At 58.4% G+C, this 42,745-nt stretch carries 35 protein-coding genes; 23 read left to right on the top strand and 12 right to left on the bottom strand.

Annotated features, from left to right (window positions below):
* Nucleotides 1-159 precede the first annotated feature (159 nt).
* A complete protein-coding gene (locus KGB03_RS22160) occupies nucleotides 160-1,824 on the bottom strand; it encodes an electron transfer flavoprotein-ubiquinone oxidoreductase (RefSeq protein WP_223528947.1) in 1,665 nt (554 codons plus the stop codon).
* A 549-nt stretch (nucleotides 1,825-2,373) separates the two neighbouring features.
* Here KGB03_RS22160 and KGB03_RS22155 point away from each other — a divergent pair.
* The 10 genes from KGB03_RS22155 (at nucleotide 2,374) to KGB03_RS22110 (ending at nucleotide 12,566) form a co-directional block, all read left to right on the top strand.
* Nucleotides 2,374-3,123: an electron transfer flavoprotein subunit beta/FixA family protein gene (locus KGB03_RS22155; protein ID WP_192410977.1), complete on the top strand. Its 750-nt coding sequence runs from the start codon at nucleotides 2,374-2,376 to the stop codon at nucleotides 3,121-3,123.
* A gap of 2 nt (nucleotides 3,124-3,125) precedes the next feature.
* A complete protein-coding gene (locus tag KGB03_RS22150) occupies nucleotides 3,126-4,055 on the top strand; it encodes an electron transfer flavoprotein subunit alpha/FixB family protein (protein ID WP_223528943.1) in 930 nt (309 codons plus the stop codon).
* Between the two features lie 80 nt (nucleotides 4,056-4,135).
* Complete coding sequence (locus KGB03_RS22145) at nucleotides 4,136-4,972, top strand: substrate-binding periplasmic protein (protein ID WP_223528940.1); 837 nt, start codon at nucleotides 4,136-4,138, stop codon at nucleotides 4,970-4,972.
* 9 nt (nucleotides 4,973-4,981) lie between these two features.
* Complete coding sequence (locus KGB03_RS22140; RefSeq protein WP_223528938.1) at nucleotides 4,982-5,338, top strand: DUF4398 domain-containing protein; 357 nt, start codon at nucleotides 4,982-4,984, stop codon at nucleotides 5,336-5,338.
* Entirely contained in the window at nucleotides 5,335-6,147 is an 813-nt protein-coding gene (locus KGB03_RS22135; RefSeq protein WP_123364827.1) for an OmpA family protein, read from the top strand. Before KGB03_RS22140 ends, KGB03_RS22135 begins: the two co-directional genes overlap by 4 nt.
* A 203-nt stretch (nucleotides 6,148-6,350) precedes the next feature.
* The gene (locus KGB03_RS22130; RefSeq protein ID WP_008146981.1) at nucleotides 6,351-7,790 is read left to right on the top strand and encodes a PLP-dependent aminotransferase family protein; all 1,440 of its coding nucleotides are present in this window, start codon (nucleotides 6,351-6,353) and stop codon (nucleotides 7,788-7,790) included.
* A gap of 88 nt (nucleotides 7,791-7,878) precedes the next feature.
* Entirely contained in the window at nucleotides 7,879-8,352 is a 474-nt protein-coding gene (locus KGB03_RS22125; protein WP_192410973.1) for a translation initiation factor 2, read from the top strand.
* Nucleotides 8,353-8,515: 163 nt separating this feature from the next.
* Nucleotides 8,516-8,770, top strand: coding sequence for a YkgJ family cysteine cluster protein (locus KGB03_RS22120; RefSeq protein WP_192410972.1), 255 nt, complete (start codon nucleotides 8,516-8,518; stop codon nucleotides 8,768-8,770).
* A 41-nt stretch (nucleotides 8,771-8,811) separates the two neighbouring features.
* Nucleotides 8,812-9,417, top strand: coding sequence for an START domain-containing protein (locus tag KGB03_RS22115; protein WP_192410971.1), 606 nt, complete (start codon nucleotides 8,812-8,814; stop codon nucleotides 9,415-9,417).
* A 1,055-nt stretch (nucleotides 9,418-10,472) separates the two neighbouring features.
* Nucleotides 10,473-12,566 (top strand): LTA synthase family protein, encoded by a 2,094-nt coding sequence (locus KGB03_RS22110; protein ID WP_223528935.1) that lies wholly within the window; start codon nucleotides 10,473-10,475, stop codon nucleotides 12,564-12,566.
* A gap of 60 nt (nucleotides 12,567-12,626) precedes the next feature.
* Here the strand turns inward: KGB03_RS22110 and KGB03_RS22105 are convergent, their stop codons facing one another.
* Nucleotides 12,627-12,785, bottom strand: a complete 159-nt coding sequence (locus tag KGB03_RS22105; protein WP_174602692.1) for a DUF3309 family protein — start codon at nucleotides 12,783-12,785, stop codon at nucleotides 12,627-12,629.
* Between the two features lie 279 nt (nucleotides 12,786-13,064).
* On the opposite strand from KGB03_RS22105, the gene KGB03_RS22100 reads away from it, so the two are divergent.
* From KGB03_RS22100 to csrA, 3 genes are all read left to right on the top strand, one after another.
* Complete coding sequence (locus tag KGB03_RS22100; RefSeq protein ID WP_218537693.1) at nucleotides 13,065-13,880, top strand: SDR family oxidoreductase; 816 nt, start codon at nucleotides 13,065-13,067, stop codon at nucleotides 13,878-13,880.
* 64 nt (nucleotides 13,881-13,944) lie between these two features.
* Nucleotides 13,945-14,277 (top strand): YnfA family protein, encoded by a 333-nt coding sequence (locus tag KGB03_RS22095; protein WP_074878904.1) that lies wholly within the window; start codon nucleotides 13,945-13,947, stop codon nucleotides 14,275-14,277.
* Nucleotides 14,278-14,430: 153 nt separating this feature from the next.
* Nucleotides 14,431-14,616, top strand: a complete 186-nt coding sequence (gene csrA, locus KGB03_RS22090; protein ID WP_008151243.1) for a carbon storage regulator CsrA — start codon at nucleotides 14,431-14,433, stop codon at nucleotides 14,614-14,616.
* Nucleotides 14,617-14,620: 4 nt separating this feature from the next.
* On the opposite strand, the gene KGB03_RS22085 is transcribed toward csrA, so the two are convergent.
* The 5 genes from KGB03_RS22085 to mnmC all read right to left on the bottom strand — a co-directional run bounded on the left by KGB03_RS22085 (nucleotide 14,621) and on the right by mnmC (nucleotide 22,063).
* A complete protein-coding gene (locus KGB03_RS22085; RefSeq protein ID WP_003199186.1) occupies nucleotides 14,621-14,848 on the bottom strand; it encodes a YheU family protein in 228 nt (75 codons plus the stop codon).
* Nucleotides 14,849-15,048: 200 nt separating this feature from the next.
* Entirely contained in the window at nucleotides 15,049-16,239 is a 1,191-nt protein-coding gene (locus KGB03_RS22080; protein WP_218537694.1) for an osmoprotectant NAGGN system M42 family peptidase, read from the bottom strand.
* A gap of 192 nt (nucleotides 16,240-16,431) precedes the next feature.
* A complete protein-coding gene (gene ngg / locus KGB03_RS22075) occupies nucleotides 16,432-18,180 on the bottom strand; it encodes an N-acetylglutaminylglutamine synthetase (protein ID WP_223528932.1) in 1,749 nt (582 codons plus the stop codon).
* 3 nt (nucleotides 18,181-18,183) lie between these two features.
* Nucleotides 18,184-19,956 (bottom strand): N-acetylglutaminylglutamine amidotransferase, encoded by a 1,773-nt coding sequence (locus KGB03_RS22070; RefSeq protein ID WP_218537696.1) that lies wholly within the window; start codon nucleotides 19,954-19,956, stop codon nucleotides 18,184-18,186.
* Nucleotides 19,957-20,080: 124 nt separating this feature from the next.
* Entirely contained in the window at nucleotides 20,081-22,063 is a 1,983-nt protein-coding gene (mnmC, locus tag KGB03_RS22065) for a bifunctional tRNA (5-methylaminomethyl-2-thiouridine)(34)-methyltransferase MnmD/FAD-dependent 5-carboxymethylaminomethyl-2-thiouridine(34) oxidoreductase MnmC (RefSeq protein WP_223528928.1), read from the bottom strand.
* A 338-nt stretch (nucleotides 22,064-22,401) separates the two neighbouring features.
* Here mnmC and pap point away from each other — a divergent pair, with 338 nt between their 5' ends.
* Together pap and KGB03_RS22055 are read left to right on the top strand one after the other, a co-directional pair.
* Complete coding sequence (gene pap, locus KGB03_RS22060) at nucleotides 22,402-23,925, top strand: polyphosphate:AMP phosphotransferase (RefSeq protein ID WP_223528926.1); 1,524 nt, start codon at nucleotides 22,402-22,404, stop codon at nucleotides 23,923-23,925.
* 101 nt (nucleotides 23,926-24,026) lie between these two features.
* A complete protein-coding gene (locus KGB03_RS22055) occupies nucleotides 24,027-25,211 on the top strand; it encodes a thiolase family protein (RefSeq protein WP_008151229.1) in 1,185 nt (394 codons plus the stop codon).
* Between the two features lie 122 nt (nucleotides 25,212-25,333).
* Here the strand turns inward: KGB03_RS22055 and KGB03_RS22050 are convergent, their stop codons facing one another.
* Nucleotides 25,334-25,528 carry a DUF6316 family protein gene (locus tag KGB03_RS22050; protein WP_111452406.1) on the bottom strand — a complete coding sequence of 65 codons (195 nt, stop codon included), beginning with the start codon at nucleotides 25,526-25,528 and terminating at the stop codon, nucleotides 25,334-25,336.
* A 211-nt stretch (nucleotides 25,529-25,739) separates the two neighbouring features.
* On the opposite strand from KGB03_RS22050, the gene KGB03_RS22045 reads away from it, so the two are divergent.
* Nucleotides 25,740-26,699, top strand: a complete 960-nt coding sequence (locus KGB03_RS22045; protein WP_218537700.1) for a DMT family transporter — start codon at nucleotides 25,740-25,742, stop codon at nucleotides 26,697-26,699.
* 104 nt (nucleotides 26,700-26,803) lie between these two features.
* Here the strand turns inward: KGB03_RS22045 and KGB03_RS22040 are convergent, their stop codons facing one another.
* Nucleotides 26,804-28,198: a class II fumarate hydratase gene (locus KGB03_RS22040; RefSeq protein WP_223528951.1), complete on the bottom strand. Its 1,395-nt coding sequence runs from the start codon at nucleotides 28,196-28,198 to the stop codon at nucleotides 26,804-26,806.
* A gap of 193 nt (nucleotides 28,199-28,391) precedes the next feature.
* Here KGB03_RS22040 and KGB03_RS22035 point away from each other — a divergent pair, with 193 nt between their 5' ends.
* The 5 genes from KGB03_RS22035 to KGB03_RS22015 all read left to right on the top strand — a co-directional run bounded on the left by KGB03_RS22035 (nucleotide 28,392) and on the right by KGB03_RS22015 (nucleotide 32,942).
* Nucleotides 28,392-28,916 carry a DUF2059 domain-containing protein gene (locus KGB03_RS22035; protein WP_033055281.1) on the top strand — a complete coding sequence of 175 codons (525 nt, stop codon included), beginning with the start codon at nucleotides 28,392-28,394 and terminating at the stop codon, nucleotides 28,914-28,916.
* Between the two features lie 12 nt (nucleotides 28,917-28,928).
* The gene (locus KGB03_RS22030; protein WP_008151216.1) at nucleotides 28,929-29,228 is read left to right on the top strand and encodes a BolA family protein; all 300 of its coding nucleotides are present in this window, start codon (nucleotides 28,929-28,931) and stop codon (nucleotides 29,226-29,228) included.
* A gap of 320 nt (nucleotides 29,229-29,548) precedes the next feature.
* A complete protein-coding gene (locus tag KGB03_RS22025) occupies nucleotides 29,549-30,490 on the top strand; it encodes a rhodanese-related sulfurtransferase (RefSeq protein WP_218537702.1) in 942 nt (313 codons plus the stop codon).
* A 39-nt stretch (nucleotides 30,491-30,529) separates the two neighbouring features.
* A complete protein-coding gene (locus tag KGB03_RS22020) occupies nucleotides 30,530-31,132 on the top strand; it encodes a DsbA family protein (protein WP_177327861.1) in 603 nt (200 codons plus the stop codon).
* The gene (locus KGB03_RS22015; RefSeq protein WP_218537703.1) at nucleotides 31,125-32,942 is read left to right on the top strand and encodes an ABC transporter ATP-binding protein; all 1,818 of its coding nucleotides are present in this window, start codon (nucleotides 31,125-31,127) and stop codon (nucleotides 32,940-32,942) included. The genes KGB03_RS22020 and KGB03_RS22015 overlap by 8 nt, the downstream gene beginning before the upstream one ends.
* A gap of 10 nt (nucleotides 32,943-32,952) precedes the next feature.
* On the opposite strand, the gene KGB03_RS31225 is transcribed toward KGB03_RS22015, so the two are convergent.
* Nucleotides 32,953-37,668, bottom strand: coding sequence for a deaminase domain-containing protein (locus KGB03_RS31225; RefSeq protein WP_223528924.1), 4,716 nt, complete (start codon nucleotides 37,666-37,668; stop codon nucleotides 32,953-32,955).
* A 222-nt stretch (nucleotides 37,669-37,890) separates the two neighbouring features.
* On the opposite strand from KGB03_RS31225, the gene KGB03_RS22005 reads away from it, so the two are divergent.
* Nucleotides 37,891-40,350, top strand: a complete 2,460-nt coding sequence (locus KGB03_RS22005; RefSeq protein ID WP_218537705.1) for an EAL domain-containing protein — start codon at nucleotides 37,891-37,893, stop codon at nucleotides 40,348-40,350.
* A 78-nt stretch (nucleotides 40,351-40,428) separates the two neighbouring features.
* Entirely contained in the window at nucleotides 40,429-41,190 is a 762-nt protein-coding gene (locus KGB03_RS22000; protein ID WP_256365201.1) for a TenA family transcriptional regulator, read from the top strand.
* A gap of 83 nt (nucleotides 41,191-41,273) precedes the next feature.
* Here the strand turns inward: KGB03_RS22000 and sugE are convergent, their stop codons facing one another.
* The gene (gene sugE, locus KGB03_RS21995; RefSeq protein ID WP_008151200.1) at nucleotides 41,274-41,588 is read right to left on the bottom strand and encodes a quaternary ammonium compound efflux SMR transporter SugE; all 315 of its coding nucleotides are present in this window, start codon (nucleotides 41,586-41,588) and stop codon (nucleotides 41,274-41,276) included.
* 119 nt (nucleotides 41,589-41,707) lie between these two features.
* Nucleotides 41,708-42,673 carry a bile acid:sodium symporter family protein gene (locus KGB03_RS21990; RefSeq protein WP_111452388.1) on the bottom strand — a complete coding sequence of 322 codons (966 nt, stop codon included), beginning with the start codon at nucleotides 42,671-42,673 and terminating at the stop codon, nucleotides 41,708-41,710.
* Nucleotides 42,674-42,745 lie beyond the last annotated feature (72 nt).

Here is a 42,745-nt window from a genome sequence, read left to right as displayed (position 1 = left end):
AGACAGGCCCGCGAATGCGGTGGGTCAGTCGACTTAACGGGTGACTGATGCACCGCATTCGCGAGCAAGCCCGCTCCCACAGTGGTTTTGTGTCGTTGCTTAAATCGCGGGCAACAAAAAGGCCCCCATTTCGGGAGCCTTGATGTTCAGCGATTCGACTTACATGTTCGGGTAAGTCGGGCCGCCAGAGCCTTCCGGCGCCACCCAGGTGATGTTCTGTGCAGGGTCCTTGATGTCGCAGGTCTTGCAGTGAACGCAGTTCTGGGCGTTGATCTGGAAGCGCTTCTCGCCGTCTTCCTTGGTCACCACTTCGTACACGCCGGCCGGGCAGTAGCGCTGGGCAGGCTCATCGTAGAGCGGCAGGTTCTTGGCGATCGGGATGCTCGGATCGGTCAGCTTCAGGTGGCACGGCTGCTCTTCTTCATGGTTGGTACCCGAGATGAACACCGAGCTGAGTTTGTCGAAGCTGAGCTTGCCGTCCGGTTTCGGGTAGTCGATCTTCTTGCAGTCGGCCGCCAGCTTGAGGCAAGCGTAATCCGGCTTGGTGTCGTGCAAGGTGAACGGCAGTTTGCCGCCGAAGATGTTCTGGTCGAGCCAGTTGAAACCGCCGCCGACGATGGCGCCGAATTTGTGGATCGCCGGGCCGAAGTTGCGGCTGGCGAACAGTTCGTCGTAGAGCCAGCTCTTCTTGAACGCGTCGACGTAAGTGGTCAGTTCTTCGGTGCCGTCTTTTTCAGCGAACAGCGCCTCGGCCACGGATTCAGCGGCGAGCATGCCGGACTTCATCGCGGTGTGGCTGCCCTTGATCTTGGCGAAGTTCAGGGTGCCGAGGTCGCAACCGATCAGCGCGCCGCCCTTGAAGACCATTTTCGGCAGCGAGTTCAGGCCGCCTTTGCAGATGGCGCGAGCGCCGTAGCTGATGCGCTTGCCGCCTTCCAGGTACTGCTTGAGTACCGGGTGATGCTTGAGGCGCTGGAACTCGTCGAACGGCGACAGGAAGGTGTTGCTGTAGGAAAGATCGACGATCAGACCGACTACAACCTGATTGTTTTCCAGGTGATAGAGGAACGAGCCACCGGTGTTCTCGGTGCCCATGATATCCAGCGGCCAGCCGGCGGTGTGGACCACCAGGCCTGGTTGATGCTTGGCCGGGTCGACTTCCCAGATTTCTTTCAGGCCGATGCCGTAGTGCTGGGCGTCGGCATCGCTGTCGAGGTTGAAGCGCTTGATCAGTTGCTTACCGATATGGCCACGGCAACCTTCGGCGAACAGCGTGTACTTGCCACGCAGTTCCATGCCCGGGGTGTACAGGCCTTCTTTCGGGTTACCTTCGCGGTCAACGCCCAGGTCGCCGGTGATGATCCCGCGAACTACGCCGTTTTCGTCGAACAGTGCTTCCTGAGCCGCGAAGCCTGGGTAGATTTCCACGCCCAGGTTCTCGGCCTGCTGGGCCAGCCAGCGGCACAGGTTGCCCAGGGAGATGATGTAGTTGCCTTCGTTGTGCATGGTCTTGGGCACAAAGAGGTCAGGAATCTTCTGCGCGCTGTCGGCGTTCTTGAGAACGAAGATGTCATCGCGGGTGACTGGCGTATTCAGCGGGGCGCCGAGTTCTTTCCAGTCAGGGAACAATTCGTTCAGGGCGCGTGGTTCGAACACGGCGCCGGACAAGATGTGAGCACCGACTTCGGAGCCTTTTTCGACCACGCAGACGCTGATTTCCTTACCGGCTTCGGCGGCCTTCTGCTTCAATCGGCAGGCGGCGGAAAGACCAGCGGGGCCGGCACCGACGATGACCACGTCGAATTCCATGTATTCGCGTTCCACAGGTTATCTCCTACTCAAGGCTCAACAGTTTTTTTTCTAATTGGAGGTTTGGTGTCGCATCCATGAATTCCTGCGCAATGCAGGAAGAGGACAATCGATGAGCCACCTTTCTCTCTAAGGTGGCGCATTATATCTACACCACTCCTAGCGTCCAATACAAACGTTTGTTTGAATCGGCTCAAAGCCAGAGAAATCAAAGTCACGCGGCTTATGACTGGCCATTTTGCCGTATTGACCGGAATAGGCGTTCCGGTCAAGATACGGTCGGTTTTGCGCTCGCCGTAGGCTGACTGTTGGTTTCAAGAGCACCTCTAAAGACAGGGCGATGGCAGTACAAGGTGATGCGCAGCGCAGGTTCCGGCGCGCAGTTTACACGCCACGATAATGAATGACTCGTCAGTCACTACTGACGAACGGTCATCTTCTTCGTGAGCGCTTGTCACTTGACACCTTTGCCAGCGTTTTTAGAGGTGCCCTTGCGCCGATGAGCATCAAACCGCCAGGTTCGCCTAGGCGACTTTCTTTTCACCGGAGAGTAACGAGGAATCCATGAAGGTTCTTGTAGCTGTCAAACGCGTTGTGGATTACAACGTCAAGGTTCGCGTCAAGGCGGACAATTCCGGCGTCGACCTCGCCAACGTCAAGATGTCGATGAACCCGTTCTGCGAAATCGCAGTGGAAGAAGCCGTACGCCTGAAAGAGAAAGGTGTTGCGACTGAAATCGTCGTCGTCTCCATCGGCCCGTCCACCGCTCAAGAGCAACTGCGCACCGCGCTGGCTCTGGGTGCCGACCGCGCCATCCTCGTCGAATCCGCTGAAGACCTGACTTCGCTGGCCGTTGCCAAGCTGCTCAAGGCTGTTGTCGACAAGGAACAGCCTCAGCTGGTGATCCTTGGCAAACAAGCCATCGACAGCGACAACAACCAGACCGGCCAGATGCTCGCGGCATTGAGCGGCTACGGTCAGGGCACGTTCGCGTCCAAAGTCGAAATCAGCGGCGACAACGTTGCCGTGACTCGTGAAGTCGACGGCGGCGCGCAGACGGTTTCCCTGAAACTGCCGGCCATCGTCACCACCGACCTGCGTTTGAACGAGCCGCGTTACGCGTCCCTGCCAAACATCATGAAAGCCAAGAAGAAGCCTCTCGAAGTGCTGACTCCGGACGCTTTGGGCGTTTCCACCGCCTCCACCAACAAGACCGTGAAAGTCGAAGCGCCAGCTGCACGCAGCGCGGGTATCAAGGTCAAGTCGGTGGCTGAACTGGTCGAGAAACTGAAAAACGAAGCGAAGGTAATCTAATCATGACTATCTTGGTAATCGCCGAACACGACAACAAAGTGCTGGCCCCGGCCACGCTGAACACCGTGGCTGCCGCCGTTAAAATCGGTGGTGACATCCACGTTCTGGTGGCAGGTCAGGGCGCTGGCGCCGTGGCTGAAGCCGCTGCGAAAATCGCTGGCGTGAGCAAAGTCCTGTCTGCTGAGAATGCTGCTTACGCGCATCAGCTTCCGGAAAACGTTGCTCCTCTGGTCGCCGAGTTGGGCAAGGGCTACAGCCACATCCTGGCTGCCGCTACTTCCAACGGCAAAAACATCCTGCCGCGCGTTGCCGCTCAGCTGGACGTTGACCAGATCTCCGAGATCATCTCGGTCGAAAGCGCTGACACGTTCAAGCGCCCGATCTACGCCGGTAACGCGATTGCGACCGTTCAATCGAACGCTGCAGTTAAAGTGATCACCGTGCGTGCTACCGGTTTCGATCCGGTGGCCGCTGAAGGTGGATCTGCTTCGGTTGAAGCCGTTGGCGCTGCACACGACGCTGGCATCTCCAGCTTCGTCGGCGAAGAACTGGCCAAGTCCGATCGTCCGGAACTGACCGCTGCCAAGATCGTCGTTTCCGGCGGTCGCGGCATGCAGAACGGCGACAACTTCAAACACCTGTACGCCCTGGCCGACAAGCTGGGCGCTGCCGTCGGTGCTTCCCGCGCTGCGGTTGACGCAGGTTTCGTACCCAACGACATGCAGGTCGGTCAGACCGGCAAGATCGTTGCGCCACAGCTGTACATCGCCGTCGGTATCTCCGGCGCGATCCAGCACCTGGCCGGCATGAAAGACTCCAAAGTGATCGTTGCGATCAACAAGGACGAAGAAGCGCCGATCTTCCAGGTGGCTGATTACGGCCTGGTGGCGGACTTGTTCGAAGCCATCCCTGAGTTCGAGAAGCTGGTCTAATCCAGCGGCCTGACTTATAAAGAGCCCGACCTTTTGGTCGGGCTTTTTTTTGTTCCGGATTTGAGTGGGAGAGTGTCGCCATGGATCTGCGCCGCGTTTACGGCTGGTTATTGCTGCTGGGGCTGACAGTGTTGCCGGCGCTGTCCGTCGCCGCGGGCAAGTGCGAACGCCTGGTGGTGACCGGCAGCCCGGATGCGCCGCCGTACCTGTGGCAAGACCCGCAACACCCCAAGCACCTGATCGGCGCCAGTGCCGACCTGTTGCAGCAGGTGGCGGGGGAGTTGGGGATCAAGGTCGAACTGCTTTACGCCGGCAAACGCTCCCAGGCTCTGGACGAAGTGCGCAGTGGGCGAATGGACATGCTGGCGGATGCGTCATTGACGGTCAGTGAACTGGACACTCTGGATTACATTCATCCTCCGTTACTGGAAAACGATTACCTGGTCTGGACCCGCAAAGACTCGACGCTGGTCTACAACGAAGCGCAGGACCTTCACGGTCATCCCGGCGCGCTGTCGGAAAAGTCTCGTATGACCCAGGCATTTGGTGTGTTCGCCGAGCAGCAATTGACCCTCGCACGTACACCTAACCTGACCCAGGCCTTTCAGAAATTGCTGCTGGGCGAGGTGGAATTTGTCCTTGCCGGACGCTATTCGGGCATGGCGGCCGCGCAGACACTTCACCTGGCCAACGACCTGGTCGCCCGTCCACAACCGATCGACAAACCCGGCTTGTTCCTCGCGATTTCCCACAACTCCGCCTGCAACGATCCGTGGTTGCGCGGACAGCTGGCCAAAAAGATGACAGAATTGCCCGCGTCCGGACTGACGGAAGCCGTGCTGCAACGCAATATCGAGCGCTGGAAGGCGCAGCTCTCACAGCCGCAGCAACCACCTGTCAGTACCCCAAAACAGTAGGGATTTTTAGTGAGTATTCGACCTCTTTTCGTTGCCCTGGCCGTTCTGGCTCTGGTGGGTTGTGCAGCCGATCCGGCGCCGAATGAACAATTGCGCCTGACCGAACAGGCACTCGAGCAGGCCAAGGCGGTGGGCGCCACCGCCGCCGACGTGCCGGAAATGAAACTGGCCGAAGACAAGTTCAACCGCGCCAAGGGCAGCATGAACGACCAATCCTTCAAGAACGCGCGCATGCGGGCCGAGCAGGCCGAGCTGGACGCGCGACTGGCCGAAGCCCGGGTTCTGACCCTCAAGAGCGAGGAGCAGTTGAACGTGCTCAACACCCGCATCACTCGCCTGCGCAAGCAACTGGGAGATGTCCAATGAGCCTCAAGACCAAAGCATTGGGCGGTTTGATCCTGGCAGGCTGCGCCAGCCTCTATGGTTGTGCCGGTCAGCACAGCGAGGCCGCGTTGCAGCAGGCCAGTACTGACTTTCAGAAGGTCAAGGAAGATTCCAACGTGCTGCGAATCGCGCCCAAGGACGTGATTCGCGCCGGTGAGTCGCTAGCCCGTGCCGATCGTCTGTCCAGCTATTGGGGCAGTGGATCGGACGTGCTGCATTACGCTTACCTGAGTGAACGCTATAGCGAAATCGCGCGCGAACACACCAATCAGGTGCTCAACGAGGAACGTGCGGCGAAGCTCGAACTGGAGCGTCAGCGCCTGCAGCTGGCCCTGCGCGAATCCAAACTGCTCAGCGTGCAGCAGCAGGGCAAGTGGCTCGAAGAACAGATTGTCGCGTTGGCGACCACCCAGACCGATCGCGGCCTGGTGATGACCTTGGGCGACGTGCTGTTCGACACGGGTGAAGCGGAGTTGAAAAACTCGGCGAACCGCGTGGTGTTGAAGATCGTGCAGTTCTTGCAGCTCAACCCCAAGCGCGTAGTGCGCATCGAAGGTTACGCCGACAGTACCGGCGGCAAGCAGGAAAACCTCAAGCTGTCCCGTGACCGTGCGCAATCGGTGGCAGATGTGCTGATGGATTTGGGCATCGACGATAAACGCATTCAGGTCGAAGGCTACGGCGATGAATATCCGGTCGACGTGAACGCCTCCGAACGGGGACGTGCACAGAACCGTCGGGTAGAAATTGTGTTTTCTGACGAAAAAGGCCAGCTCGGCGCTGCCCGTTAAGGGCTGCGTCACTGGAAAACCCGGCCTGCCCGCCAGCGCCGGGTTTTTTTACGCCTGCTGATCGACTCCAAAAAAACAGTACAGTTTTTGCTGACACTGCACTGTACGGTCGACTATTGTGGCAACTGTCCCCGTACACTTCTAAACTGTTCCGGTATTGTTTCACACAAGAATAAAATGCCCGTGAAATCGAGTGCTGCGTCATGACCAATCTCTTGCTCTACCAACGTATTGCTCAACAACTGGCCGAAGACATCCGCCGTGGCGTCTATCAACCGGGGGAGCGCGTGCCTTCGGTGCGCAAGATGAGTTCACAGCTCAACGTCAGCCATGCGACGGTGTTGCAGGCTTACGCCAATCTCGAGGATCAGGGGCTGATCCGCGCCCGGCCGCAGTCGGGTTACTACGTGCACCAGACTCCGGCCCTGACCGCGCCGACACCGGACATCGCTCGGGTCGAGCGTCCAGGTCTGGTCACTCGCAGCAGCATCATCCAACAAGTTCTGGTCGAATCCCGCCGCGAGGGTGTGTTTCCCTTGGGCGCGGCCGTACCGAGTGTTGATTATCTGCCGGTGCGGGCGCTGCATCAGCAACTGGCCAAAGTCACCCGTTTTCATAGCCCGCGGGCGTTCAGCTACATGTTCAGCCCGGGTTTCGAACCGTTGCGCCGACAAGTGGCGATCCGCATGCGCGATGCCGGCGTGGTGGTCGATCCGTCGGAAGTGGTCATTACCCACGGCTGCGTTGATGCGTTGCAGATGTCCCTGCGTGTGCTGACTCGCCCGGGCGACCTGATCGCCGCCGAGTCGCCGACCTACTACGGTTTGCTGCAACTGGCTGACCTGCTGGGCCTCAAGGTTATCGAGATCCCGAGCGATCCGGCCACCGGCATGAGCCTCGAAGCTTTGCAGCTGGCGGCCAACCAGTGGTCGATCAAGGCGCTGGTGCTGACCACTCGTCTGAGCAATCCATTGGGCGGCACCATGCCCGAAGAGCGGCAGAAGCAACTGCTGCGCCTGGCCTCGGATTTCGATATCCAGATTGTCGAAGACGATATCTACGGCGAACTGATGTTCGAGCAGGGTCGCACCAAATCACTTAAAGCCTACGATCGGCTGGATCGGGTGATCTATTGCTCCAGCTTTTCCAAAACCCTGTCGCCGGGCGTGCGGATCGGCTGGATGATTGCCGGCAAGTACCAGCAGGAAATCCAGCGTTTGCAGACCTTCAGCACCCATTCGGCCTGCAGCGTCACGCAGATGGGCATTGCGGCGTACCTGGAGAACGGTGGTTACGACCGGCATTTGCGCTACATCCGTCAGGAGTACCGCAAGAACCTCAGCGCTTTCCAGCTGGCGGTGCAGCAATACTTCCCGGAAGGCACGCAGATGACCCGGCCGACCGGCGGCTTCATTCTGTGGGTCAGCCTGCCGGGGCGGGTCAACACGCAGGAGCTGCACGTTCGTGCGTTGCAGCAGGGCATCAGCATCGCGCCGGGGCTGATTTTCAGTAACACCGAGCAGTTCAACCACTGCATTCGACTGAACTGCGGCACACCCTGGAACCGTGAAGCCGAGCGTGCATTGATGACCCTGGGCATGCTCGCCACCCAACTCTGTCAGGAGATGGTCGGCGGCTTTTGAGGGGGCGGGCAGGATATTCCTGCCCGAGCTTGTCATGTCGCCTGCAACAGGCGAGCATATGGCTCCTGCCGTTTGTACCGTTGGGTCCATGAAGCCGATTTTACCCGCCGTATGGCTATCGATCTGCCTGCTGATGACCTTCCAGGCCGAAGGTGTATTAGCGGCTTCCGTTCAGGAAAAACCGGCAGCCAGCGCCACGTCGAAAAAGCCGGCTCCCGCTAAAAAAGCCACGCCGGTCAAAAAGAAAGCGGCCCCGGTGAAAAAACGACCGCCGATTGCCTCCAAGTCCAAACCCGCCAGTGAGGTCGTGAAAACCAAGCTCCCTTCGGCCGACCTGGATTTGAGTCTGCCCCAAGGCATGGTCGAGGAACTGAAACCGATTGGTACGGTACCGATGCCCCGACACGATGCGGTATTGCCACAAATGTTTGGTGACAAGACCGGCAGCTCTCCATTTCAGCTCAACGGGAGGCTGATCAGCAACGAAATGAAGTTGCAACTGCGCAACGAAGAGCGCCGTGAAGTTGAAGGCGCAGCCCTGGAATTCGAGTTCAAACGATAATTTCTTCCCGTTCGTGACCTGCTGGCCAGACGCTTTGTCGGAGACTGGTCGGTCACGCTCGTTTAAGCGAAAAAACCAGGGTCCAGACAATTTTAAACAAGCGTTTTAGCGGTTACTCTGTGCCACGTCCTTTAACACATCGCCCGTCGAGGAGCTCGTCGTCATGAAATGCCGTGAAGGCTGTGGCGCCTGTTGCATTGCCCCTTCCATCAGTTCACCGATTCCCGGCATGCCCAATGGCAAGCCGGCGGGAGAACGTTGCGTACAACTCTCTGTCGATAACCTGTGCGGCATTTTCGGCAAACCGGAACGTCCTGCAGTGTGTTCGGCGTTCGAAGCCGACATCGAAGTCTGCGGAAGCAGCCGTGACGAAGCGATCAAATTGTTGGGTTGGTGGGAGAAAATGACGGCGGCGTGATGTGTTCAACGAACGGATCTTCAACAATAAGGAATAAGACTATGGGTTCGCTGCAACGTATGGCTGTGCTGTGTGGTTTGACGGTTTTGCTGGCTTCCACGGCCGCTCAGGCAGAAGACTGGAAAGTTGCCAAGAACGAAGACGGTATCAAGGTTTCCTTGAGTGAAGTGGCTGGCTCCGATTACAAGGCTTACCAGGGCGTCACGCTGATGAAGACCACCATCGCCAAACTGCGTGCGCTGCAGGAAGACGTGTCAGGCGCTTGCGCTTGGATTCACGACTGTAAAACCCAGAAGTTGCTCAAGCACGAAGGCGATCAAAACTGGACCTACACCCAGTTCAATACGCCTTGGCCGGTGACCGCGCGTGACTCGGTGTTGCATGTCACCACCATCGAGGGTGCTGATGGCAGCCTGACCCGCAAACTCGAAGGTGTGCCGAAGTACATTCCTGAAGAAAAAGGCTTTGTACGGGTTACCAAGGTCGATGGGTTCTGGAAGTTTGTGCCCAAGGGCGATCAGGTTGAGGTGACCTATCAGGTGCATACCGAGCCGGGCGGTAGCATTCCGTCGATGGTGGCCAACAAGTTTGTGGTGGATGCGCCGTTTAATACTTTGAAAGCCCTGAAGGCACGCGCTGAGAAGTAATCGCGGCTTTGATCGGGGTGCATATCCGTTTCTGTGGTTACGGCTGCTTAGGGTTCCGCCCTTACGGCGGGTCACTTTGAAAAGCGCAAAGTAACCAAACGCTTTTGCCCCTTTCGTTCGGTGCCTCGCTGTGGCTCGGCATGCCCTCGCTCCGGTCCTGCTCCGTGGGCCCGCCGCCATCGGCCATCCATGGCCGGGGGCGGCTAACCCGGCATCCATGCCGGGTTGCCCACTGCGCAGAACCTCCACTCGGCCTCTCGATGGGGCGTACACCTCAAGATCAAAAGCTGGAGGCGAGCTAACGCTCGGCCTGATGAGTGGTGAGAAGCAAAAGCTGTACGCCGATCTGCTTTATGTTGATCGTTCCCACGCTCTGCGTGGGAATGCCGCTAGGGACGCTCCGCGTTCCGCTGTCGACGCAAGGCTCGAGTCCTGCGCAAGAGTGACGCGGAGCGTCACGGGATGCATTCCCACGCAGAGCGTGAGAACGATCAGTGGGTGCCGGGAGCTGTTGATCTGGCTTTGGCTCTGGCTTTTGATTTTGATCTGCTTGCCCCTTTCCCAGAGGCCGAACGCAGGCGTTGCGCAGGGGGCACCGCGGCAGGGATGCCGCGGTAGCCGCCCCCGGAGCAATGCCGGAGTGAGGGCATGCCGAGCCTAGGCGAGGCACCGAATGGAGGGGCAAAGCGTTTTGCTTCCTTTTGGGCGTCTGCAAAAGGGAGTCGCTGTAAAAGCGAAACCGCCAGCCGCCGTTGCCGCAGAAACGGATATGCCCCCGATCAAAGAGCACAACTGAAACGAATACGCCCCAAACTAACGATCATTCGAATCAGAGAGGCTTTATTTTGTTTCCGAATATGCGTTGCACGAAATTTTCACAAAGCCTCCAAGACAATTCGCCCGCGCCAACATCCGGGCAGTAATCAATGGCAATGCGACGGTTGATCGTGCAACATTTGCGCACCGTGCAAGCCCCGGGGCCGAGTACTGGCCAACAGAGGGCAAGGCGCAGCCGTATTTTTGAAACTTCAACTTCCAATGGGTCCTAAAACGACATGGCAATCCCGGACGCCCTGAATCAGCAGCGAGCTTCTAGTCGCCTGCTGCAACCGACCGTCAAATCGCATCTGGCCTACACGCTGCTGTGTGCCCTGGTCATGATGGTCATGTTCAGCCTGCTGCGCGTTGCGCTGCTGGTTTACAACCGCGAGATGATCCTCGACACCCCGGCCTCGACCTTTCTCGAAGCGTTCGCCAATGGTCTGCGTTTCGACCTGCGCCTGGTGGTCTACCTCAGCATTCCATTGCTGCTGGCGCTGTTCAGCGCCCGGGCGATGGCCGCCCGCGGATTCTTCCGGTTCTGGCTGACCATTGCCTCGAGCATCGCCCTGTTCCTCGGCCTGATGGAGATGGACTTCTACCGCGAGTTCCACCAGCGCCTCAACGGCCTGGTCTTCCAATATGTAAAGGAAGACCCGAAAACCGTGATGAGCATGCTCTGGTACGGTTTTCCGGTGGTTCGCTACCTGCTGGCCTGGGCCGTGGGCACGTTGATCCTGACCCTGGCGTTCAAGGGCGCCGACCGCGCCACCCGTCCACGTGGCCCCTTCAGCGGCGGCAGCATCGGCACGCGCCAGATCGCCCCATGGTATGCACGCATCACGGTGTTCGTCGTCTGCTTGATGGTTTGCGTGGTGGCCGCTCGTGGCACCTTGCGTCAGGGCCCGCCACTGCGTTGGGGTGACGTTTACACCACCAACTCGAACTTCGCCAACCAATTGGGCCTCAACGGCACCTTGTCGCTGGTCGCCGCGGCTAAGAGCCGCATCTCCGAAGATCGCGACAACGTCTGGAAGGCCACGTTGCCACAGCCTGAAGCGCAGAAAATCGTGCGTGACATGCTGGTGATGCCGGACGACAAACTGGTGGATGCGGAGATCGCCGCCGTGCGTCGCGATTACACGCCGCCGGCCGACAAGACCCTGCCGATCAAGAACGTCGTCGTGATCCTGATGGAAAGCATGGCCGGTCACTCGGTGGGCGCCTTGGGTGCACCGGGCAACATCACGCCGTACCTCGACAAATTGTCGAAGGAAGGCCTGCTGTTTGACCGTTTCTTCTCCAACGGCACCCATACCCACCAGGGTATGTTTGCCACCATGGCGTGCTTCCCGAACCTGCCAGGTTTCGAATACCTGATGCAGACGCCGGAAGGCAGCCACAAGTTGTCCGGCCTGCCGCAATTGCTCAGTGCCCGTAAATATGACGACGTGTACGTCTACAACGGCGACTTCGCCTGGGATAACCAGTCGGGTTTCTTCAGCAACCAGGGCATGACCAACTTCATTGGTCGTAATGACTTCGTGAACCCGGTGTTCTCTGATCCGACCTGGGGCGTGTCCGACCAGGACATGTTCGACCGTGGTCTGGTCGAGCTCAAGGCGCGGGAAAACGGCAAGCCGTTCTATGCGCTGCTGCAAACCCTGTCCAACCACACGCCTTACGCCTTGCCGACCCCATTGCCGGTTGAGCGCGTGACCGATCGCGGTAGCCTGAACGAGCATTTGACCGCCATGCGTTATGCGGACTGGGCACTGGGCCAGTTCTTTGAAAAGGCCCGCAAGGAGCCGTACTTCAAGGAAACCCTGTTTGTGATCGTCGGCGACCACGGTTTTGGCAACGAGCGTCAGATCACCGAAATGGACCTGGGCCGCTTCAACGTGCCGATGTTGATGATCGCTCCGGGCATCCAGGAAAAATTCGGCCAGCTTGACCATACCGTGGGCACGCAGATCGACATCGTGCCGACCATCATGGGTCGTATTGGTGGCGAAGTGCGTCATCAGTGCTGGGGCCGCGATTTGCTCAACCTGCCTGAAGGCGACACTGGTTTTGGCGTGATCAAGCCGTCGGGTAGCGAGCAGACCACCGCGATCATCACGGCTGATCAGATTCTGGTGCTGCCGAAGGAAAAGGAAATGGCGCCGAAGATGTACCAGTACCAACTGGGTGCGACACCTCACGCCGAGATCGTTCCGGATGCACCGCGTACCGCTGAGCTGAAACTCAAGCTCGAAGCGTTCCTGCAAACGGCGACCAAGAGCCTGATCGACAACACCGCCGGTGTGGTTGATGGCAAGCCGGACTAAGTCTTGATGCAATAAAAAAGAGGCCCTGAAAAGGGCCTCTTTTTTTTGCCTGTTAAACCTTTATATCTTGCCGAGCAACAGCAGGATCAACAGCACCACCAACACCACGCCGATGATACCCGACGGGCCATAACCCCAACTTCTGGAGTGCGGGAAGACCGGTAAACCACCTACCAGCAGGAGGATCAGAATAATGATAAGAATTGTGCCCATGTCTATTTCCTTGTTGGAAGTGTTCTGGAATTACCTGGCGTTTAGCTGTCAGCCGGGCTGTTATAAAACCGGGCTGCTTACAAAATCCGACTGTGGCGAATGAAAGAAAATTCCAATTTTTTTAATGTTTTTCGAAGAAAGGCTTATTTCGTTTTTAATGAGTCTAGTTGGTTCAGGCGCTGCCATGGTTTGCTCGAGCCATTCAGCAATCTGATGGAGCGTGGGTCGGGCATTGTCCTTCGCTACACTCGATGCATCTTCCCCGGAACAACAAGGCTGTTTGCTATGCAAAATCGCATGATGATCACTGGTGCGGGCTCGGGCCTGGGTCGCGAAATCGCGCTGCGCTGGGCGCGTGAAGGCTGGCAGCTGGCCTTGTCGGATGTCAGCGAACCCGGTCTGCAGGAAACCCTGAAACGGGTTCGCGAAGCTGGCGGCGACGGTTTTATCCAGCGTTGCGACGTGCGCGATTACAGCCAGCTGACCGCTTTCGCTCAGGCTTGCGAAGAGAAACTCGGTGGCATCGATGTCATCGTCAACAACGCTGGCGTTGCCTCGGGCGGGTTCTTCAGTGAACTGTCCCTGGAAGACTGGGACTGGCAGATCGCGATCAACCTGATGGGCGTGGTCAAGGGCTGCAAAGCCTTCCTGCCGCTGCTGGAAAAAAGCAAAGGCAAGATCATCAACATCGCATCGATGGCCGCCCTGATGCAAGGCCCGGCCATGAGCAACTACAACGTGGCCAAGGCTGGCGTGGTGGCGTTGTCCGAAAGCTTGTTGGTCGAGCTGGCGCAGCAGGAAATCGGTGTGCATGTGGTGTGCCCGTCGTTCTTCCAGACCAACCTGCTGGACTCGTTCCGTGGCCCGACGCCGGCCATGAAAGCCCAGGTCGGCAAGTTGCTGGAAAGCTCGCCGATCACCGCAGCCGACATTGCCGACTACATCTATCAGCACGTCGCCGCCGGCGAATTCTTGATCCTGCCTCACGAACAGGGCCGCATGGCCTGGGCGCTCAAGCAGAAGAACCCGCAGCTGCTCTACGACGAAATGACCGTCATGGCCGACAAAATGCGCGCCAAGGCCAAACAAACCGCAGGTTGAACTTGCCCGTACGCAACACCGTCGTTAGGGTGGCCGCCATCGGCCATCCTCGCGAGATGTATGCATGCTCAATTACCTGTGGTTTTTCCTCGCCGCGCTGTTCGAAATCGCCGGCTGCTTTGCCTTCTGGATGTGGCTGCGCCAGGGTAAAAGCGCCTGGTGGGTCGTGCCCGCTCTGCTCAGTCTGACCTTGTTCGCGCTGCTGCTGACCCGCATCGAAGCGACCTACGCCGGTCGCGCCTATGCCGCATACGGTGGCATCTACATCATCGCGTCGATCGGCTGGCTGGCGGTGGTCGAGCGGATTCGTCCGCTGGGTTCGGACTGGCTCGGCGTGGCGCTGTGTGTAATCGGGGCCAGCGTCATCCTTTTCGGCCCGCGCTTCTCCGCTTCCTGAAGGATCGGTCCTTCATTCAATGGGTTTGTCAGACGTTTCCATAGGAACTGTTCGGACGGCCCTGTAGGGCGGGACTGATTTGCCGCTGTCGCATTGAAGCCCTACTCAGTGCAGGGCATCTTCAGGGTTCGATAACCCTGAAGGACGAATGCCATGCTTGTACTCAGTCGCGTTGTGGGCGAGTTGATTTCCATCGGTGACAACATTTCCGTGCGCATTCTTGCCGTCAACGGAGGCAGTGTGCGCTTCGGTGTCGAAGCGCCGCAAAACGTCAACGTGCACCGCTCCGAAGTCTACGACCGCATCCAGGTCAAACTGGCGAAAAACAAAGGACGCTGAGGTCTCAGTCGAACAGGTGCTTGGGCACATCGTGTTTGAGCATCAACTGGCATTGCTCGCTTTCCGGGTCGAAGACAATCAGCGCCTGGCCCTTGGTCAATGCCTGGCGAACACGCAGCACACGGGTTTCCAGCGGCGTGTCATCGCCGTTGTCCGTACCGTCACGGGTCACGAAATCCTCGATCAGGCGGGTGAGGGTGTCGACTTCAAGTTGGTCGTGGGGGATCAGCATAGGCACCTCGGCTAAACAATGGCGCGATGCTACGGCGAATGAGGATTTGCGGCTAGCCTGGGTTTTTGTGTTGGCTGGTCTGACGCCTTCGCGAGCAAGCCCGCTCCCACAGTTAACCGCGTACCTCCATGGGAATGCGGGCAAATGTGGGAGCGGGCTTGCTCGCGAAGGCGATCTCTCAGGCGACGAAAAAGTCAGAGTCAGGTATCCGACCGCTGCCCCACCAGGCTATCCACCGACGGCACCCGCGTATCGCTTTCCATCTGCGTCTCATGTTCGAGCTGATGACTGAACCGGTCCAGCGACCCCTTGGCAGGTTGTGCATCGCTGGCAAACACCGGCGGACTCAGAATGTAGGCGCCGAGCAATCGACTGAGCGCAGCGAGGCTGTCGATGTGGGTGCGTTCGTAGCCATGGGTGGCGTCGCAGCCGAAGGCGAGCAGGGCGGTGCGAATGTCATGCCCGGCGGTGACCGCCGAATGGGCATCGCTGAAGTAATAGCGGAACAGGTCGCGGCGTACCGGTAATTCGTTGTCACTGGCCAGGCGCAGCAGATGCCGCGACAGGTGATAGTCGTAAGGTCCACCGGAATCCTGCATGGCCACGCTCACCGCGTGTTCGCTGGAATGCTGACCCGGCGCGACCGGGGCAATGTCGATGCCGACGAATTCGCTGACGTCCCACGGTAACGCCGCCGCCGCGCCGCTGCCGGTTTCCTCGGTAATGGTGAACAGCGGATGACAGTCGATCATCAGCTCCTGGCCGCTGTCGACAATCGCTTTGAGCGCCGCCAGCAATGCGGCAACGCCGGCCTTGTCATCGAGATGTCGGGCGCTGATGTGGCCGCTTTCGGTGAACTCCGGCAAAGGGTCGAAGGCGACAAAATCACCGACGCTGATCCCCAGCGAGTCGCAATCGGCACGCGTGGCGCAATAGGCGTCCAGGCGCAATTCGATGTGATCCCAACTGATCGGCATTTCATCCACGGCGGTATTGAACGCATGCCCGGAAGCCATCAGCGGCAGCACGCTGCCTCGAATCACGCCGTTGTCGGTAAACAGGCTGACCCGGCTGCCCTCGGCAAAACGGCTGGACCAGCAGCCGACGGGCGCCAGGGTCAGGCGACCGTTGTCCTTGATCGCGCGAACCGCTGCGCCGATGGTGTCGAGGTGAGCGGAGACCGCGCGGTCGGGACTGTTCTTCTTGCCCTTGAGGGTGGCGCGGATAGTGCCGCGGCGGGTCATCTCAAAGGGAATGCCCAGCTCTTCAAGCCGTTCGGCGACGTAACGCACGATGGTGTCGGTGAACCCGGTCGGGCTGGGAATGGCGAGCATTTCCAGCAGGACTTTTTGCAGGTAGTTCAGATCTGGTTCGGGAATGTTGCTGGTCATGGAAACTCCTGATGAGTTGAGGCCATCGATGGTTTCGATGAAGGGAAAGAATCTGCGGTGCCTGGACTGGCCCCTTCGCGAGCAAGTCGGATCGCCGCACCGCCGCTCCCACATTTGACCGCATTCCCCTGTGGGAGCGGCGGTGCGGCGATCCGACTTGCTCGCGAAGGCGTCAGCCCAGGCACTACATCACTAAGAGGCCGCCGGCTGACTGTGCGGAAACAACAAATCCACAAACCGTTCGGCCGTCGGCTGTGGTTCATGGTTGGCCAGGCCTGCGCGCTCATTGGCTTCGATAAACACATACTCCGGCTGATCGGCGGCAGGCACCATCAGGTCGAGCCCGACCATCGGAATGTCCAGCGCCCGCGCCGCTCGCACCGCCGCATCCACCAACGTCGGATGCAGGATCGCCGTGACATCCTCAAGAATCCCGCCGGTATGAAGATTCGCCGTACGCCGTACGAACAGATGCTCACCGGCCGGCAGAATGCTGCTGTAGTCATAACCCGCAGCATTCAATGTGCGCTCGGTCTCGTGATCCAGCGGGATCTTGCTTTCACCGCTGGTCGCCGCCTGACGACGCCGGCTCTGCGCTTCGATCAGCGCACCGATGGAGTGCTGACCATCGCCCACCACTTCTGCCGGACGGCGAATCGCCGCGGCGACCACCTCAAAACCGATTACCACAATCCGCAAGTCGAGGCCTTCGTGGAAGCTCTCCAGCAGCACCCGACTGTCGAACTGGCGAGCGGACTCGATGGCTTGCTGGACCTCTTCGATGCTCCGTAAATCCACCGCGACGCCTTGGCCCTGTTCGCCATCCAGCGGCTTGACCACCACCCGTTCGTGCTCATCGAGAAACGCCAGATTGTCATCGGCATTACCGGCCAGTTGCTGCGACGGCAGGTTCAAACCGGCGGCCTTGAGCACTTTGTGCGTCAGGCTTTTGTCCTGGCACAACGTCATGCTGATGGCGCTTGTCAGGTCGCTGAGGGATTCACGGCAACGTACGCGGCGACCGCCATGGATCAAGGTGAACAGACCGGCGTCGGCGTCATCGACTTGCACTTCGATGCCACGACGGTGCGCTTCCTCGACGATGATCCGTGCATAAGGATTGAACTCGGCTTCGGGACCCGGGCCCAGAAACAACGGCTGATTGATGCAGTTTTTGCGCTTGATCGCGAAGGTCGACAGGTTGCGAAACCCCAGCTTGGCGTAAAGACTTTTCGCCTGCCGGTTGTCGTGCAGCACGGACAGGTCCAGGTAACTCAGCCCCCGGCTCATGAAGTGCTCGATCAAATGTCGCACCAGCACTTCACCGACACCCGGACGCGAACATTGCGGATCGACCGCCAGGCACCACAGGCTGCTGCCATTTTCCGGATCGTTGAACGCCTTGTGGTGATTGAGGCCCATGACGCTGCCGATGATCGTGCCGCTGTCCTCATCTTCGGCCAGCCAATAGACGGGCCCACCCTGATGACGCGGAGTCAGCAGACTCGCGTCGATCGGCAACATGCCGCGCAACTGATACAGCTGATTGATCGCCTGCCAGTCCGCGTCGCTCTGGGCGCGGCGGATGCGAAAGCCGCGAAACACCCGAGTCGACTGGCGGTAATCGCTGAACCACAGGCGCAAGGTGTCGGACGGGTCGAGAAACAACTGGGCCGGCTCCAGCCCCAGCACTTGCTGAGGCGCCGCGACGTACAGGGCGATGTCGCGTTCACCGGTGTGTTCGTTGAGCAACTCTTGGGCCAGGCTCGCCGCATCCGGGAAGGTATGGCCGATCAGCAACCGGCCCCAACCGCAATGCACGGCGATCGGTGCGGCGCCCAATTCACTGCCGTCTTCGGCCAAGCGGGCCTGCAAGCGTTCGTAAGAGGGCGCCTGACCGCGCAACAAGCGTTGGCTGTAGGCCGTGGCGTGGGGTTTCATCGATCAGATTCCTTGTTCGCTGAGCCACAGGTTCAGGGCCGCCAATTGCCACAGCTTGGAACCGCGCAACGGGGTCAATTGACCTTGTGGATCGGTCAGCAGGCGGTCGAGCATCTCCGGTTTGAACAAGCCGCGATCCTGACTCGGATCGAGCAGCAGTTCGCGCACCCAGTTCAGCGTGTCGCCCTGCAAATGCTTCAGGCCCGGCACCGGGAAGTAACCTTTCTTACGATCGATCACTTCACTCGGAATCACCAGCCGCGCCGCTTCTTTCAAGACTTGCTTGCCGCCATCCGGCAGTTTGAATTTGCCCGGTACGCGGGCCGACAATTCCACCAGGCGATAGTCGAGAAACGGTGTGCGCGCTTCCAGGCCCCAGGCCATGGTCATGTTGTCGACGCGTTTGACCGGGTCGTCCACCAGCATGATCGTGCTGTCCAGACGCAGGGCTTTGTCCACCGCCGCATCAGCGCCGGGCTGTGCGAAATGTTCCTTCACGAAGTCACCAGCGGCGTCGTTCGCTGTCAGCCATTTCGGCTGCACGGTGGCGGCGTAGTCGTCGTAGCTACGGTCGAAAAACGCATCGCGATAGGCGGCGTACGGATCTTCGGCACCGTCGACTTGTGGGTACCAGTGATAACCGGCGAACAACTCGTCGGCACCCTGGCCGCTCTGCACCACTTTGCAATGCTTGGCCACTTCGCGGGACAGCAGATAGAAGGCGATGCAGTCATGACTGACCATCGGTTCGCTCATGGCGCGGAACGCTGCGGGCAATTGTTCAATGATTTCTTTTTCGTCGATGCGCAATTGGTGATGCTGCGTGCCGTAGTGCTTGGCGATCAGGTCCGAATACTGGAACTCGTCGCCGCGCTCGCCGCCGGCATCCTGGAAACCGATGGAGAAGGTCGACAGGTTTTCAACACCGACTTCACGCAACAGACCGACCAGCAGGCTCGAATCGACACCGCCCGACAGCAGCACACCGACGTCGACTGCTGCACGTTGACGGATTGCCACCGCGTCACGGGTGCTGTCGAGTACACGGTCACGCCAGTCTTCGAGTGTCAGATTCATCTCGTCGGCGTGTGGGCCGTAAGGCAGGGTCCACCAGGTTTTCTGTTCGGTGGTGCCGTCCGCTTCGATGCGCATCCAGGTCGCCGGTGGCAGTTTCTCGATGCCGGCCAGCAAGGTGCGTGGGGCCGGAACCACGGCGTGGAAATTCAGATAATGATTGAGTGCCACCGGGTCGAGGATCGGATTGATGTCGCCGCCCTTGAGCAGCGCCGGCAGTGCCGAGGCAAAGCGCAGGCGCTGGCCGGTGCGCGACAGGTACAGCGGCTTCACGCCGAGACGGTCACGAGCGATGAACAGGCGTTGGGCATCGCGCTCCCAGATGGCGAAGGCGAACATGCCGTTGAGCTTGGGCAGCAAGGCTTCGCCCCAGGCGTGATAGCCCTTGAGCAACACTTCGGTGTCGCCACCGGAATAGAAGGCATAACCGAGGCTTTCAAGCTCGGTGCGCAGTTCCGGGAAGTTGTAGATCGCACCGTTGAAGGCCAGGGACAAGCCTAGTTGGTTGTCGATCATCGGCTGCGCCGAGCCGTCCGACAGGTCCATGATTTTCAGGCGACGGTGGCCCAGGGCAATCGGCCCTTGGGCATGAAAGCCCCATGCGTCAGGGCCGCGAGGGGCCAGGTGATGGGTGATTCGCTCAATGGCTGCAAGGTCTGCAGGTTGATGATCAAAACGTAACTCGCCAGCTAATCCGCACATAAATTCCTTACCGGTTTTTCCGTTGGGGAGGGTCAATCGGTACCGCGCCAAAAACGGCGGATACTCAGAAACTGACCCGGCTGAATCCCCGGAGTTTTAGACCGATAAGTTATAAGGCGCGCCGTCAGACTTTTCCGCGGACCAATTGGCGCACGGCGAAACGGTTGGGATGGCAGGCCTCGGCGACCGTTCTGGGCAGGGGCAACGGTTCGTTTTCGAGCCATGCCGCGAGCAATTCACCCGACAGTGGCGCGGTGATCAAGCCGCGAGAACCATGACCGCTGTTGACGTAAAAACCCTCAAGCCAGGGGCAGGGAATGTTCGGGATTTGCCGGGCGTCCTTGCTCAGTACGGCATAGGCATCGGCGAAGGCCGCTGGGTCGGCCAACGGGCCAACGATCGGCAGGTAGTCTGGGCTGGTGCAGCGGAACGCGGCGCGTCCTTCAAGCTGTTGCGGGTCCAGTGCCTGTGCATGCAGTCGCGTGGCCAGGTCGGGGGAGATTTCCTCGAGCAAGGCCAGGTTGCCGAGGTGTTCGGCGAGGGTCGGGGTCAGGTCATCGCTCTTGAAGTCGAAGCTGGCGCCGAGGGTGTGTTCGCCCAGTCGAGCCGGCGCCACATAGCCTTCGGCGCAGACGACGGTGGCCAGGCTCTGGCTTTCAGGGGTTTGCGCCAGTCGGGTGATCTGGCCACGAATGCGTTTGAGGGGCAGCTCGGCGCTTTGAGGGAAACGCTTGATCTCGGCGGCGCCGGCCAGGATCACCACGGGGGCACTGGCCAGCAAATCATCACCGTCCCAGGCCTGCCACTGATCATCAACCTTGCGCAGTTCCAGGACATCGCGATGGGGCAGCCACTGGATGTTCGCCGACGATGCCTGCCAATGGCACAACGCCGGCGGATGAACCCAGCCGCCCTCCGGGAAGAATAATCCGCCGTGCTCCAGGGCGATGCCAGCCTGAATCTGGGCTTGCGGTTGATCGAGCAGGTGCACCAGGTCTGGCGAAAAGGCGGCGGCCAATTGCGCTTGACGCTCGGCTTCCTTGGCGTTGAAGGCCAGTTGCAAGACCCCGCAATCGTCCCAGTCGACGCCCCGTTGCAGATGTTCAAGCAAGCGTCGGGTGTGACCGAAACCACTGACAATCAACTGCGACAACGCAGTGCCATGGGCCGAAAGCTTGAGGTACAGCACGCCCTGTGGATTGCCCGAGGCTTCCTGCGCCAGTGCATTGTGGCGCTCCAGCAGACTGACGTGCCAACCCCGCGCCGCCAGACTGGCGGCCGTGGCGCAACCGGCCAGGCCGGCGCCGATCACCAGTGCCCGACGTTCGCCGGTCAATGGCGTCGGGCGCGCGAACCATGGTTTGGCCGCGGCGGGCGCCGGGACTTCTTCAGGCCAGCCGAGAAACACGCCCCGCAGGATTTCCCATTTGTGGCCGATGCCGGGCGTGCGCTTCATCTTGAAGCCCGCCGCATTCAGCAGACGTCGCACCCAACCGGTGCTGGTGAAGGTGCTGATGGTCGAGCCGGGGGCCGCCAGACGTGCCAGTTCGGCGAACAGCTCGGCGGTCCACATGTCAGGGTTTTTCGCCGGGGCAAAACCGTCGAGAAACCAGGCGTCGATCTGCGCGTCGAGTTGTGGCAATTGTTCCAGCGCATCGCCGATCAGCAGGGTCAGGGTCACGCGGCCGTTGTCCAGCACCAGGCGCTGGAAGCCTGGGTGGATCGCGACGTATTGCGTCAGCAGTTGATCGGCAAACGGTTTGAGCTCCGGCCACAAGGCCAAGGCGCGCTGCAGATCGGGCAGGCTCAGCGGGTACTTTTCGACACTGACAAAATGCAGCCGTGCCCCGGCCACCGCGTGCTGTTCGAACAGCTGCCAGGCGCAAAGGAAATTCAGCCCGGTGCCGAAACCGGTCTCGCCAATCACCAAGCGACCGCCCTCAGGCAACGCGGCAAAGCGTTCACGCAAAGCGTTCTGCTCGAGGAATACGTAGCGGGTTTCGTCCAGCCCCGACAGGTCGGAGAAATACACATCATCGAACACCCGCGAACGCGGGAGCCCTTGGTCGTCCCAGTCGAGCTGGGCGTGGGGCAATACAGGTTTCATGGCAGGCTCGGCAACGGCAAGGCGGCCATTCTAGCCGATCGCCGGGGCGGTGCTTGATCCATGGCAAGTGCCACGTTGGAAGTGTCAGGGACAATCGCTGCTTTTGTGGAGAGGGAGCTTGTCGGATCGCCGCACCGTCCCGCTCGGGTGCGAAGCAGCCGCAAACGGGTTATCTGTGTACCTCCCGTGTGCAAGTTTGCCGATACCGGGACGGCTTCGCCGTCCAGCGGGAGCAAGCTCCCTCGCCACAGGTTTCATATCAGCCTCAAAAATGGGATTTCTCCCACGCAGGAGAGGTCAATCCGCTAGTCTTGCTCAATCCTGGAAGGAGCTGTCCCATGTTCGAATCCGCCGAAATCGGTCACGCCATCGACAAAGAAACCTACGACGCCGAAGAGCCGGCCCTGCGTGAAGCCTTGCTCGAAGCGCAGTTCGAACTGCACCAGCAGCGCCGCTTTCCGGTGATCATTCTGATCAATGGCATCGAAGGCGCCGGCAAGGGCGAGACGGTCAAGTTGCTCAACGAATGGATGGACCCACGCCTGATCGAGGTCCGCACGTTCGATCAGCAGACCGACGAAGAGCTGGCGCGGCCACCGGCCTGGCGCTACTGGCGGATGCTTCCGGCCAAGGGCCGCATGGGGATTTTCTTCGGCAACTGGTACAGCCAGATGCTGCAAGGCCGGGTCCATGGCTTGTTCAAGGACCCGGTGCTGGATCAGGCGATCAACCAGTCCGAGCGCTTTGAAAAAATGCTCTGCGACGAAGGCGCGCTGATCTTCAAGTTCTGGTTCCACCTCTCCAAGAAGCAAATGAAGGCGCGGCTCAAGGCCCTGGCGGATGACCCGCTGCACAGTTGGCGCATCAGTCCGCTGGACTGGCAACAATCGCAAACCTACGACAAATTCGTGAAATACGGCGAGCGCGTGTTGCGCCGTACCAGCCGCGACTATGCGCCTTGGCATGTGATCGAAGGGGTGGACCCTCATTACCGCAGCCTGGCAGTGGGCAAGATCCTGCTCGAAGGCCTGCAAAATGCTCTGAAGCGTGCCGAGGTCCATCCCGACAAGGTCAATGCCGCGCCGTTGCCCATCCATGTCGATCAACTGAACCTGCTCGACAGCCTGGATTTGACCCAGCACCTGGACAAGGACGATTACGAAGAACAATTGATTACCGAACAGGCACGATTCTCCGGCCTGATGCGCGACAAACGCATGCGTCGACATGCCTTGGTGGCGGTGTTCGAGGGCAATGATGCGGCCGGCAAGGGCGGGGCGATCCGCCGGGTCGCGGCAGCCCTCGATCCACGCCAGTACAGCATCGTGCCGATCGCCGCACCCACCGAAGAAGAACGTGCGCAGCCTTATCTGTGGCGGTTCTGGCGACACATCCCGGCCAAGGGCAAGTTCACGATGTTCGATCGTTCGTGGTACGGGCGGGTGCTGGTGGAACGCGTCGAAGGCTTCTGCCCGCCGACTGACTGGTTGCGGGCCTACAGTGAAATCAATGATTTTGAAGAGCTGATCGCCGAGGCGGGGGTGATCGTCGTCAAGTTCTGGCTGGCCATCGACAAGCAGACACAACTGGAGCGCTTCCAGGCGCGGGAAGAAATTCCCTTCAAGCGTTTCAAGATCACCGAAGATGACTGGCGCAATCGTGATAAATGGGACGACTACCGCGCGGCGGTCGGTGACATGGTCGATCGCACCAGCACCGAGATCTCGCCCTGGACGCTGGTGGAAGCCAATGACAAGCGCTGGGCGCGGGTCAAAGTCCTGCGCACCATCAATCTGGCGCTGGAAGAGGCGTTCGAAAAGTCCGATAAGCACGACAGGAAAGTGAAGCAGCACAAGAAGTGAGCGATGGTTACGCATACGCGGGGTGAATGATTGTCGCGGTCGGTAATGCAGTGGACTTATGCTCGGTCCACTCCCAACCGACAACAACAATGAGGTATGCCATGCGTGAAGTGGTGATCGTCGACAGCGTGCGGACCGGCCTGGCCAAGTCCTTTCGCGGCAAGTTCAACCTGACCCGCCCGGACGACATGGCGGCCCATTGCGTCAATGCGCTGCTGGCACGCTCGGGCATCGATCCGGCCAGCGTCGAGGACTGTATCGTCGGCGCCGGTTCCAACGAAGGTGGCCAGGGCTTCAACATCGGACGCAACATCGCGGTGCTGTCGCGCCTGGGCACCGGCACTGCCGGGATGACCCTCAACCGTTTTTGCTCCTCGGGCTTGCAAGCGATTGCCATCGCCGCCAATCAGATTGCTTCGGGTTGCAGCGACATCATCGTTGCCGGTGGCGTCGAGTCCATCAGCCTGACCATGAAAAGCATCAACACCGACAACCTGATCAATCCGCTGCTGAAAGAGCAGGTGCCCGGCATCTATTTCCCGATGGGCCAGACGGCTGAAATCGTCGCTCGTCGTTACGACGTCACTCGTGAGGAACAGGATCTGTACGCGCTGCAAAGTCAGCAACGTACTGCTCAGGCACAGGCCGATAGATTGTTTGACGACGAAATCGTGCCGATGGCGGTGAAGTATCGGGTTGAAGACAAGGCCACCGGTCAGGTGCAGATCCTTGACGGCATCGTCGATCACGATGACTGCAACCGCCCGGGCACCACCCTGGAAAGCCTGGCGGGATTGAAACCGGTGTTTGCCGAAGACGGTTCGGTGACAGCGGGCAATTCTTCGCAGTTGTCCGATGGCGCGTCGATGACACTGGTGATGAGCCTGGAAAAAGCACTGCAACTGGGGTTGAAACCCAAGGCGTTCTTCCGTGGTTTCACCGTGGCGGGGTGCGAGCCGGATGAAATGGGCATCGGCCCGGTGTTTTCGGTGCCGAAGTTGCTCAAGGCCAAGGGATTGCGGATTTCCGACATTGATCTGTGGGAACTCAACGAAGCGTTTGCGTCCCAATGCCTGTACAGCCGCATTCGGCTGGAGATCGATAACGACAAGTACAACGTCAATGGCGGCTCGATTTCCATTGGCCATCCGTTCGGCATGACCGGCTCGCGTCAGGTCGGGCATCTGGTGCGTGAATTGCAGCGCCGCAACGTGCGTTACGGCATCGTCACCATGTGTGTGGGTGGCGGGATGGGGGCGACCGGGTTGTTTGAAGCTGTGCGTTAAATCCGGAAGATTTTTGTTGCCTGGTTAATCGCCTTCGCGAGCAAGCCCGCTCCCACAGGGATCTAGTGTGCGGCATAGATCCAATGTGGGAGCGGGCTTGCTCGCGAAGGCCGCGCCGCGGTCTATAAGCTCATCCGCAAAACCAGCATCCGCTCAATGTAAGCCTGTACCTCCCGCGCCAACTTCTCCGGATTTTCAAACGGCCCCTCAAGGGTGTTTTCCCGGGTGCTGAAATACAACTCCCCATTCACACGACACATCCGGTCACAGCGAAAGTGAGTGGCGGGGGCATTGTCCTGGGCGCGCTTGCCGTACATGGCGATCTCCTGAGGAATGTACCTGTTGGCGAATCCCATGAGCTTATGCATGAACCACTTGCAACGCCTGGCCAACCGATCGACGGCATAGCGCCAATTTAATGGTGCGACCTGCACAGTTTCATTCGCGGCCAACGCCCAACTGTCCCTGTGTGCCGAACGGCTCTGAGCCTAGAATGACCTTTCTCGCCACTTGGCTTCGGGGTTCGCAATGCACATTTCATCGGGTCGCTGGGTTTACGGTCTGTTCCTGGCCTTGGTGACCGCGCTGCTGTGGGGAATCCTGCCAATCAAACTCAAGCAAGTGCTGCTGGTGATGGACCCGGTGACGGTGACCTGGTTTCGCCTGATCGTGTCGGGCGGCTGCCTGTTCATTTATCTGGCGGCGACCAAACGCCTGCCGAGCCGCAAGGTACTCGGGCCGCGTGGTGGCTGGTTAGTGGTGATGGCGGTGCTCGGCCTGGTGGGCAACTACGTGCTGTACCTGATGGGCCTGAACCTGCTGAGCCCCGGCACCGCGCAACTGGTGGTGCAGATGGGCCCGATCATGTTGTTGATCGCCAGTCTGTTTGTGTTCAAGGAACGATTCAGCGTGGGGCAGGGGATTGGCCTGCTGGTGCTGTTGATCGGCTTTGCCCTGTTTTTCAATCAGCGGCTGGCCGAGCTGCTGACCTCGCTGACCGATTACACCGCCGGCGTGCTGTTGGTGTTGTTGGCGTCCACGGTCTGGACGTTCTACGCCTTGGGCCAGAAGCAATTGCTCACGGTGTGGAATTCGCTGCAGGTGATGATGGTGATCTACCTGTTCTGCGCGCTGTTGCTGACGCCGTGGGTGCATCCGCTGGAAGCGCTGCAACTGAGCCCGCTGCAAGGCTGGCTACTGTTGGCGTGCTGCATGAACACCCTGATCGCCTATGGCGCGTTTGCCGAGGCCCTGGCGCACTGGGAGGCATCGCGGGTCAGTGCGACGCTGGCGATTACGCCGTTGGTGACGTTTGCTGCGGTGGCTGTGGCCGCGTGGATGTGGCCGGACTATGTGCATGCCGAGACGATCAATGGTCTGGGGTATGGCGGGGCGGTGCTGGTGGTGCTGGGATCGGCGCTGGTGGCGTTGGGGCCGTCGTTGATTGCGGGGCTCAGGGCCCGGCGGGTTCGGGTGGCGGCCAGTTAGACCGCGTTATCGTTCTTCGCGAACAGGCTCGCTCCCACAGGAGAATGCGATTACCTGTGGGAGCGAGCCTGCTCGTGATGACTGACTGTCAGGCGCTACAAAACTCAGCCCTTGGCGCCAGCCTCCAGCATATTCTCCGGCCTTACCCACGCATCAAACTCTTCATCCGTCAGATACCGCAACTGCAACGCCGCCTCACGCAGGGTCAGCCCTTCTGCGTAAGCCTTCTTGGCGATTTCCGCCGACTTGTCATAACCAATGTGCGGATTCAGCGCCGTCACCAACATCAACCCACGCTCCAGATGTTCAGCCATTTTCTCTGCATCCGGTTCCAGACCGGCGATGCAATGCTGCTGGAAGTTGCTGCAGCCATCTCCGAGCAAGCGGATCGATTGCAGCAGGTTATGGATGATCACCGGTTTGAACACGTTCAGTTGCAGGTGCCCCTGACTTGCGGCAAACCCGATGGCGACGTCGTTGCCCAATACCTGACACGCCAGCATCGACAGGGCTTCGCACTGAGTCGGATTGACCTTGCCCGGCATGATCGAGCTGCCCGGTTCGTTGGCCGGCAATTTGACTTCGGCGAAGCCTGCTCGCGGCCCGGAGCCCAGCAGGCGCAGGTCGTTGGCGATTTTCATCAGGGTCACGGCGAGGGTTTTCAACGCGCCGGACAGCGTGGTCAGCGGCTCGTGGCCAGCCAGGGCGGCGAATTTATTGGGTGCGGTGACGAACGGCAGGCCGGAGAGGGCGGCCAGTTCGGCAGCGATGGCTTCGCCAAAACCGTGGGGCGAGTTCAACCCGGTGCCGACCGCGGTGCCGCCCTGGGCCAGTTCACAGACGGCCGGCAGCGCGCTGCGGATCGCCCGCTCGGCGTAATCCAGTTGCGCGATGAACGCCGACAGTTCCTGGCCGAAGGTGATCGGTGTCGCGTCCATCATGTGGGTGCGGCCGGTCTTGACCAGTTTCATGTGCCGCGCAGACAGCTCGGCCAATCCGCCCGACAGTTCGCTGATCGCCGGCAGCAATTGCTGTTGCACCGCCTGGGCTGCCGCGATGTGCATGGCGGTCGGGAAGCAGTCGTTGGAACTCTGGGAGCGATTGACGTGATCGTTAGGGTGAACCGGCGATTTGCCGCCACGAGCATTGCCGGCCAGTTCGTTGGCGCGACCGGCGATCACTTCGTTGACGTTCATGTTGCTCTGGGTGCCGCTGCCGGTCTGCCAGACCACCAGCGGGAACTGGTCGTCGTGGTTGCCGTCGAGCACTTCGTCGGCGGCCTGTTCGATCAGCCGGGCGATGTCGGCGGGCAGGTCACCGTTGCGGTCATTGACCCGCGCCGCGGCTTTCTTGATCAGCGCCAGGGCATGCAGCACCGCCAGCGGCATTTTTTCGTTGCCGATGGCGAAGTTAATCAGCGAGCGTTGCGTCTGAGCGCCCCAGTAGGCTTCATCCGGGACTTCCACCTGGCCAAGGCTGTCGGTTTCGATACGGCTCATCATGCACACTCCTGTAGGTCTGATAGCGCAGTTTAGGCCGTGATCGCCGGCCGTGGTTCCATCAGTCTGTTTTTTGACCGTTCAACCCCTCTAAATCAGGCCAGACAAGGCTTGGGGTTGAGTGACACACTTTTTTAGGTGCAGAATGGTCGCCCTTGGGGTAATGACCTCGCCTGCTAGAAAAGGAAACTCGATGACTCGTCTTCGTGCCATCTGTACCGCGGTTGCACTGGTTTGCGCCAGCGGCCCTGTTTTTGCCGATACCGCCAGCCACAACGCCAGTGCCGAAGCTTTCCTGACCCTGGCGCACGCTGACAAATTGGGCACTCCGGTGTACATGCAAGTGCAGCAAATGTTCGCTCAGCGTTTTGAACAGACCAAAGCCCCTGAATCGAAGAAGGCCTTGCTGGAAACCTACCAGGCCAAAGCCAACGCCGCGCTGGACCAAGCCATTGGCTGGAACAAGCTGAAGCCGGACATGGTCAAGCTCTACACCACCAACTTCAGCGAATCCGAGCTGAAAGACCTGGTCGCGTTCTACCAGTCGCCGCTGGGCAAGAAAGTCCTGGAAAAAATGCCGCAGCTGACTCAGCAATCGGCCCAGATGACTCAAGCCAAGCTGGAAAGCGCCGTGCCTGTGGTCAACAAACTGCTGGCTGACATGACCGCCGAGCTGGAGCCTAAAGGCGCCGCCGCTCCTGCCAAGAAAAAGCCTTAAGCGGAGTTCGGTATGACCATGCAACAACGCATCGAATCGACGCTGGGCCTGTTGCAGCCGCAGCATCTGCAAGTGCTGGATGAAAGCCACATGCACAGCCGTGGGTTGCAGACCCACTTCAAGGCCGTGGTGGTCAGCCAGCAGTTCGAAGGGCTCAACCGCGTCAAGCGTCACCAGAAAGTCTACGGCACGCTCGGCGAGCTGATGGGCGAGTTCCATGCGTTGGCGCTGCATACCTACACGCCAGAGGAATGGGCACAGATCGACGCGGCTCCGGCCTCGCCGACCTGTGCTGGTGGCAGCAAGCATTAACGTGAAGGTCTGATGGGCTGACGGGCTGTTGTGGCGAGGGGATTTAGCGAAGCGTCGCACCGCCCCGTTCGGCTGCGAAGCAGTCCTGAAATATCAGCCTCAACGAGGCGTGCCAGGCAAACCGAGCTGCCTGGTTTTACGACTGCTTCGCAGCCGAACGGGGATAAATCCCCTCGCCACAGGGTTTGTACCAGACCTTACAGATCACAGTCCTAAAACCACACCGTTTTTGCTAGAATCCGCAACGCGCCGCTCACCCGGCGCGTTTTTTTTCGCATCCGGTTCACCCCTTACGAGGGTAGCCACCTGGAGAATTACCCATGACACAACAGATTGTCGTGGCGGCACTGTATAAGTTCGTCACCCTGGAAGATTACGTCGCCCTGCGCGAGCCGCTGCTGCAAGCGATGGTCGACAACGGCATCAAAGGCACGCTGCTGATCGCCGAAGAAGGCATCAACGGCACCGTGTCGGGCAGCCGCGAAGGCATTGACGGGCTGATGGCCTGGCTCAAGAACGACCCGCGCATGGACGACATCGACCACAAAGAGTCGTACTGCGACGACCAGCCGTTCTATCGCACCAAAGTCAAACTCAAGAAAGAAATCGTCACCCTCGGCGTCGAAGGCGTGGACCCGAACAAAAAGGTCGGCACCTACGTCGATCCAGAGAACTGGAACGCCCTGATCAGCGACCCGGAAGTGCTGTTGATCGACACCCGCAACGACTACGAAGTCTCGATCGGCACCTTCGAAGGCGCCATCGACCCGAAGACCACCAGTTTTCGCGAATTCCCCGATTACATCAAAGCCAATTTCGACCCGGCCGTGCACAAGAAAGTCGCGATGTTCTGCACCGGCGGCATTCGTTGTGAAAAGGCGTCGAGCTACATGCTCAGCCAGGGCTTCGACGAGGTCTATCACCTCAAGGGCGGCATTCTGAAGTACCTCGAAGAGGTGCCGCAGGAAGAAACCAAATGGCAGGGCGACTGCTTCGTGTTCGACAACCGCGTGACCGTGCGCCACGACCTCAGCGAAGGCGACTACGATCAATGTCATGCCTGTCGTACACCGATCAGCGCCTCCGACCGCACATCCGAGCACTACGTGGCCGGCATCAGTTGCCCGCATTGCTGGGATAAGCTGAGCGAGAAGACCCGTCGCAGTGCCATCGACCGGCAAAAGCAGATCGAACTGGCCAAGGCTCGCAACCTGCCTCACCCGATCGGTTACAACTACAAGCAAACTCCTTCCGAGGCTTGAACCATGTCTGCGCAACGCCTGCTCTATGTGATGGACCCGATGTGTTCCTGGTGCTGGGGCTTCGCGCCGGTGGCCAACGCGCTGGTCGAGCAGGCGCAAGCAGCGGGGGTGGACGTGCACCTGGTGGTGGGCGGTTTGCGAACCGGCAGCGGTTCCGCGCTGGAGCCGACCACCCGGCGCTACATCCTTGAGCATTGGCAAGCGGTCACCGAGGCCACGGGTCAACCATTCAAGCTGGAAGGCGCGTTGCCCGACGGGTTTGTCTACGACACCGAACCTGCCTGTCGGGCATTGGTGACCGCGCGCAGCCTGGCGCCGGATTGTGCGTGGAAACTGCTTGGGCTGATTCAGCACGCGTTTTACGCCGAAGGGCGCGACGTCACTCACGCCAGTGTTCTGGTGGAGCTAGCGGAGCAGGCCGGTCTGCCGCGCATCGAGTTCGCCGCCGCGTTCGATCGTGCCGATCAGCACGCCGCGACGGCGGCCGATTTCACCTGGGTCCAGGACCTGGGCATTGCCGGTTTCCCTACCTTGCTGGCTGAGCGTAATGGTCAATTGGCGCTGTTGACCAATGGCTATCAGCCGCTCAGCGTACTGTCTCCGTTGCTCGGCCGCTGGCTGGAGCGCGCTGCCTGTGCATGACCAGCCTGACGACGCCGCAAACGCTACACGTGTCGACCGTCTGAGCTGGGCGGAAATCCGTCGCCTGGCCTTGCATCACAAGAAGTCCCTGTGGATCGCCAACGGCGTGGCCGTGCTGGCCACGCTGTGTAGCGTGCCGATCCCCCTGCTCTTACCGTTGCTGGTGGACGAAGTGCTGCTGGGCCACGGTGACGCCGCGCTGAAAGTCATGAACCACGCGTTGCCCGACGACTGGCAGAAAGCCGCGGGCTACATCGGCCTGATGCTGCTGGTGACCTTGTTGCTACGTTGTGGCGCCTTGTTCTTCAACGTGGTTCAGGCAAAGTTGTTTGCGGCACTGGCCAAGGACATCGTGTATCGCATTCGCACACGGCTGATCGAACGGCTCAAGCGCATTTCCCTGGGCGAATACGAAAGCCTGGGCAGCGGCACGGTGACCACGCATCTGGTCACCGACCTGGACACGGTGGACAAATTCGTCGGCGAAACCCTCAGCCGTTTCCTGGTCGCGATGCTGACCCTGGTCGGCACCGCGAGCATTCTCATCTGGATGCACTGGAAGCTGGCGCTGCTGATCATGCTGTTCAACCCGCTGGTGATCTACGCCACGGTACTCCTGGGCAAACGGGTCAAACACCTGAAGAAACTCGAGAACGACAGCACCTCGCGCTTTACCCAGGCGCTGACCGAAACCCTCGACTCCATTCAGGAAGTGCGTGCCGGCAACCGTCAGGGGTTTTTCCTTGGACGTCTAGGGCAGCGCGCCCGGGAAGTGCGCGATTACGCGGTGAACTCGCAGTGGAAAACCGATGCCTCGAACCGTGCCAGCGGCTTGCTGTTCCAGTTCGGCATCGATATTTTCCGTGCGGCGGCGATGCTCACCGTGCTGTTTTCCGACCTGTCCATCGGCCAGATGCTCGCGGTGTTCAGCTACCTGTGGTTCATGATCGGTCCGGTGGAACAGCTGCTGAATCTGCAATACGCCTATTACGCGGCCGGCGGCGCGCTGTCGCGGATCAACGAGTTGCTGGCCCGGGCCGATGAGCCTGAATACCCGGGCGGTGTCGACCCATTCAACGGTCGCGAAACCGTGGGTATCGAAGTCCAGGGATTGAGTTTCGGTTACGGCGACGAGCTGGTGTTGAACCAGATGAACCTGTCGATTGCCCCCGGCGAAAAAGTCGCGATTGTCGGCGCCAGCGGTGGCGGAAAAAGTACCTTGGTGCAGTTGCTGCTGGGCCTGTACACGCCGCTTGCCGGGACGATCCGCTTCGGCGGTTCGACCCAGCAAGAGATCGGCCTGGAAACCGTGCGGGAGAACGTCGCCGTGGTTCTGCAACATCCGGCGCTGTTCAACGACACCGTGCGCGCCAACCTGACCATGGGCCGTGAACGCAGTGACGAGGCCTGCTGGCAGGCTTTGGAGATTGCTCAGTTGCACCACACGGTTCGTGAATTGCCCGACGGCCTGGACAGCATTGTCGGACGTTCCGGGGTGCGTTTATCCGGCGGGCAACGCCAACGCCTGGCCATTGCGCGGATGGTGCTGGCCGAACCCAAGGTAGTGATCCTCGACGAGGCCACCTCGGCACTGGATGCCGCCACCGAATACAACCTGCACCAGGCGCTGGCGCGGTTCCTCAGCAATCGCACCACCCTGATCATTGCGCACCGGTTGTCCGCGGTGAAGCAGGCCGACCGGGTGCTGGTGTTCGACGGCGGGCAAATTGCCGAAGATGGCGACCATCAGCAATTGATTGCCGATGGTGGTTTGTACGCCAAGCTTTATGGGCATTTGCAGCAGTTATAAGGGGCGCGGATCAGTCCCAGATCACCTTTAACGCGTCCTCACCGCCCGAGTGAGCAAACTGTTGCATCACCACCGAGCAGGAGTCGCAGGGTGCCATGGTGGTGACGACTGTAACGGGCCCGCGGGTGGCGTCATCCGGGTACTTGTCGCGAATAACCTTGATCAACTTGCTTTCGCTGTCCAGCGATGTGGGTCTTTTGGTCAGCTCCGGGGTGTATGTCGACATGTCGGGAATGGTGCGAGGAATAGATTCGAGCTTGCCTTGTGCCGACACACTCAGCGAAGTCCTCTCAAAGTTTTTCTTGAAGTCGACATTGATGTAGGTAGTAGTACCTACCGTAACTTCCCGAGTGTTATGTGTTTTGAACAACGGCAAAAAGTTAGTGTCATGACCAGCACCCGATACGCTGACATAGACTTCGGTGTGGCCGTCGGCGCGGGTGATTTGGGCGTAACCGATATTTCTGGGGTTTTTCATGGTTTTGAAGTTGCTTTTATTGACAATGCTCTGAAGCGCTTTCATCGTTTTGGCAATGTATAGATCGTTCAATTCACCGGCTTTGAATAGCTGCTTTTGAAAGAGATCATTGAAAATTGCCGCAGTTTGTTGGCGCAAGGATTCCGGTGCCGCTTTAGTACGTGTCCAGGTTTTTGTCGTGATGGGGAACTCGCAGACAATCATCCGGGTTCTATGATCGAACATTACGGCTTCGCCGGGCGTGGTTGCGACCTTTACCAGCCTCAGGTTTGCAGGTGGGTTTGCCAAGCCACCGAGAGGGATCGCAATCTCATTCATAGCGTTGACAGCCTGCTTCACTTTATCCAACCCGTAGATTCGAGCGGTATTGTTGGCCTGTATTGAGCCAATGAAGACCGTATGGAGTTCCTTGTAGAGCGGATCTGTTTGAAGGCTGGCGTTGGGTATGCGTTGCAACCGATGTGCGCCAGCGAGGCTCTGTCCTTTTGTTATCTCGGCAAAGTAGTAGTCGGTCGCGTTGAGTTGGGTGAACAGATACTCCGTTTTAGCATCGGTTTTTGACTGGATGATCAATGTGCCGACCTGACGGAGATCGTCATCAAGGCCGTCGTACACACCCGAGACCTTGATTCGACCGTACATCCCCTCTTGAAACTCGATGGTTCCCTCGAGTCGAACCTTGGGCTGGAGTTTTGAAAGGCCCAGGGGCTTCCTGGCACCCTCGTATCGGGTCCACACGCCCCTCGACTCGATATAAAGTTGGCCGTCCAGCGCCAGAACAGGTTTGTCACGACCCGCTTTTGCCGGTGCGGGCGTGTAGATTTTGTCACCAAACCACGGACTATAGCCTTCAACCGTTGTGTGGCTACCCGGTATGGGCGTGGGCGCGAGTTCACCGTGGACATAGCTATTGAGACAAACAGTGTCTCCCGGGGCGCGACGAATCCGACAGGTCTTACGCTTAAGGGTTTCACTGGCATCAATGGTATCGACACGCCGCAGGGTTCCTTTGTCGAGTCGATAAGGCACGTGATCGATCAGTAAAGTGCTGCGACCATCCACTTCGGGAACATTCTGTACTCGTGCACTTTCTGGCAATTCGAAGACAACCCTGTTGTCAATTTCAGCCACTGTGGAGTACTCGGATCGACCGATCGAGACTTCTGCTGTTCTGGTGTTTAGTCGGGGACCGTAAGGCGTGCCCGATAGCGGTTCTATCAGGTGATAGCTCGGGGTGCTAACCGTTCCCGTGTTACGTATGGGAATGTCTTCAATTCCTCGAACTGTGGCCAGTTGGTCGCTTGCGGCCAAGGGCTTCCAGGTGCTGGGGGTTGTCGATTGAGCCATGGCGCCTATGAGGTTGTATTGCCCGGCTCGACCGGTCAGTGACTTCACCTGGAGCGCGCCTTTGCGGGCAAGTCGCAAGGAAAGCCTGGAGCCGGATTTGAGTAGTGAGGGGAGGCCGTCCAAAGGGTGCAGGTTTTGCAGTGTTGCAATGAGCAGTTTTTTTGTCAGGTTGCCAAAGCGCGGTAGAGCAACACGGATGCCAAGTTTTCCTGCCGTCATTGCCAGTTTCATTGTGCCCGACACGAACTTGCCAATAGGAATCAGGAAGGTGGTCAAATCCAGAACTAAACCAAACACACCTTGAAAGATCCGAAGTCCATTGCCTGAGACGATATCTTCGATATTGCTCCAAAATGGCACGTACATTTTTATGATGCTGATTACTTTCTTGGTCTTGGCCTCCATGCGATCAAATTCGGTTTCTCCACGGGTGTACGCAAGAAGCTGTGCTTCATCGAAAAACATAAGATTATCGGCGATCAACCCAGTTATATTTTGTGAACGCCTGGACGATAACGTCTGAGGGACAATGTTGGCAGCATCCTCGGGTGGAGTTTCCTCGAGTATACTTCCCAGCCTTTGGATAAGGGCCTTGCAGCTTGCACCAGGGATGGGAATTGTGCCGGTTTCATATGCATTCCAGTCCAAGGGTAGCGTCCTGACGGGGAAGGATATTGTTTGAGTAAGAACGGGCCCGATTGTATTCAGTGTTTGTTCTGGTGTTCCGCCAATAAGTACTTTGTCGAACGAGGTAAATGGATGAATCACCCCGGCTGAAGGTAGGCATTCGTAATAAGAGTTTTTGTTTTGATAGGTGACTCTCAATATAAAACCTTTGCGGGCGTTGACTGAGTTAGTGAACTCTCCGTTTTTGATAATTATCGAGTCACCCGAAGTGGCCTTTCTCAAGCAGTACAGTGTTACGGTGCCATACTCTATTGCCTGACGATCCGCCAGTGGCAACGATGCCAGTTGGCTGCTGATCAGTTTTTTATAGGCGGATTTTGATAATTCGATATAGCGGTTGAATTCCTCCTGAAAAAGAGCATTGGCGTCAGGAAGAACTTTGTTGGCGGGCATATAAATGACGGACGCGTGTGAAAACATCACGTTTTTGTGAATCTGTATTTTTCGGTCCTTATCCAGGTGGATCCATAGCGAACTTCTGTTTTTGCCGTCAGGGGTCGTCCTAAACCACTTTTGGCTTTGATCAAATTTTCCGGATGCGTACACATCCAGAAATGAGAACGTCTCATGCGTGACAATGGGGGTGTCATGAATACTGTCCGCTCGTACCGCTTCAGCTATCAGCCTGTGGCCATCCGATGTAAATGCGTTAGGACCAAAGAGCTTGACCATCTCACGCTTGGCAATCGCCAGTCTTTCAGGAGGAGGCTTATCAAGATCAGTGGTAGCGTTTTTTAACGCTGTTGTGCGGTCATCGAGTGTAGATACGGCAAATTCGATTTCACGGGTTGAATAGTCGAAATCGCTCCTTTCCTCAAGGAATCCGTTGGTGATCGCCCATTCCAGAGCGGGGCGCAGTCGTTCAAGGGTGATCAATTCCAGATAGTCGGCAGAGGCACCCGCTGCTTGATTGATAGGGAAGTCCACCAACTCCTGGAACTTGAGACGTTGCAGTAAGGCAGGATCAATGGCATGGGCGAGGTTGACACCATGTACGAAATTTACCCACACCACGGAGCTTCTATAAGGCAGGTCTTTCGGGATGTCGCTGATGCGGAATTCGGTTGGGAACTCGTGAAGGAACAACCTTGCCATGACAGTGGCTTCTTTTTTTGAGATGGCGCGTTTTGATGTGAATAAATGGTCTTTAAATTCCCTCCATATCTCTTTGTAACTTTTCCCCCAGTTTAAGTTGGATTTCAGGTCATAACCGGCAATCCTGTCGGGGTATTCAATAGTTTGCGATTTGAACCAGATTTGCAGCGCTTGGGCTACCACTTTGGTGCGTACATGAGGCGAGGTCTCTTCGCCCATTTTTCCACCGTACCAATCCATCATTGTCAGCAAGGCGGTTCCCAGTTTTTCGGCTTCCGGACTTTGCAGGATCTTTTGAAGAAAAACGGTTGGCTGGACATCTACCTTTTCAGGCATGGCTGACCCAAGAATGTCGTTGGCCAAATGGGTCAGCGGGGATGTAACCCCATCAGGTAGAAACGATTGGATGACTCTTTTAATCTCGCCTTTAATGAACTGCCCTTGCAATTCATCACGGGATTCGGTTGTCAGGACACCTTGAAAAGAAACCTGTCGATCTTCTTTCTTAAGAGTTGGTTTGAGGTCCAGTATGTTGAAATCGTCCTCGAGCCCCAATTGAAAACTTGCGATCTTTTCTTCAAGGGTGTCGATGGCGGCCTGATGTTTAGCGGTGTTGGCCGGATCCCAAGGGTGTAACCCGTAAAACGTGGCAATCCTGGGTGCCGAGATCAGGCGGTCATAGCGAATTTGTCCACCCAGCAAGGTGGCAGCCTTTTCGATCCGGGTTCGAAGTGCTTGCCAGTTTTCGTTTCCTGTCAGGGTCAATTCGATCTTGTTTGCACCTTCGCGACCAGAAGTCTCATAAACAAAGGCCCCTTCTTTCAAGGTGACGATCAGATAGTGTGGGGAGATATTGTTTTTTTTGCACAGTGCACGGTAGTCGGGATCCACAAGCAACTGCTGTAACGCTTCCTGGCCAGTTTCGCTTTCATGATGCAAGGGTGAAAAGGATTGTGGCCTGAGTAGCGTTTGGGCAAAGCTGGACAGTGAACCCACCTCCCCACGTAAAACTGATCGCAACAGTTCATAGTCCTGGAGTTGACCCTGATGGACCTGAGCGGTGGTCGGGGATGAAGTGCCTGGGGCGCTTGAAACGCCATTTGAAGGGGTTGTATGCACGATGCGGCTTCTCTTGTCTTGTTTCGGTTGGTTCCCTGCGGTGCAGCAGGGGGATCGGTACCGATTACAACGACCTGGAAGAGAGTCCATGCGGTATATATATCGCGAGGGGACCGCAGGGTGTTTTTTGTTGATCACTTGCCGGGGCTTGGAACGCACCCTAGTCTAGCTGTAGCGATTTCGTCCGGAAGACGATCAAGCAGTGCTAATGCAAGGGATCTCATGAAACAAACGCGGACTCTCGGAACGCCACGGTTGTTGGGCATCGTCTGGCCATTTATCGCCGTCGTGCTGTTTCAGGCGATGCTCGGCGGCGTGAGCCTGTACGTTCTGTCGGCGGTTCGCGGCTACGTTGCCGGTGAAAGCCTCTGGTCCAAAGGCCAAAAAGACGCCATCTACTACCTCAATCTCTACGCCGATAGCCGCGACGAGACGATATTCAACAAATACCTGAACGCGATTGCGGTGCCTCAGGGTGGCCACGAATTGCGTGTGGCGCTGGATCATCAGCCGCCGAATATCGAAGCCGCGCGCGTGGCGATCCTCAAGGGCGGTAACCACCCGGATGACATCAATAGTGTGATCTGGCTGTACCTGAATTTCCGGCACTTCACTTACCACGAGAAAGCCATCGACCTCTGGAGGGTGGGCGATGCGTATCTGGTGCAACTCGATGCCATTGCGCGGGAGATGCATCAGCGCATCACCGCCGGTCAGGCCACCGATACCGATATCAAGCGCTGGAAGGATCAGATATTCGTCATCAACGAAAGTGTGACACCGGCGGCGAAGGCTTTCAGCGATGCCTTGGGCGAAGGCTCGCGGATGATCCTGCGGGTGTTGCTGGTGACCAACCTCGCCACGGCCCTGGGTTTGATCCTCCTGGCCTTGATGCGCACGCACAAACTGCTCAAGCAGCGCCATGCCTTCGCCGACGCTCTGCAGTTGGAGAAAGACCGGGCACAAATCACTTTGCAATCGATCGGCGATGGTGTGATCACCACGAATGTCGAAGGCGAGATCGCCTACATGAACCCGGCCGCCGAGGCGTTGACTCACTGGAAGGCCGAGCAGGCGACGGGTTTGCCGCTGGCGGCGCTGTTCAATCTGCTGGACGAGAACGCTCAGGCCGATGGCTTTACGTTGATCGAACACATTTTGAGCGGACAGCTGAGTGGTGGCAGCGAACACTCCAAACTGATCCAGCGCCTGGATGGCAGTACGGTTTCGGTGACCCTGGTCGGTGCGCCGATCCGCAACGCCGGCAAGGTCAGCGGCACGGTGCTGGTGCTGCACGATATGACACAGGAGCGGCAATACATTGCCAATCTGTCCTGGCAAGCGACCCATGACGCCTTGACCGGGCTCGCCAACCGCCGCGAGTTCGAATATCGCCTGGAACAGGCGCTGCACAACCTGACACGGCAGTCGGGGCGCCATGCGCTGATGTTCCTCGATCTGGATCAGTTCAAACTGGTCAACGATACCTGCGGCCATGCGGCGGGTGACGAGTTGCTGCGGCATATCTGCGCTCTGCTGCAATCGGGTTTGCGCGAAGGCGATACCTTGGCCCGCCTGGGTGGCGACGAGTTTGGCATCCTGCTGGAGAACTGCGCCCCGGAAGCCGCCGAGAAAATCGCCGAGGGCCTGCGTCAGACCGTGCAGAACCTGCACTTCGTCTGGAAAGGCCGACCCTTCGTGACCACTGTGAGCATCGGGCTGGTTCACGTCACTCAGAATCCGACCACGCTCGAAGCCTCGCTGCGCGCTGCCGACATGGCCTGCTACATGGCCAAGGAAAAGGGCCGCAATCGGGTTCAGGTCTATCACGCGGATGATTCGGAACTGTCCCTGCGCTTCGGCGAGATGGCTTGGGTGCAGCGCTTGCACTTGGCGCTGGAAGAAGACCGCTTCTGTCTGTACGCCCAGGAAATCGCGCCCCTTGGTCATATCGAGAAGGGCGGTGGGCATATCGAAATTCTGTTGCGCCTGCATGACGAAGCCGGACGCATGATTTTGCCCGACAGTTTCATTCCAGCTGCTGAGCGTTATGGTCTGATGACGTCCCTTGATCGCTGGGTTGTACAGAACGTTTTCAAAATTATTGCCCACTGCATAGCCGAACAGCACAAAGGACCATTGGCCATGTGTGCGATTAATCTGTCAGGCACAACTATCGGAGATGAGGCGTTTCTGCACTTCCTGCGTGAACAGTTTGTTACTTACTCCATACCGCCTGAAATGATTTGTTTTGAAATCACCGAAACCAGTGCAATTTCCAATCTCGGAAGTGCAATCAAATTTATTAATGAACTCAAAGGTTTAGGCTGCCACTTTTCGCTGGATGACTTTTGCGCCGGAATGTCCTCATTCGCCTACTTGAAACATTTACCTGTAGACTTCTTGAAGATCGACGGGAGTTTCGTAAAGGATATGCTGGACGACCCGATTAACCGCGCCATGGTCGAAGTGATCAATCACATCGGTCATGTTATGGGTAAACGTACGATTGCCGAGTTTGTTGAAACACCCCAGATCGAGCAGGCATTGCTGGAGATCGGGGTGGATTACGCTCAAGGGTATGTGATTGAACGCCCGCATTTGTTTACCAGCGACAGTTTACAAAGTCGTCCAGCCAGGCCTCAGCCTTTGTTATTCAAGGCGCCTGGCACGTTCCGTTGAAATCTCTTGCTGATCCTTATAATCACAATCAAAAGGAGCTCGACAGTGATCGACACATTCAACCGAACCGGACCGCTCATGGAAGCTGCAAGTTATCCCGGCTGGGCTCAACGCCTGATCCATGATTGCAGCGAGAGCAAGCGCCGGGTTGTCGAACACGAACTGTATCAGCGTCTGCGTGATAACAAACTCAGTGCAAAGACTATGCGTCAGTACCTGATTGGTGGCTGGCCGGTGGTCGAACAGTTCGCGTTATATATGGCACAGAACCTGACCAAGACTCGCTTTGCCCGCCATCCAGGTGAAGACATGGCACGTCGCTGGTTGATGCGTAACATTCGAGTCGAATTGAACCATGCCGATTACTGGGTGCACTGGAGTCGTGCTCACGGCGTCAGCCTGGAAGATCTGCAAGCGCAAAAGGTTGTCCCTGAACTTCACGCCTTGAGCCACTGGTGCTGGCACACCAGCTCGTCGGATTCGCTGATCGTTGCCATTGCCGCCACCAACTACGCCATTGAAGGTGCGACCGGGGAGTGGTCGGCGCTGGTCTGTTCCAGTGGTGTCTACGCGGCCTCATTCCCGGAGGAAGATCGCAAGCGAGCCATGAAATGGTTGAAAATGCATGCCCAGTACGACGATGCCCATCCGTGGGAAGCCCTGGAAATCATCTGCACGCTGGCGGGTATGAACCCAAGCAAATCCCTGCAAATGGAATTGCGTCAGGCCGTCTGCAAGAGCTACGACTACATGTTCCTGTTCCTGGAGCGTTGCATGCAGCTTGAGCATGCGCAAAAGGCTCCTGTGGCGCGTGAACGCATGGAGCTGGCCGAGAGCTGATCGGTTAATACACGCCATAAAAAAAGCCCGCTCCCCCTGTCAGTATCAATAGGGGGGCGGGCTTTTTAGTAACGGCAGTAAAGTCAGGCGCTGATTTTCAGCCCAACCAGCCCGGAAATGATCAACGCCACACTGGCGAGTCTGAACAGCGCCATGGATTCACCGAACAGAATGATCCCGGCAATGACCGTCCCGACCGCACCGACACCGGTCCAGATCGCGTAGGCCGTGCCCAGCGGCAACTCCTTCATGGCGAGGCCCAGCAAGCCAAGGCTGATAGCCATGGCGGCAACGGTCAATGCGGTGGGGAGAGGGCGGCTGAAGCCATCGGTGTATTTCAGGCCGACGGCCCAGCCAACTTCGAACAGGCCGGCGAAAAACAGAATGATCCAGGACATGAGAGACCTCCATCGATTGACGGGGTCGTCCCCAGATTAATGACTCGATCGAGCCGCGAGGTCGTCCTCACGTTTTGCAATAGAGTGCCCATCATTAACCCGGGGATCAAGTTTTCGGATCAGTCGATAGCCTGCTGCGCCGCAGTTTCCCGATCTTCTTTTTCGCTCATCCGACGGAAATACGTCGAAAGCAGTGCCCCGGAGATGTTGTGCCAGACGCTGAACAGCGCACTCGGCACCGCCGCCAGCGGTGAGAAGTGCGCACTGGCCAAGGCAGCCCCCAACCCGGAGTTCTGCATGCCGACTTCCAGCGCCAGGGATTTACGCTGGGCCAGTGGCAACTTGAACAGCCTTGCGGTGAAGTAACCCAGCAGATAGCCAAAGCTGTTGTGCAGCATCACCACGGCCATGATCAGCAGGCCGGATTCGGCAATCTTCGCCTGGCTGGCAGCCACCACGGCAGTGACGATGATTACGATGCTCACCACCGACACCAGCGGCAACACCTCTACCGCGTGACGAACCCGATCACCGAGTACGCGTTGGGCAACCACGCCGAGCACGATTGGCAGCAGCACCACTTGCAGGATCGACCAGAACAGCTCCATGAACGACACCGGCAACCAGGCTGAGGCCAGCAGCCAGATCAGCGCCGGGGTCAGCAGCGGGGCGAGGAGGGTGGTGACAGCGGCGATGGCCACCGACAACGCCAGATCGCCGCGGGCCAGCCAGGTCATTACGTTCGACGAGGTGCCGCTAGGGCAGCAGCCGACTAGGATGACGCCGACAGCGATCTCCGGCGGCAAGTGGAACGCCTGGCAAAGTAACCACGCCACACCGGGCATGATCACGAAATGCGCAACCACGCCCAGGGCCACGCGCCATGGATGGCGAGCGACTTCGGCGAAGTCTTCGAGTTTGAGGGTCAGGCCCATGCCGAACATCACCAGGCCCAACAGCGGTACGATCGCGCCCTTCAGGCCTATGAACCAGGACGGTTGCAGGAACGCCACGACGGCGAAAATCAGTACCCAGTAAGCGAAGGTGTTGCCGACAAAACGACTCAATGCAGCCAGTGCGCGCATGGCCTGATCCTTATTCTTGAGTAACACCATAAAACCAATGTGGGAGCGAGCCATGTGGCGAGGGGATAAATC

The sequence above is a fragment of the Pseudomonas sp. BF-B-26 genome (assembly GCF_019956495.1).
Classification (GTDB): Bacteria; Pseudomonadota; Gammaproteobacteria; order Pseudomonadales; family Pseudomonadaceae; genus Aquipseudomonas.
The sequence above is the reverse complement of the archived record's forward strand: the minus strand, read 5'-3'. Positions and strand labels throughout refer to the sequence as shown.

What these genes read in the sequence shown, in the direction of transcription:
- KGB03_RS22130 (WP_008146981.1), top strand. Translation starts at nt 6,351, where the DNA reads ATGACCAATCTCTTGCTCTACCAACGTATTGCTCAACAACTGGCCGAA.
- KGB03_RS21990 (WP_111452388.1), bottom strand. Translation starts at nt 42,673, where the DNA reads ATGCGCGCACTGGCTGCATTGAGTCGTTTTGTCGGCAACACCTTCGCT.
- KGB03_RS22020 (WP_177327861.1), top strand. Translation starts at nt 30,530, where the DNA reads ATGTGTTCCTGGTGCTGGGGCTTCGCGCCGGTGGCCAACGCGCTGGTC.
- sugE (WP_008151200.1), bottom strand. Translation starts at nt 41,588, where the DNA reads ATGTCCTGGATCATTCTGTTTTTCGCCGGCCTGTTCGAAGTTGGCTGG.
- ngg (WP_223528932.1), bottom strand. Translation starts at nt 18,180, where the DNA reads ATGAAACCCCACGCCACGGCCTACAGCCAACGCTTGTTGCGCGGTCAG.
- KGB03_RS22120 (WP_192410972.1), top strand. Translation starts at nt 8,516, where the DNA reads ATGAAATGCCGTGAAGGCTGTGGCGCCTGTTGCATTGCCCCTTCCATC.
- KGB03_RS22115 (WP_192410971.1), top strand. Translation starts at nt 8,812, where the DNA reads ATGGGTTCGCTGCAACGTATGGCTGTGCTGTGTGGTTTGACGGTTTTG.
- KGB03_RS22025 (WP_218537702.1), top strand. Translation starts at nt 29,549, where the DNA reads ATGACACAACAGATTGTCGTGGCGGCACTGTATAAGTTCGTCACCCTG.
- KGB03_RS22055 (WP_008151229.1), top strand. Translation starts at nt 24,027, where the DNA reads ATGCGTGAAGTGGTGATCGTCGACAGCGTGCGGACCGGCCTGGCCAAG.
- pap (WP_223528926.1), top strand. Translation starts at nt 22,402, where the DNA reads ATGTTCGAATCCGCCGAAATCGGTCACGCCATCGACAAAGAAACCTAC.
- KGB03_RS22050 (WP_111452406.1), bottom strand. Translation starts at nt 25,528, where the DNA reads ATGTACGGCAAGCGCGCCCAGGACAATGCCCCCGCCACTCACTTTCGC.
- KGB03_RS22030 (WP_008151216.1), top strand. Translation starts at nt 28,929, where the DNA reads ATGACCATGCAACAACGCATCGAATCGACGCTGGGCCTGTTGCAGCCG.
- KGB03_RS22000 (WP_256365201.1), top strand. Translation starts at nt 40,429, where the DNA reads ATGGAAGCTGCAAGTTATCCCGGCTGGGCTCAACGCCTGATCCATGAT.
- mnmC (WP_223528928.1), bottom strand. Translation starts at nt 22,063, where the DNA reads ATGAAACCTGTATTGCCCCACGCCCAGCTCGACTGGGACGACCAAGGG.
- KGB03_RS22070 (WP_218537696.1), bottom strand. Translation starts at nt 19,956, where the DNA reads ATGTGCGGATTAGCTGGCGAGTTACGTTTTGATCATCAACCTGCAGAC.
- KGB03_RS22125 (WP_192410973.1), top strand. Translation starts at nt 7,879, where the DNA reads ATGAAGCCGATTTTACCCGCCGTATGGCTATCGATCTGCCTGCTGATG.
- KGB03_RS22145 (WP_223528940.1), top strand. Translation starts at nt 4,136, where the DNA reads ATGGATCTGCGCCGCGTTTACGGCTGGTTATTGCTGCTGGGGCTGACA.
- KGB03_RS22150 (WP_223528943.1), top strand. Translation starts at nt 3,126, where the DNA reads ATGACTATCTTGGTAATCGCCGAACACGACAACAAAGTGCTGGCCCCG.
- KGB03_RS22045 (WP_218537700.1), top strand. Translation starts at nt 25,740, where the DNA reads ATGCACATTTCATCGGGTCGCTGGGTTTACGGTCTGTTCCTGGCCTTG.
- KGB03_RS22135 (WP_123364827.1), top strand. Translation starts at nt 5,335, where the DNA reads ATGAGCCTCAAGACCAAAGCATTGGGCGGTTTGATCCTGGCAGGCTGC.
- KGB03_RS22100 (WP_218537693.1), top strand. Translation starts at nt 13,065, where the DNA reads ATGCAAAATCGCATGATGATCACTGGTGCGGGCTCGGGCCTGGGTCGC.
- KGB03_RS22005 (WP_218537705.1), top strand. Translation starts at nt 37,891, where the DNA reads ATGAAACAAACGCGGACTCTCGGAACGCCACGGTTGTTGGGCATCGTC.
- KGB03_RS22040 (WP_223528951.1), bottom strand. Translation starts at nt 28,198, where the DNA reads ATGAGCCGTATCGAAACCGACAGCCTTGGCCAGGTGGAAGTCCCGGAT.
- csrA (WP_008151243.1), top strand. Translation starts at nt 14,431, where the DNA reads ATGCTTGTACTCAGTCGCGTTGTGGGCGAGTTGATTTCCATCGGTGAC.
- KGB03_RS22035 (WP_033055281.1), top strand. Translation starts at nt 28,392, where the DNA reads ATGACTCGTCTTCGTGCCATCTGTACCGCGGTTGCACTGGTTTGCGCC.
- KGB03_RS22095 (WP_074878904.1), top strand. Translation starts at nt 13,945, where the DNA reads ATGCTCAATTACCTGTGGTTTTTCCTCGCCGCGCTGTTCGAAATCGCC.
- KGB03_RS22080 (WP_218537694.1), bottom strand. Translation starts at nt 16,239, where the DNA reads ATGACCAGCAACATTCCCGAACCAGATCTGAACTACCTGCAAAAAGTC.
- KGB03_RS22155 (WP_192410977.1), top strand. Translation starts at nt 2,374, where the DNA reads ATGAAGGTTCTTGTAGCTGTCAAACGCGTTGTGGATTACAACGTCAAG.
- KGB03_RS22085 (WP_003199186.1), bottom strand. Translation starts at nt 14,848, where the DNA reads ATGCTGATCCCCCACGACCAACTTGAAGTCGACACCCTCACCCGCCTG.
- KGB03_RS22110 (WP_223528935.1), top strand. Translation starts at nt 10,473, where the DNA reads ATGGCAATCCCGGACGCCCTGAATCAGCAGCGAGCTTCTAGTCGCCTG.